The organism is Burkholderia sp. Bp9140, from assembly GCF_003853425.1.
Lineage (GTDB): Bacteria > Pseudomonadota > Gammaproteobacteria > Burkholderiales > Burkholderiaceae > Burkholderia.
On record NZ_QTPQ01000028.1, the window covers coordinates 1 to 56,058 of the forward strand.

Genomic DNA, 56,058 nt, shown 5'->3' on the forward strand with positions numbered 1-56,058 from the left:
ATGGGCGCGGTCGGCATTCACGAGCGCATCGCGCGCCCGATCATCGACCACGGCGAATTCAATCACGGCCTCACGTACTCGGGCCACCCGGTCGCGGCGGCGGTTGCGGTCGCGAACCTGAAGCTGCTGCGCGACGAAGGAATCGTCGAGCGCGTGAAGCACGATACGGGCCCGTACTTCCAGGCGCTGATGCGCGAAACCTTCGCGCGTCACCCGATCGTCGGCGAAGTGCACGGCCATGGGATGGTCGCGAGCCTGCAGCTCGCCGAAGCGCCAGCCGAACGCCGGCGCTTCGCGAACGGCGGCGACGTCGGCACGATCTGCCGCGACTTCTGCTTCAACGGCAACCTGATCATGCGTGCGACCGGCGACCGGATGCTGCTGTCGCCGCCGCTCGTGATCTCGCGCCAGGAAATCGATGAACTCGTATCGAAGGCGAAGACGGCCGTCGATGCGACCGCCCGGCAACTGGGCCTTTCGTAACGACATTGCCTACAGGCGTGCGGCGGGCGCCGCACGCCACCCGCACGCCACCATCATCCAGGGGAATTCCACCATGCGTTCCAGCTTTCTTCGCCAGGCCTGTTCCGTCGCGGCCCTTGCCGCTGCTGCCGCGTTCACGTCGGTCGCCAGCCCGTCGGCGCATGCCGACGAGTTGAACATCTACAACTGGTCCGACTACATCGCGCCCGACACGATCCCGAACTTCCAGAAACAGACGGGCATCCACGTCAAGTACGACAACTACGACAGCGACGACACGCTGCAGGCGAAGCTGCTGGCGGGCAGCTCGGGCTACGACATCGTCGTGCCGACGTCGAACTACATGGCCAAGCAGATCCAGGCCGGCGTGTATCAGAAGCTCGACAAGTCGAAGATCCCGAACCTCGCGAACCTCGATCCGCTGCTGATGAAGATGATCTCGGATGCCGACCCGGGCAACCAGTACGGCGTTCCGTGGGCCTACGGCACGGACGGCATCGGCTACAACGCGCAGGCGGTGAAGAAGGTGCTCGGCGACAAGGCGCCCGTCGACAGCTGGGCGCTGGTGTTCGATCCGGCCAACATGGAAAAGCTGAAGAGCTGCGGCGTGTCGTTCCTCGACCAGGCCGTCGACGTGTTCGCGGCCACGCTGCAGTACATGGGCAAGGATCCGAACAGCAAGAATCCCGGCGACTACCAGGCCGCGTTCGAAGTCCTGAAGAAAGTCCGCCCGTACATCACCCAGTTCAACTCGTCCGGCTACATCAACGACCTCGCGAACAACGACGTGTGCGTCGCGCTCGGCTGGTCCGGCGACATCGGCATCGCGCACCGCCGCTCGTCGGAAGCGAAGCGCGCGTACGACATCAAGTTCGCGAACCCGAAGGAAGGCGGCTTGCTGTGGTTCGACGTGATGGTGATCCCGAAGGATGCACCGCACCCCGAGGCCGCGCTGAAGTGGATCAACTACGTGTCCGACGCGAAGGTCAACGCGGCGATCACCAACACGGTGTTCTACCCGACCGCGAACAAGGCCGCGCATCAGTTCGTCACGCCGGCCGTCGCGCAGGACCCGACCGTCTACCCGCCCGAGGACGTGCTGAAGAAGATGGTGCTGATGAAGCCGATGCCGGCCGACATCCTGCGCCTCGAGAACCGTCTGTGGGCGCAACTGAAGACGGGCCACTGATCACGAACCATCACGGCGGCGCAGGCATCCGCTGAACGCCTGCCCGCCCGGGATCCGCGGACGTACCGTCCGCCCGCGCGCACCGCGCGCCCTGTTCCATCCGGCACGAGCCGTTGTCCGCGAGTCGCGTTGCGCGCCTCGCGCGGGGACGCTCACGCCTGCAATCCGTGAAGAACGAATGGTGACTCCCATGCAATCGATACCCTCTTCCGCTGCCGCACGCCAGACCCAACCGGCCGCCGTGGCCCGCTCCAGGAACGACGCCTTCGTGCGCATCGAAAACGTCGTGAAGAAGTTCGGCGACAGCACGGCCGTCGACAACGTGAACCTGACGATCGCGAAGAACGAGCTGTTCGCGCTGCTCGGCAGCTCGGGCTGCGGCAAGTCGACGCTGCTGCGCATGCTTGCCGGACTCGAGACGGCCACCTCCGGCAAGATCTTCGTCGACGGCGAAGACCTCGCGTCGCTGCCGCCATACCGCCGCCCGGTGAACATGATGTTCCAGTCGTATGCGTTGTTCCCGCACATGTCGGTCGAGTCGAACGTCGCGTTCGGGCTGAAGCAGGAAGGCACGCCGAAGCACGAAATCAGGGAACGCGTGGCCGACGCGCTCGCGCTCGTGCAGATGAGCAAGTACGCGAAGCGCAAGCCGCACCAGCTGTCCGGCGGCCAGCAGCAGCGCGTGGCGCTCGCCCGCTCGCTCGTCAAGCGCCCGAAGCTCTTGCTGCTCGACGAGCCGATGTCCGCGCTCGACAAGAAGATTCGCCAGAAGACCCAGCTCGAACTCGTGAACATCATCGAGAAGGTCGACGTGACCTGCGTGATGGTCACGCACGACCAGGAAGAGGCGATGACGATGGCGAGCCGCCTCGCGGTGATGAGCGAAGGCAGGATCGTGCAGATCGGCACGCCCGGCGAAGTGTACGAATACCCGAACAGCCGCTTCTCGGCCGAATTCATCGGCTCGACGAACCTGTTCGAAGGACGCGTGGTCGAGGACGAGCCCGATCACATCTTCGTCGAAAGCGACGATCTCGAAGCCCGCATGTACGTGAGCCACGGCGTGACCGGCCCGCTGGGGATGCCGGTCGGCATCTCCGTGCGGCCCGAGCGCGTGCACGTGTCGCGCGACAAACCCGGCTCGCATCACAACTGGGCGCGCGGCGTCGTGACCGACATCGCGTACATGGGCAGCTACTCGCTGTATCACGTGCGCCTGCCGAGCGGCAAGACGGTGGTGTCGAACCTGTCGAGCTCGCACCTGATGCACGACGGTGCGCCGTCGTGGAACGACGACGTGTTCGTGTCGTGGTCGCCGGCCAGCGGCGTCGTGCTGACGCAGTGAGGACGACATGATGAGAACTTCCGCTTCCACTCCGTCCGCGCCGGTGTCGACCGGCGCGGCAAGCGCCGGCGCCGGCCGCACTCGCCGCGGCCGCTTCGCCGCGCTGTCGCGCCTCCTGCCGTCGGGCCGCGGCGTCGCGATCGGCGTGCCGTTCCTGTGGCTCACGATCTTCTTCGCGCTGCCGTTCGTGCTGGTGTTCAAGATCAGCTTCGCCGACCAGGTGATGGGCATCCCGCCCTACACGTCGCTCGTCGCGATCAAGGACGGCGCCGTGCACTTCGCGCTGCAGCTGTCGCACTACGCGTTCCTGCTGCAGGACGACCTGTACATCGCGACCTACCTCAGCTCGCTGAAGATGGCCGCCGTGTCGACGCTGCTGTGTTTGCTGATCGGCTACCCGATGGCGTACTACATCGCCCGCGCCGAACCGGGCCGGCGCAACGTGCTGATGATGGCCGTGATGCTGCCGTTCTGGACCTCGTTCCTGATCCGCGTGTACGCATGGATCGGCATCCTGAAGGACGACGGCCTGCTGAACCACGCGCTGATCGCGCTGGGCATCATCCACACGCCGCTGCGCCTCTATCACAGCGACGCGGGCGTCTACATCGGGATGGTCTATTCGTACCTGCCGTTCATGGTGATGCCGCTCTACGCGCACCTCGTGAAGATGGACCTCACGCTGCTCGAGGCCGCGTACGACCTCGGGGCGAAGCCGTGGGTCGCGTTCACGCGCATCACGCTGCCGCTGTCGAAGAACGGGATCATCGCCGGCAGCCTGCTGGTGTTCATCCCGGCGGTCGGCGAGTACGTGATTCCCGAGCTGCTCGGCGGTGCCGACACGCTGATGATCGGCCGCGTGATGTGGGATGAATTCTTCAACAACATGGACTGGCCGATGGCGTCCGCGGTGACGGTCGCGATGGTGCTGCTGTTGCTGGTGCCGATGGCGCTGTTCCAGTACTACCAGGTCAAGGAACTGGAGGAAGCGAAATGATCAAGCCGAGCAAACCGCTGTCGACGGGCGTTCTCGCCTTCGGCTTCCTGTTCCTGTACATCCCGATCATCAGCCTGGTCGTGTACTCGTTCAACGAGTCGAAGCTGGTGACGGTGTGGTCGGGCTTCTCGCTGAAGTGGTATGCGGCGCTGTGGCAGGACGACGAGCTGCTGGGCGCCGCATGGCTGTCGCTGAAGATCGGCCTGCTGACGGCCACCGCGTCGGTCGTGATCGGCACGTGGGCCGGCTTCGTGCTCGCGCGCTTCGGCCGCTTCAAGGGCTTCACGCTGTACACCGGGATGATCAACGCGCCGCTGGTGATTCCGGAGGTGATCCAGGGGATCTCGCTGCTGCTGCTGTTCGTCGCGCTGGAGCAGATGTTCGGCTGGCCGAAGGGGCGCGGGATGGTGACGATCTGGATCGGTCACGTGATGCTGTGCGTGTCGTACGTGGCGATCATCGTGCAGTCGCGCGTGAAGGAGATGAACAAGTCGCTCGAGGAAGCGGCGCTCGACCTGGGCGCGACGCCGCTGAAGGTGTTCTTCGTGGTGACGCTGCCGCTGATCTCGCAGGCGCTGCTGTCGGGCTGGCTGCTGTCGTTCACGCTGTCGATCGACGACCTGGTGCTGTCGGCGTTCCTGTCGGGCCCGGGCTCGACGACGCTGCCGCTGGTGGTGTTCTCACGCGTGCGGCTCGGGCTGAACCCTGAGATGAACGCGCTGGCGACGCTGTTCATCACGGCCGTGACGATCGGCGTGATCGTCGTGAACCAGATGATGATCGCGCGCGAACGGCGCCGGGTGGCCGACATGAAGGCGGCGTTCGCGGCGGCCTGACGCTCCGCTTCCCTTTCCCTCGATAACAAGATCCGCGCGCCGCGCGATGCGGCGCGCCAACCGAGCACACATTGACAGGCACACGACAAGGAGAATCCGCAATGAAGAAGAAACTGATCTGCCTGCTGGTGGCCGGCGCGTTGCCGGGCATCGCGCTGGCCGACTCGACCTCCGCAGAAATCAAGGCACTGCAGGCGCAGGTCGCCGCGCTGCAGAAGCAGATGAAGGCCATGCAGGCGCAGCTTGCCGCGAAGCCGGGCGGCGCGCCGGTCGCGCAGGCCGGCGCGACGGCCGCGGCCAGGCCGGTGATCGTGGCCGCCGATCCGTCCTCGCCGGACTACGGCCGCGCGCAGGCCGCGCTGACCAACGACGAAGTCAGCGAAATGAAGCAGCAGATCGCGAACCAGCAGCTGAAGGTCGACTCGCTGACCGATGCGGCCAGCACCGGGCCGCTCGCGGGCCTGTCGGTGACGGGCTACATCGACCCGACCTACATCTACAACCGCGCGGCCGGCACGTCGTCGTTCCTGTTCGCGAACCACGAGAACGCGTACAACTACTTCAACAGCACGTTCGGCGACCTGTACCTCGACATCAAGAAGACCTTCGGCGTCGGCCCGATGGCGCCGTCGGCCGAGATCACGCTGATGCCGAACCGCGGCAACGGCATCACGCTGCTGCAGAACTCGCGCGGCTCGATCACCGACAACCTGCTGAACACCGCGGTCGTCAACGTGCCGATCAGCGCGTCGACGACGCTCGTCGCTGGCCTGATCCCGAGCTTCGGCGGCTACGAGGTGCAGCAGTCGAACCAGATGCTCACGCTCACGCACAACCTGCTGTACGACTTCTCCGATCCGGGCAGCTACGTCGGCGCGGGCGCGAACTACACGAAGGGCAACTGGGCGTGGAAGTTCTTCGTCGGCAACGAGCAGTACCGCACGTACGGCTCGGTCACGCAGACGGGCACCAACGCGCTCGGCGATCCGATCACGACCAGCAACAAGGTGCCGACCTTCACCGCGCGCGCGGACTATACGTGGTCGAGCGCGCTCGACATCGGCGGCTCGATCAACATCGGCCGCCAGACGCTGGCCAGCGCGATCGACGATCAGGGCAACGTGCATTACGGCCCGGGCGGCGCCGCGCCGAAAGCGTACGGCACGTTCTTCTTCGGCGAAATCGACGCGACCTACACGCTGGCCGACATCCAGTACAACGCCGAGCTCGACTACGGCCAGCAGCAGCATGCGGCGTACAACGGCGGGCTTGCGCAGTGGTACGGCCTGTCGCTGCTCGCGCACCGCAAGTTCAACGCGCCGGTGGTCGGCCGCATGGGCGTGACGCTGCGCTACGACGCGCTCGTGAACAGCAAGAACGGCGGCGGCGGCGGCGGCATCGCGCTGAACGGCAACGGGATGGATCCGTACAACGGCTTCGGCATCGATGCGGACTGCCGCGCGACGTCGCAGGCGAACGGCGGCCTGGGCTTCGAGTGCAAGGGGGCCGTGCGTCAGGACGTCGCGCTCGACCTGCTGTTCTATCCGACCCAGCAGATCACCGTGAAGGTCGAATACCGGCACGACTGGGCGAACAACAAGGTGTTCCTGCGGAACGACGGTTCGTACGGCAAGTCCAACGACCTGCTCGCGACGCAGTTCATCTACTCGTTCTGATGCAGGCCGCGCGGGACGCCGTGCCACAAGCATGGCGTCCCGCGCCGTTTCACCCGGCCGGCTCGCGGTGCGTCGCGCACCGTCGCCTGCCGTCTTCGAGGGAGCCGGATTGATGACGCAGTCTTTCACCCGCCGCGCCGATGCGCTCGCGCGCGACTCGTACTACGAAGCGACTGCCGCGCGGCCAGTGGTCGACGACCGCGTGCTGGAGGACGCGATCGACGTCGACGTGTGCGTGATCGGCGCGGGCTTCGCGGGCCTGTCGACGGCACTCGAGTGCCGTGCGCGCGGGTTGTCGGTCGCCGTGATCGACGCGCACCGGCCCGGCTGGGGCGCATCGGGCCGCAACGGCGGCCAGGCGATCACGGGCTTCGCGAAGGACGAGGTGATCGAGCGGCAGCTCGGCGCCGCCGGTGCACGCGCCGCATGGTCGCTGTCGCTCGACGGCGTCGCGCTGATCGCCGAGCGGATCGCCCGCTACGGGATCGACTGCGACTTCACGCGCGGCTACCTGACGGTCGCGACGAAGCCGCGCCGCGTCGACGACCTGCGCGCATGGATGGATGCCGCGAGCTCGCGCTGGGGCCATCCGTCGCTGTCGTGGCTCGACACCGGCGCGATCCGCGCGCGCATCGCGTCGCCCCGCTATCTGGCGGGTGTCTACGATCCGCTGTCGGGCCACCTGCATCCGCTCAAGTATTGCCTCGGCCTCGCCGATGCCGCGCGCCGCGAAGGCGTCGCGCTCCATGCGCATACGCCCGCGCTCAACGTCGTGCGCGGCGCACGGCCGGTCGTGCGCACGCCGTCGGGCGAAGTGCGCTGCCGCTTCGTCGTGTCGTGCTGCAACGCCGGCCCCGGCGGCATCCTGCCGGCCGCGACCGCCGCGCGCATCGCACCGATCGCGTCGTACATCATCGCGACCGAACCGCTCGGCCGCGCGCGCGCCGATGCGCTGATCGCGCGGCGCGAAGCCGTGTGCGACAACAACTTCTTCCTCGACTACTTCCGATTGTCGGCCGACCACCGGATGCTGTTCGGCGGCCGCGCGAATGCCGCGGGGGCATCGCCCGACACGCTCGCCGACACGATCCGGCAGCGCATGGCCGGCGTGTTCCCGCAGCTCGCCGACGTGCGCGTCGACCACGCGTGGGGCGGCTTCGTCGACGTCACGCGCAATCGCGCACCGGACTTCGGCGCGCTCGATCCGAACTTCTTCTACGTCCAGGGCTTCAGCGGACACGGCGTCGCGCTGACCGGGATCGCCGGGCGCACGATCGCCGGCGCGATCGCGGGCGACACGCGCGCATTCGACCTGTTCGCGCAACTGCGTCACCGGCGCTTTCCCGGCGGCAACGCGTGGCGGCAGCCCGCGCTCGAACTCGGGATGCTGTACCACCGCGTGCGCGAGCTGTTCTGAGTCCCATTCCTTTGCCATCCTGACCATGCAAACCTTCGCCAACCAGCCGCACGTCGCGTCGTACTACGCGGCGACCGCCAACGATACGACCCGCCATGCGCCGCTCGCCGGCGCGACCGACGCCGACGTGTGCGTGATCGGCGCGGGCCTCACCGGTTTGTCCGCCGCGCTCAACCTCGCCGAGCGCGGCCATTCGGTGACCGTGCTCGAGGCGTCGCGGGTCGGATGGGCGGCGAGCGGGCGCAACGGCGGGCAGCTGATCGGCGGCTTCGCGTGCGACATCGATACGTTCGGCAACTTCATGCCGGAAGGCGACGTGAAGCGGATCTGGGAGATGGGGCTCGAAACGCTGTCGCTCGTGAAGTCGCGCATCGCGCGGCACGACATCGACTGCGCGCTCGTGCCCGGCTACCTGAGCGCCGCGAACACCGAGCGCGACGCGGATGCGCTGAAGCGCTGGCGCGACGAGGCCGCGAAGCGCTTCGGCTACGACCGCTTCCATTTCGTCGAAGCGGATGCGCTCGGCGACTTCGTGCAGTCGGCGCGCTATCGCGGCGGCCTGTACGACCCCGACAGCGGCCACCTGCACCCGCTGAACTACACGCTCGGGCTCGCGCGCGCGGCGGTCGACGCCGGCGTGCGGATCCACGAGGACAGCTGCGTGACGCGCGTGCGGGACGTCACGGGCGGCCACGTCGTCGAGACCGGCCAGGGGCAGGTGCGCGCGCGCTTCGTCGTGCTCGCGTGCAACACCTACGTCGGCACGCTCGCGCCCGCGCTGTCGAGGAAGATCATGCCGGTCGGCACCTACGTGATCGCGACCGAGCCGCTCGGCGAAGCGCGCGCCGCCGCGCTGATGCCCGCGCGCGCGGCGGTCTGCGACAGCCGCTTCGTGCTCGACTATTTCCGGCCGGCGCCCGATACGCGGCTCGTGTGGGGCGGCAAGGTCAGCTATTCGACGCGGCCGCCGCGCAATCTCGCCGATGCGATGCGCGCGGACATGCTGAAGACGTTCCCGCAGCTCGCGGACGTGAAGGTCGACTACGCATGGGGCGGCTTCGTCGACATCACGATGAACCGCGCGCCGCATTTCGGGCGCGTGGCGCCGACGATGTATTTCGCGCAGGGCTTCTCGGGGCACGGCGTGAACACGACCGCGCTCGCGGGCAAGCTGATCGCCGAGGCAATCGACGGCCAGGCGAGCCGCTTCGACCTGTTCGGCAAGATCCGGCATCGCGACTTCCCCGGCGGCGCGACGCTGCGCACGCCGGCGCTGGTGCTCGCGATGAGCTGGTACCGGCTGCTCGACGCGTTCGGTATGCATTGAACGCCATCCCGGTGCGGTGCGGTGCGCTGCAAGTGTCGAACGCACGCCACACGCCAGTTCAAGACAGAAACGGCCGCGCAACAAGCGCGGCCGTTCGATCGGATCGCATGACGTCGGTGCGGCGGGCGAATTCCGCGCCCGCGCGCCGCGCACGACATGCGCCGCTCAGTCCGTCCCGTACTTCGGCGAATGCGGGCCGTACAGCAGCCCGTTGGGCGGGCCGGCCGACAGCAGCCGCGTGCTGGTGAAGGCGGCGACGTTGTGGCTTTGATCCATCAGCGTGTTCGCGATCTGCTTGACCGCGGCCGTCACGAGCATGCCGATCAGGCCGCCACCGCCGCTGTTGCCGCCTTCGTCGCTGCTCGCGCTTGCCTGGCCCTGCCACAGCACGTCGCCGGTACGCAGGTCGACGAGCTTCGCCGACGCCGACACGACCGATGCGCTTGCAAGGATCCGGTAGACGGTGCCGTACTGCGACACCTTCGAATACAGCGCGGCATCCGCACCGAAGATCTCGCGCAGCTTCGCGGGCGACGTCTGCTGGATCTCGGCCGCGTTGGTCAGGCCGTTCTGCTTGAAGGTCTCGTCCATCACGGCGACCGGCACCACGTAGTAGCCGGATTCGGCGAGCGGCAGCGTCATCTGCGACAGCATCCCGTAGGTCGCCGTCACGTCGGACGTCTCGTTGACGGGCGGCAGCACGAGGATCGAGCGCGGCTGGCTCTTCTTGAACGCCGTGTAGTCGGGTCGTTTCACCGGCTGCGCGCACGCGCTCAGCAGCGCGACGAGCGACAGCACGGACATCAGCTTGAATGAGAGTGTCTTGAACATGGCGGGCGTCACGGTTTGGCGGTGGGCGGGGCGGGATCCTTCTGGCCGGCGATCGCCTGGTCGGCCGTCTTCTGATCCGCGCTCTTCGGCGCACCGGACTTCTTCTTCAGCAGGAAATCCATGTAGGTCGACGATTCCGGAAACAACTGCTTCTCGGCCTGCAGTTCCTGTTCGGCCTGCTGCTCGTTGCCGACGCTCGCGTACAGCATCCCCAGATGCGCGTGGAAGCCCGGCGGCGGCGTATGGCCCTTCGCGCGGATCTCCTGCAGCGCCTTTTCGAGCGCGTCGATCTGCTCCTGCGGCCCGCTCTGCCCCTTGAAGTATTCGTACACCTGCGGCTGATAGCCGGTCCACTGATACAGCGGCGGCGTGGAGCTCGCGCAGCCGGCGAGCAGCAAGGCGGCGGCGGTTGCCGGCAGCCAGTTACCCCGTTTCATGGTCTGTTCTCTTTTTTGATGTCGTGGTGAATCGGTCCAGCGCGGCGCCGGACCCGGCGCGCGCTGCGGCATGCGCTGCGACGCTTACTGCGGCGCCTTCAGCGTGCCGGCGTCGACCTGGTCGACGAGATGGTTGACGGCTTCCTGGATCGCGAGGTCCAGTACCTTGCCGTTGAGCGTCGAGTCGTAGCCGGCGGTGCCGCCGAAGCCGATCACTTCGCGGTTCGACAGGCTGAACTCGCCCGCGCCCTGGCTCGATGCGACAACTTCCGACGTCGTCGTGTCGACGATGTTCAGGTTGACCTTCGCATACGCGACCTGCGTCTTGCCGCGACCGAGAATGCCGAACAGCTGGTGATCGCCGACGTCCTTGCGGCCGAATTCGGTCACGTCGCCGGTCACGACGTAGTTCGCGCCCTTCACGGCCTGCGCCTTCTTCATGAAGCCGGCTTCCTGCTTGATCTCGTCGAGGTTCTCGCGATCGAGCACATTGAAGCGGCGGCTCTGCTGCAGGCGCGTGACGAGGATCGTCTTCGCCTGTCCGCCGAGGCGGTCGATGCCGTCCGAGAAGATGCCGCGCATATAGCTCGAGCGGTTGTCGAACTTGCCGACCGCGATCGCGACGGGCTTGCCCGCATACGGCTTCTGCGCGCTGCTCACGGCCGGCACGTCGAGCGTGCGCGACGATTCGGTCGCGCAGCCGGACAGCGCCGCGACGAGCGCCGCCGCAGCGAGAACGGTGCGTCGTGTCTGATTGTTCACTGCTGGTCTCCTTGCGTGAAAAGATTGCCCGAAACGGGCACGCCGGCTCACTGACGAACCGGCGGTCGATGCGGTGATCGAAACGACCGGGGCGCGCATCGGCGCGCGCGACTTCATCGCCCGGATGGCGATGGAGATGGCGGCATGCGAAGGGAAAGTGCGCGCAACGGACGTGTTGCGGCAAGACGCGAACGCGCGGCGCATGGATCGACAACCCCGCGTGCGCCGGCTACCCCGTCATTCTGCTTGCTGCGCTGTTGATCGCGCATGATCGGCCCCGTATATGATTTTGGCCGATCATACCAAGCCTGATTGTCGCGACGGCATTTCTTGAGAAGAATTGACGTTCTTTACGAATCACGGCAAATCCGTGATACGTCCCGCGCCAACGGAGCATGCGCGGAACACCCGCGCCGGCCCGCGAGCCGGCGCGCCGGTTGCAGCTAGCCGGCCACCTTCTGCCGCATCGTCACGAACTCCTCGGCCGCGGTCGGGTGAATGCCGATCGTGTCGTCGAACTGCGCCTTCGTCGCGCCCGCGCGGATCGCGATCGCGATGCCCTGGATGATCTCGCCCGCGTCGCGGCCGACCATGTGCGCGCCGATCACGCGCTGGCTGTCGCGCGCGACCACCAGCTTCATCAGCGTGCGCTCGTCGCGGCCCGACAGCGTGTGGCGCAGCGCCTTGAACGACGTGCGATAGATGTCGAGCTCGCCGTGCACGCGACGCGCATCGGCCTCGGTCAGGCCGACCGTCGCGACCTCGGGCTGGCTGAACACGGCCGACGGCACATAGTCGTGATCGGCCGCGACACGCGACCCGCCGAACAGTGTCCGCGCGAGCAGCGCGCCGTCGCGCGTCGCGACCGGCGTGAGCTGCGGCCGCGACGTCACGTCGCCGATCGCATGGATCGATTCGACCGATGTCGCCGAATACGCATCGACCGCGATCGCGCCGCGCGCGTCGAGCAGCACGCCCGCGCGTTCGAGCCCGAGCCCCTCGACGTTCGGCACGCGGCCGGTCGCATAGAGCACCGCGTCGTACGGCCCGTGCCGCGCATCGCCGACGCGCACGGAGAGCGTGCCGTCGTCCGCGCGCGCGATCGATTCGACCACCGTGCGCGCGTGGATCGCGACGCCCTGCCTGGTCATCTCGTCGGTCAGGAATTGCCGCACGTCGTCGTCGAAGCCGCGCAGGATCTTCTCGCCGCGATAGAACAGGTCGACATGGCTGCCGATGCCGTTGAAGATGCCCGCGAACTCGACCGCGATGTAGCCGCCGCCGACCACCGCGATGCGCTCGGGCAGCGTCGCGAGCGACAGCGCCTCGCGCGACGTGATCGCATGCTCGATGCCGGGCCGCGCCGGAAGCGACGGGCGCGAGCCGGTCGCGATCGCGATGTGGCGCGCGCGGATGGTGCGCGCGCCGATCGCGACCGTATGCGCGTCGACGAGCGTCGCGCGCCCCGCGTGCATCTCGACGCCGGACTGTCGCAGCAGGTTGATGTAGATGTCGCTGAGCCGGTTGATTTCGCGATCCTTCGCGGCGATCAGCGCGGGCCAGTCGAGCGTGCCGGCGCCGAAGGTCCAGCCGAAGCCCTTCGCGTCCTCGAGCTCGTGCGGATAATGCGATGCGTAGACGAGCAGCTTCTTCGGGATGCAGCCGCGCAGCACGCAGGTGCCGCCGATCTGCTCCTCTTCCGCTATCCCGACGCGCGCGCCGTATGACGCCGACATCCGGGCGAGCCTCACGCCGCCGGAGCCGGCCCCGATGACGAACAGGTCGTAGTCGAAATCCATCGCAAGCCCTCATCGCAGTTCGGATGACGGCACGATAGCAAGATTCCGGAATTCGTGCGGAGCGTGGCACCGCGGCGCACGCCCCATAAAAAACGGCGAGAGACGTCGCCTCTCGCCGGTCAAACCAGCTGCCGGGTGTGCCATGCGTCACCGATCGACCACATGCCCGGCCTGCCGGCCGCGCGGCACCGGTCCGCCCGGGCGCGCGAACGGCGCACCCGCGGCGGGACCAGCCGCCATGCTCAGGCCTGCGACGTGTCGCTGCCGTCCGTCGCCTGCGTTTCGTCTGCCTGCTGGGGCTGCTCCTCCTTCTTCTCGAGCATGCCTTCGAGCGCTTCGGCGCCCTTGAAGCCGGCGACGGCCGCCGCCGCCTTGGTCAGCAGGCCCGCATCCGGATCGAGCTTCTCCGCTGCCTCGACGGCCGCCACGGCGCCAGCGATTTCACCCAAGGTGTTCAGAATACCCATCGTCATCCCCTTTGAAGACAATCGTGAGCGCATCGTCCCACGAAAAAAACCGGCAGACCGTGCTTGTCATCACCGGATACACAAGTTACGCACCGCGCCGGCCGCCCGCGAAAACGCGCGCCGGAACGACGCCCGCGCGGGCGTTGCGGCACACCGCGGACCCTGCACGCAGCGTAGCGGAATCGCTTCGCGCGCACTGTCAAAGTATGTTCCGGATTGCCGACGGAACCCTTACGGGCGGGACGTTCCCGATCGAGCGATCGCTGAATGGTCGTCCGCGCGCATGAAGTTCGCGTGACGAAAAAAAAGAGGCTCCCGCGGGAGCCTCTTCGATGCGCGCCCTGCCGGGGCCGGCGCACGCGTTGCGACTTTCGTCAGAAGATATTGCGCAGGCCGATCGCGATGCCGGTCTGGTTGCTGCGACCCGGCAGCTCGACGTTCGCCGCGCCGTTCGTCTTGTTGAAGTCGACGGTGCCGTAGACTTCCGTGCGCTTGCTGAGCGCATATTCGGCGATGCCGACGATCGCGTAGCGGTTGCCGCTCGCGAGCGTGCCGTTCGCGGTCATCGCGTTGCGCATGTGGTCGTAGTAGAACGCGCCCGTCAGCGTCAGCGGCGTGCTGACCTGCCAGCTCACGCCCGCGAACGGACCGTCGTCGATCCGGCCCGTGCCCTTCGCGACCGGGATCGACTGCTGCGCGAGCAGGCTGTCGACGAAACCGGTATCGTCCTTCGAGCGCAGGTAGCCCGCATAGACCTTCGCCTTGCTGAACGCATACACCACGTTCGCGTGGTAGATCGTCTGCTTGCGGGCGGAGTTGTCGCTGTTCTGCTGCGCGCCGGCCGCGATGCTGAGCGGGCCCGCCACGTACGACAGCGACACGCCCCATGCATTGCCCTTGCCGAGCGAGCCCGGGATCTGGCCCGAGAAGCCGCCAGCGCCGGTCGATTCGTAGTTGGTGCCCGTCGAGTACATCGCCTTCGCGGTCAGGCCGGCGAACTTGCCGGTGTACTTGATCTGGTTGTCCGCATACAGGCCGCCGCCCAGCGCGACCGGCAGCCACGCGTTTTCGAGGTAGTTGCCGACGGTCAGCGGATCGTAGGTGTCCGACAGCAGGTCGAACAGCGGGGTCTTCTGGCGGCCGAGGGTCACCGTGCCGTACGGGCTCTGCAGGCCGACGTACGCTGCGCGGTTGAACAGGCGGCCGCTGTCGGCGAATGCGCCGTTCTGCAGGTTCACGCCGCTTTCGAGGTTGAACAGGGCCTTCAGGCCGCCGCCGAGGTCTTCCGTGCCGTAGATGCCGAAGCGGCTGTTGGTGATCGCGCCGTTGGTCATCGACAGCAGGCCGTCGTTCTTGGCGTTTGCGTTGGTCAGGTACCGGATGCTGGCGTCGGCGACGCCCCAGAGCGTGACCGAGCTTTGTGCGGCTGCGTACTGGCTGGCGAAGGCCAGGGCCGCGCCCCCTGCGATGGCTGCGAGTCGGGTGGTCTGCTTCATGAGCTTTCCTTTTTGTAGGTGTCTCCAGTCATGGCCGGCCGCGTGCGCAGCCGGGTGGCAATCGCGCACGCTCATGGCGCGCGCGATGTGGGCTGAATCATAAGACGAGTGCGCGCCCTGAAAGAAATTGAAACGCGCGGCAACGCGCGATTGTCGCCCGGGAACAACGCTTCCCGCGCCGGGCTTGCCTCGCGCGGCCGGCGCGGTGCGCGGCGATGCCGGAAAGGAAGGCGGTGCTGCAAGGAGCAAACGCGGAGCGGGCGATGGGCCGTGCGGCGGCGGCCCGGCACGCACGGTCAGGCCGGCCGTGGCGTCACTGCCATCCCCGCGCCGCCACGCACGCCGCACGATCTCCGCGAACGCACCGGCGAGCAGCAGCACGGCGCCCGGCGTCGCCGCGGCATCCGGCCGCTGCTCACTGGCCGATGCCGGTGAGCCCGATCAGCGCGCCGGCCGCGAGCAGCCACAGCGGATGAATGCGCGTGCGCCACGCGAGCATCGCGCATGCGGCGGTGATGCCCCACTGGATCGCCGAACGGTTCGACGCTTCCGAGATCAGCACCGCGCTCGCCGCGACGAGCCCGGCCGTGACCGGCATCAGCCCCTGCTGCACGTAGCGGCGCCACGGCCGGTCGCGAAAGCGCTCCCACGCATGCAGCGCGAGCACGGTGACGATCGACGACGGCCCGAACTTCGCGATCGACGCGACCAGCAGCCCGGACCAGCCGGCCACGTGCCAGCCGACCAGCGACACGATCATCATGTTCGGCCCCGGCGCCGCCTGCGCGAGCGCGAACAGCGCGGTGAACGCGTGCGCGCTCATCCAGTGATGGACGTCGACGACCTGCCGCTGCATCTCCGGCAGGATCGTGTTGCCGCCGCCGAACGCGAGCAGCGACAGCTGGCCGAAGATCGTCGCGATCGCGATCAGCGTGTCGTTCATGACCGGCCTGCGTCGCGCGCGGCGGTACGCTGCGATGCCGGCGCGTCGCGGCGCCGCGACGCGAGCCAGATGCTGACCGGCGTCAGCACCAGCATCGTGGCCAGGAGCGGAATGCGCAGCACCGCGATCGCGACGAACGCGAGCGCCGCGATCGCGGCCGCCGTGCGCGGTGCGTGCAGCAACGGTTTCGCGACCTTCACGGCCATCGCGACCAGCAGGCCCGCGGCCGCGGCGGCGAGCCCGCCGAACAGGTGCTGCACGCGCGGATCGCCCTGCGTCTTCGCATACAGCACGCCGAGCGCGACGACGACGAGCGTCGGGCCCGCGATCAGCCCGAGAATGCCGGCGAACGCGCCCGCGACGCCGCGAAAGCGCATGCCGACGGCGACTGACAGGTTGATCACGTTGCCGCCCGGCAGGAACTGGCACAGGCCGAGCAGATCGGTGAATTCGTCGGCGGACAGCCATTTGCGTTCGTCGACGATCGTGCGCCGCGCGAACGGCAGCGCGCCGCCGAACGACATCAGGCCGAGCGACAGGAAGCCGGTGAACAGCTCGGCGAGGCCGACCCGGCCTGGGGCCGCGGCAGGCGGCGGAGCAACGGATTGCATGGGGCTCCTCATTAAACGGTGCCCCGAGGTTAACGCCGTTCAGGATGCCGGCAAAACGATTTTATCGACACGCCCTTGTGATCTAGAATCACAAGCATGGCACGCGATCTCCCGCCCTTTTCCGCGCTTCGGGCCTTTGAAGCAGCGGCACGACATGAAAGCTTCAGCGCCGCCGGCGACGAGCTCCATGTGACTCACGGTGCCATCAGCCGGCAGATCGCCGGCTTCGAGGCGTGGCTCGGCAAGCCGGTGTTCCACCGCTACGGCAAGCGCGTGAAGCTCACCGACGAGGGCCGCCGTTATCTGGACACCGTTCGCGCCGCGTTCGACAGCATCGCGCTCGCCACCGAGCAGCTGCGCAACACCGGTGCCGCGCGCGTGCTGCGCATCAACGCGCTGCCGACCTTCGCGATGAAATGGCTGCTGCCGCGCCTGTCGCGGTTCCAGCGCGACGTGCCGAACGTCGAGTTGAAGCTGTCCACGTCGAACGCGCCGCTCGACGCGCTCGACGGCTTCGACGTCGCGATCCGCCGCGGCCCCGGCCACTGGCCGAGCTGCACGAGCGGCCACTTCCTCGACGAAAGCGTGATTCCGGTCTGCAGCCCCGCGCTGCTCAAGCGTGCGCCGATCACCCGCGCGGACGATCTCGCACGGCACGTGCTGCTGCATTCGGATACGCGGCCGGAAGGCTGGCGCGACTGGTTCGCGGCGGCCGGCGTGACGATGAAGGGGCGCAAGCGGCAGTCGTTCGACCACTTCTACCTGGCGCTGCAGGCGGCCGTCGACGGGCTGGGCGTCGCGCTCGGCCCGCTGCCGTTGATCGACGACGAGCTCGCGAACGGGCGCCTGGTGATGCCGCTCGACGGGCCGCGCATCGCGACGCGCAGCTACTGGTGGATCGCGCCGCGCGCGCCGGCCGGCGATCCGCTCGTCGCGCAGTTCTGCGCGTGGCTGCAGGCGCAGTCGAATACCGGCGCGTGAGTGCGCACCGGCGGGCGGCATTGCACCGCCCGCTCCCGGGTCAGACCACCGGGCCCGGTTCCTTTTCCTTGCGCAGGATCGCGTACAGGATGATCGCGCCGAAGGTCGCGGTGCCGATCCCGCCGAGCCCGAAGCCGCCGAACTTCAGCGAGAAGTCGCCCGCGCCGAGCACCAGCGTGACGGCCGCGACGATCAGGTTGCGGTTGTCGGAGAAGTCGACCTTGTTGACGACCCAGATCCGCGCGCCCGTCACCGCGATCAGCCCGAACACGACGATCGACACGCCGCCGAGCACCGGGCCCGGAATCGTCTGGATCACCGCGCCGAACTTCGGCGAGAAGCCGAGCCCGATCGCGATCAGCGCGGCGACCGCGAACACCAGCGTCGAATAGATCCGCGTGACCGCCATCACGCCGATGTTCTCCGCGTAGGTGGTCACGCCCGTGCCGCCGACGCTGCCGGACACGATCGTCGCAAGCCCGTCGCCGATGAACGCACGGCCGACGTAGCGGTCGAGGTTGGTCCCCGTCATCGCGCTGACGGCCTTGATGTGGCCGAGGTTCTCCGCGACCAGGATCACCGCGATCGGCGCGAGCATCAGCATCGCGTGCGGATCGAAGACCGGCGCACGGAAGCCCGGCACCCCGAACCACGCGGCGTGCGCGACGATCGCGAAATCGACCGGCTTGCCGAGACCCATCCCGTTGGTCGCGATCGCGTAGATCGCGTAGGCGATCACGAGCCCGACGAGGATCAGCAGGCGCTGCACCATCCCGCGCGCGAACACCGCGACGCCGCCGACGCACAGCACCGTAACGAGCGCCATCACCGAGTCGAAGGTCGATGCCGACACGCCCTTGACCGCGATCGGCGCGAGGTTCAGCCCGATCACCGCGACCACCGCGCCGGTCACGACGGGCGGCATCAGCGTCTCGATCCAGCGCGTGCCGATCGCCTGCACCAGCGCGCCGAGCGCGACGTACACCACACCGCACGCGATGATCCCGCCGAGCGCGACCGGGATGTTCGGGTTCGGGCCGCTGCCGCCGTAGCCCGTCACCGCGATCACGAGGCCGATGAACGCGAAGCTCGAGCCGAGGTAGCTCGGCACGCGGCCGCCGACCAGCACGAAGAACAGCAGCGTGCCGATGCCCGACATGAAGATGCACAGGTTCGGGTCGAAGCCCATCAGCAGCGGCGCGAGCACGGTCGAGCCGAACATCGCGACGACGTGCTGCACGCCCATCGCGACCATCTGCGGCCACGCGAGGCGTTCGTCGGGGCCGACCACGCGCGATGCGCCGGTCGATTGCACCCGCCAGCGCGGGAAGTAGGAATCGGACATGGGGAAAGGGGCTCCTGTCGAACGCCGGCGGCGGACGGTGCGCCGGTCTGGAATCTGGCGCGAGTTTACGGAGCGGAAATGGGGCTGGCAAGCGTGAACCGGCGGCATCACGGCCGAGCCCGCCGGGACGGCACCCGGCCGGCGCGATCGCACGCGCAGGCCGGCCGCGGCCTGCGGCGGCCGGCCTGCATGCCGCGCGACGTAAGCGTGCGCTCACATCGCAGCGGGCGCCGCGGACATCACGGATTGATGTACTGGAACAGCGACAGGTTCTGCAGCTGCACGTAGGCCTTCTGCGCGCCGGTCAGCGCGTTCTGCACCTGCAGGTACTGGCTGATCGTCGTCGTCATGTTGGTGCTGGTCAGGTCCGACAGATTGCTGGTCGTCTGCAGCGACGCGGTCTGGTTGACGGTCTGCATCGCCTTGACTTCCTGCTCGCGGCCGCCGACCGACGCCTGGATCGTCGTCACGTTGCGCATCGTGTTGCCGAGCTTGATCGAGCCCGTCATCAGCGCGTTCGACAGCGCCGCGGCCGCGACCGTGTTGCCGGTCACGGGCGTCTTCAGCGCCGAGATCATCGCGTCGAGCGTCGAGAACACGTCCGCGCCGCCGGTCGCCTGCGGGCCGGGCGCCACGGCGAACGTGTCGCCGGCGGCCGGCGTGCCCGATACCGCGACCGTCATCCCGCCGCCGAGCGCGATCGCCGAGCCCGACGTGTACGCCTGCGCGGGCGTGGTGGTCGGCGGCTTGGCCGAGTTGTCGGTCACCGTGTAGGTCGGCGCGGCGGCCGTGCCGCCGAACGTGATCGAGAACTGATGGCCGTTGGTCGCGGCCGACGGGCTCGTGACGGTGACCGCCGAGATCGCGCCGGTGCCCGTGTTGCCGGCGCCGGCCGACGGCACCGGCGCGCTGCCGAGCGACGGCACCGACATGAACACCGCCGAACCGGTGTCGCCCTGCGCCACGCTGCTCGAATCGCCGATCTGCACCTGGCGCGTGCCCGAGTCGCCGACGTAGCTGACGCTGCCGTTGGGGCTGCTCGTAAACGGCGCCGACGAGTTGTTCAGGCCGGCGAACAGGTAGTTGCCGGCACCGTCGTTCGAGTTCGCGAGCGTCATCAGCTGGTCGCGATAGCCTTGCAGCTGCGTCGCGAGCGCCGAGCGGTCGCTGTCGGACAGCGAGCCGTCGCCGGCGCGCACGACGAGCGTCTGCACGCTGGTCAGCACGCCGCTCACGCTCTGCAGCGCCTGGTCCTCGGCCTGCAGCGACGCGAGCGCCGTGGTCTGGTTGGTCGCGTACTGCGACAGCGTCGCCGAGGTCATCGACAACTGCACGGCCTGCGCCGCGCCGACCGGGTTGTCGGCGGGCGTCTGCAGGCTCACGCCGCTCGCAATCTGCTGGTACAGCTGCGCGAGCTGCGCCTGCTGATCGTTCATCTGGGAAACGTTCAGCTGAAAGAACTGGGCGCTGGAAATTCGCATCGCTTCTATCCCTCGAATCCGGTCAGTTGAACAGGCCGAGCACGGTCTGGAACAGCGTCGCCGCCGTCTGGATCACCTTCGCGTTCGCCTGGTAAAGCTGCTGGTACTGCATCAGGTTCGCCGCTTCCTCGTTCTGGTTGACGCCCGACACCGACTGCTGCGCGGTCGTGATCTGGCCGACGAGCGAGGTCTGCGCGGCGCTCGACGACTTCAGCTGGCTCGCCGTGTTGCCGATGGCGTTCACGTAGTTCGCATACGCGCCGGTCAGCGTCGTGGTGCCGCCGCCGAGCGCCTTCGCGGTGACAAGCTGCGACAGCGCGAGCGCGTTGGAGCCGTCGCTCGTGCCGCCCGCGTACGGTCCGATCGTGAACGTGTCGCCGTCCGACGGCGCGCCGGACAGCGTGACGGTCACGCCGTTCATCACGCCCGCCGGTGCCGGCTGCGTGGTGCTCATGATCGTCAGCTTCGCGCCGGCCGACGCGTCGTACGGCACGCTGTCGGTCGGGCTCGTGATCGTGACCGAGGTCGGCGGCGTGCCCGCGATCGTCACCGTCGTGCCGGCCGGGAAGCCCGACAGCGACTTCGACGCCGCGTCGTAGGTCAGCTTGGTCGGCGTCGTCGGGACCTGGTAGCCGGCGCTCACCGCGCCCTGCGCGATCTTGCCCGTGCCGATGTTGGTGCTCGACGCCGCCGCGACCACCGGCGACGCGGCCGCGATCGCCGAACCGCTCGTCGTCGCGAGGCCGAAGCCGTTCAACGCGCCGCGCGTCGGCAGCACGGTGAACTGGTCGCCGGCATTCATCGAGCCGGACGAGAACGAGAAATTCAGCCCGCCGAGCGAGACCGGCATCGGCCCCGCCTTCTGGTCGACCACCGCGCCGCTCGCGCGGTCGGTCAGCGTGTAATTGGTGCCGTCGTACGACAGCGTGTAGTCGCTCGTCGTCGGCTGCGACGCGTTGGCGAACGAGACGGACAGCGACGCGTTGCCGGTATTGCCCTGGTTCGAGTAGACGGCCGGGGCCGCCACCGTGAACAGGTTGCCGCCCGGCTGGCCCGACAGGTCGACGCCGAGCGCGTTCTGCGCGTTGACCTGCGCGGCGAAGCTGGTCGCGAGCGCGCCGAGTTGCGCCTGCGCGGGGTCGAGCGTCTGGCTGCGGAACGCGAGCAGGCCGCCGAGCGTGCCGCCCGACAGCGACGCATCCGGCAGCGCCTGGTTCGGACCCTGCGGGTTCGCGCCGGCGATCCCCTGCGACACGACGGTCAGCTCGCTCGGATCGGACGGCGACGTGACGGTCGCGAGCTGGTAGCTCTTGTCGGCGAGGACGAGCGGCTGGCCGCCCGCGAGGAACACGCTGTAGCCGCTGTCGCCGCGCACGACCTGCACGCCGGCGAGGCTCGACAGGTTCGACACCGCGAGGTCGCGCTGGTCCATCAGCTGGTTGGGCGGCTGCCCCTGGCTGCTCGCCGCGGAGATCTGCTGGTTCAGCTGCGCGATCTGCGCGGTGTACGTGTTGATCTGCGACACGGTGCTGGTGAGCTGCGTGTTGACGCTCTGGCGCAGCGCATCGTATTGCTGGCCGGCCGCCTTCAGCTGGTCCCCGAGAATCTGCGCGTTGCTGATCGCGGTCTGCCGCACCGACGGATCGGACGCATTGTTCGCGACGTTCTGCAGCCCGGTGAAATAGCTGGTGATCGCGGTCGAGATGCCGGCCGTCGGGCTGCCGACGTAGTTGTTCAGCTGCGCGACGAGCGAATACCACGTCGACAGCGCGCCGCCTTGCGACTGCGCGCTGTTCAGCTGGTCGCTCAGGTACTGGCTGTACTGCCGCTGCACGGTGACGGTGTTCACGCCCTGCGGCATGTAGCCGCTCGACGTGTACTGGCCGCTCGCCTCGGCATAGACGGGGCGCTCGACCGAATAGCCGGGTGTCGCGGCGTTGCTGATGTTCTGGCCGGTCGTCGTGAGGCCCCGGAGCGCGGCATTGAGGCCGCTGACGCCGAGGTTCATGAGTGTGTTGGACATGCGCGATCCTGATGAGCCGGCCGCGCTGCGGCCGCCGGGTTGCGTGACTCCCGGTATAACGGCCGCGGATCGAAAAAATTGAGGAAAAAATGCACGCGCGACACGCACTCGCGCGTCGCCGGCCGAGGGCACCGGCGGACGATGCCGGCGCCGCTGCGAAGGCGGCCCCGGGCGGGGCCGCGAACGGGTGCGTCAGGCCCGCGCGAGCGAGCGGCGCTTCATCTCGAGCTGCGTGATCAGGCGCTGCAGCGTGTTCTCCGCGCTGCCCGGCAGCGACATGAAGCGAAAGCCGAGCTGGAAGCGCCGCGAACCGTTCGGCATCTGCGTCGAACGCTGCGACACGAGGCGCAGGTCGAGCGACAGCTTGCCGTGCCCGGTCAGCTCGAGCTCGACGTCCGGCAGCAGCGTCCCGACCTCGAGCGCCTCGACGCGCTCGTCGGCCGTGCGCAGCCCGACGCCGCCGAGCGACAGGTTGTGCACCTCGAACACGAAGCTCTCGCCGTCCGGCAGCTTGCCGCGGCACAGGAACGGATCGACGATCGGCGCATCGACGCGGAAATACTCGCGGCGCTGGATGCACATCAGCACGTCGGGGAAATCGGCGACGAACGCGGGCAGCCCCTCGTAGCGCGTCTCGCGCGGCGTGCCCGTGGTGAATTCGACGCGCACGCCGTCCGGCGCGGCCGAGAACGTGCAGTGCGACGCGGCGAGGATGCCGGCGTTCTGCTCGGACAGCGCGCCCCAGTCGAACGTGAACGTGCGCGCGCCGACGTCGACCTCGAGCAGGCGCGTGACGAGCTGGCCGCCCGGGTACTGGACGGTCAGGAAGTCGCCGCGGTTCACGAGGTTGCGCAGCTGCACGCCGATCTCAAGCGGATTGCGGCGGGCATAGTCGGGCCCGGAATGGCCCGCATCCAGGCTCGGATCGGTCGACGTTTCGATATTCATGGCTAGCCGGTTTTCTTGTCATGGGCGCCCGGGCGACCGGTGCGCAGTAAAACGGGCCAGAACAGGGCCCGATTGCAGGTCTCTCACACTTAGCGGCAGTGCTCCCCGAAAGTTTAGATCGAATTGGCGATTTTTTTCGCGCAAACGTTGAAACCGCGCGCGGCGGGATGCCGGGCGCGGTCCGAAAGATGACAGACGGGTGATGGGCCGGGGCCTGTTCCCGTTATGGCCCCCTGCAGGTCAGCCGATCTGCTGCATGATCGAGATCAGCTTCTTCGCGTAGTTCGGGTCGGTCGCGTAGCCGGCCTTCTGCAGCCCGTGCGCGAAGCCCTCGACGCTGCGGCTCGCGCTCAGCACGCCCGCGTAGCGCGGATTGTTCTTCAGCAGGTTCGCATAATCGGTCATCGCGTGCTCGTACGAGTCGTACGCGCGGAACTTCGCGACGACACGGCGCGGCGCGCCGTTCACGTATTCGGTCGTCAGCGCCGACACCGTGCGGCCCGTCCAGCCCTTGTTCGCCTTGATGCCGAACACGTTGTAGCTGGTCGAACCGTCTGCCGCGCGGATCTCGCGCTTGCCCCAGCCCGATTCGAGCGCGGCCTGGCCGACGATGAAGCGCGCCGGGATGCCGGTGGTCGCGCTCGCCGCCTGCGCGGGGCCGGCGAGCCGGTCGACGAACGCGTCGGTGTCCTGCACGCCACTCGCACCCTTCAGCGGCGGCGTGAGCGCGCTGCCGGCCGAGTAGCCGCGCGCGCCGGCGAGCCCGCCGTTGTTCGCCGCGTTCGCATACGCCTTCGCCATCGCGTTCATCGCGGCGAGGCTGCCTTCGTTGCCCGACGCGCCGAAGCCGGCCGCGCCGGCGTCGGCCGCCGTGTCGCTGCCCGTGCCCTGCCCCGCGTTGCGCAGCAGCTGCTTCATCAGCGCGTCGGCGACGCCGATCCCGCGCTTGGACATCTGCTGCGCAAGCTGCTGGTCGAGCATCGACGTGTACATCTTCGACGTGTGCGAATCGAGCAGCCCGCCGTCGGGCGACGCGTCGCGCATGCTCTTGAGCATCATCTGCGTGAACATCGCGTCGAACTGGCCCGCGACCGCCTTCGCGCCAGCCTGCGGCGACTGCTTCGCCTGCGCGCGCAGCGCGTCGAAACCCTGCACGTCGAGTGCGAAGCGCTGGGTGAGGTCGTTCGCGTCGGGAAGGTTCGCGGCCATTTAGATGATCTCCAGATCGGCACGCAGCGCGCCGGCCGCCTTCATCGCCTGCAGGATCGACATCAGGTCCGCCGGCGTCGCGCCGAGCGTGTTCAGCGCCTTCACGACGTCGGCGAGGTTCGCGCCGGCCGTCACCATCTTGAGCGCGCCGTTGTCCTGCTTCAGCTGGATCTGCGACTGCTGCGCGACCACCGTCTGCCCGTTCGAGAACGGCCCCGGCTGCGACACCACCGGCTGCGTGTTGACGATCACCGACAGGTTGCCGTGCGCGACCGCGCAGCTTTGCAGCGTGACCATCTGGTTCATCACGATCGAGCCCGTGCGCGCGTTCAGGATCACCTTCGCGGCGGCCTTGTCCGGGCTCACGTCGAGGTTCTGCAGGCGCGCCATGAACGCGACCTGCTGCGCGGAATCCGCCGGCGCGGCGAGCTGGATCGTGCGGCCGTCGAGCGCCGTCGCGGTGCCCGGGCCGAAGCTCGAATTGACCGCCGACACGATCCGCTGCGCGGTGCCGTAGTCCATGTCGTTCAGCTGCAGCTGCAGCACGCCGTTCATCTGCGCGATCGCGTTCGGCACCGCGCGCTCGACGATCGCGCCGCCGACGATCCGGCCGGACGCGAGCTGGTTCACCTGCACGCGGCTGCCGTTCGCGCTCGCGCCCGCGCCGCCGACCGCCATGTTGCCCTGCGCGAGCGCGTACACCTGCCCGTCCGCGCCCTTCAGCGGCGTGAGCAGCAGCGTGCCGCCGCGCAGGCTCTTCGCGTTGCCGAGCGACGACACGGTCACGTCGAGCGCCTCGCCCGGCCGCGCGAACGGCGGCAGCGTGGCGGTCACCATCACGGCCGCGACGTTCTTCAGCTGCATGTTGTTCAGCGACGACGGACCGCCGTTGGCCGACCCGTTGTTGATCGAGATGCCGAGATTCGCGAGCATGTTCGCGAGCGTCTGCGTCGTAAACGGCGTCTGCATCGTCTGGTCGCCCGTGCCGTCGAGGCCGACGACGAGGCCATAGCCGATCAGCGGGTTGTCGCGCACGCCCTGGATCTGCGCGAGGTCCTTCAGGCGTTCCGCATGCGCGCTCACCGCGCCGAGCGCGCATGCCGCCAGCACGAACCCGGCGGCGATCCGCGCGACCGCCTGCGCGCCGCGCGACATGCGGCCGGACCGGCGCTGGAAAAGAGGCTGCTGCATCGTCGTCACCACGGTGCGATGTTGAGGAAGAAGCGCTGCAGCCAGCCCATCGTCTCGGCTTCGTTGATGTAGCCCTTCGACGAGTATTCGATCTTCGCGTCGGCGACCTGCGTCGAGTAGACCGAGTTCGCGCCCGAGATCGTGTTCGGGTTGACGACGCCCGAGAAGCGCACGAATTCGTTGCCCTGGTTGATCAGCATCTGCTTCTCGCCGCTGACCACGAGGTTGCCGTTCGGCAGCACGTTGGTGACGGTTACCGTGATCGTGCCGTTGAACGTGTTCGCCGCGCTCGCGCCGCCCGTCGCCGCGAACTTGTTGGTGCCGGCCGCCGACAGGTTCGCCTTCGCGAACAGCCCGCCGAGGAAGCCGGCCGTCGGCACGTTGAAGTCGGTGTTGCCCTGCCGGTTGGTGTTCGCGCCCGACGACTTGGTCGCGTTGATGTTCTCCGCGATCATGATCGTCAGGATGTCGCCGATGTTGCGCGGCCGCTGATCCTCGAACAGCGGCCGGCCCGCGTAGCCCGGGTTGTAGATCGAGCCGGGCGCCTGCATCGACATCGGCATCGGCGGCTGCGCCGTCATCGGCTGCTGGATGATCGGATCGCGCGGAATCTGCGCGCAACCGGCGAGCGCGGCCACGGCGACCGCGCACGCGGCGCGGACGGTGGCTGACGGGAGGAGGCGGACCTGCTTCATGGCGACGGCGGTATTTCCGGTTAGCTCTTCATCTGCGTGACGGTCTGCAGCATCTGGTCGGACGTCGTCACGGCCTTGCTGTTGATCTCGTACGCACGCTGCGTCTGAATCATGTTGACGAGCTCCTGCACGACGTTCACGTTCGACGCCTCGACATAACCCTGGTTGAGCACGCCCGCGCCGTTCAGGCCCGGCTGCGACACGTTCGGCGCGCCCGACGACGTGGTTTCGGAGAACAGGTTCTCGCCGCGCGCCTCGAGGCCGGCCGGGTTGATGAAGGTCGCGATCTGCAGCGAGCCGATCTGAACCGCGTTGCTCGAGCCCGGCTGCGTGACCGACACGACGCCGTCCTTGCCGATCGTCAGCGACTGCGCGTTCTGCGGCACGGTGATCGCCGGCAGGATCTGGTAGCCGCTCGACGTGACCAGTTGGCCCTGCGCGTTGGTCTGGAACGAGCCGTCGCGCGTGTACGCGTTCGTGCCGTCCGGCATCAGCACCTGGAAGAAGCCCGCGCCGTTGATCGCGACGTCCTTCGAGTTGCCGGTCTGCGTGAGGCCGCCCTGCGTGTACAGGCGCTCGGTCGCGACCTGCTGCACGCCGGTGCCGAGTTGCAGGCCCGACGGCAGTTCGGTCTGCTGCGTCGAGTTCGCGCCCGGCTGGCGGATGGTCTGGTACAGCAGGTCCTCGAACACCGCGCGCGACGCCTTGAAGCCGTTCGTGCTGGTGTTCGCGAGGTTGTTCGAGATCACGTCCATCTGCGCTTGCTGCGCATTCATGCCGGTGGCGGCGATGTAGAGCGATCGGTTCATGTTGAATCTTCTCCTGGTAGCGAGGGCCGTGCCGCTCAGCTGAAGTTGAGCAGCTGGTTCGCCGACTGCTCGTTCTGGTCGGCCGTCTGGATCAGCTTCGACTGCAGCTGGAACGCCCGTGCGTTGTCGATCATCGCGACCATCGCGGTCACCGGGTTCACGTTGCTGCCTTCGAGCGAATTCGGCGTGACGACCACGTTCGGGTCGGCGTCGGCCGGATTGCCGTCGGCGGTGCGGAACAGCCCGTCGTTGCCGCGCGCGAGCGTGGCCGGGTCGGGGTTCACGAGCTTCATCTGGTCGACGATCGCGACCGCGGTCGGCGGGTCACCCGGCATCAGCGCGGACACCGTGCCGTCCTTGCCGATCGTCACTTCCGCGTTCGGCGGCACCGAGATCGGGCCGCCGTTACCGATCACCGGCAGGTTGCTCGCGTTGACGAGCTGGCCGTTTTCATCGACGTGCAGGTTGCCGGCGCGCGTGTACGCCTCGCTGCCGTCGGCGGTTTGCACCGACAGCCAGCCGGCGCCCTGCACCGCGACGTCGAGCGGGTTGCCGGTGCGCGTGATCGGACCCGGTGCGTAATCCGCGCCGGGCGTCGACGCGAGCACGTAGGTGCGCGTCGTCGTCGGGTCGATCGCGCTGCCGTCGCCGAAGTTCATCGGCACCGCGCGGTAGGTCGCGAGTTGCGCGCGAAAGCCCGTCGTCGATGCGTTCGCGAGGTTGTTCGCGACGATCGCCTGCTGGTCGAGCGACTGCGACGCGCCCGTCATCGCCGTGTAGATCAGTCGGTCCATGGCTGCCGGTTATCCGCGCATTACAGGTTGATGAGCGTCTGGTCGACGGTCTGCTGCGTCTTGATCGTCTGCGCGTTCGCCTGGTAGTTGCGCTGCGCGGTGATCAGGTTGACGAGCTGCGACGTCAGGTCGACGTTCGAGTTCTCGAGCGCGCTGCCCTGCAGCGTGCCGTGGTTCGTGCTGCCCGGCGCGGAGATCTGCGGCACGCCCGACGCGGCCGTCTCGGCGTACTGGTTGCCGCCGAGGTTGATCAGCCCGTTCGGGTTGTTGAAGTTCGCGATCGCGATCTGGCCGAGCACCGCCGTCTGGCCGTTCGAGTAGTTGCCGGTCAGCTTGCCGTCCGAGCCGATCGAGAAGGTCGTCAGCGTGCCGCTCGCGTAGCCGTCCTGCGCGAGGTTGTTCACGCCGTCCTTGCCGCCGTACTGCGTCGTGCCGGTCATGTCGAGCGTCAGGTTCTGCGGCGTCGTCGAGCCGTCGGTGGTCGGCACGGTGAACTGGAACTGGCCGAGCGACGTGGTCGGCGTGGCCGAGCCCGGCAGCGTCGTGCTCTTGATCGCGCCCGACGAATCGAACGTGACCGTGCCGAGGTCGGTCGTGGTGCCGCCCTGCACGCCCGCGTATGCCTCCCACGTGCCGGCAGCCGACTTCACGAAATACATGTTGACCGCCTGCGAGCCGCCGAGCGAGTCGTACACCTGGATCGACGTCGAATAGTTGTACGTCGTGGTGTCGGTCGCGCTGAACGGCGTCTTGGCCGGCACCGTGTCCTGCGAGTTCAGGTTGAACTGCGCCGAGATCTTGGTCGTCGGCGTCGGCGAGATGTTGGTCGTCGGCGCCTGCAGCGGCACGGTCTGCGCGGTGTTCACCACGCCGTTCTTGTCGGCCGCGTAGCCCATCAGGTTCAGGCCCTGCGCGTTGACGATGTAGCCGTTCTTGTCGCGCTGGAACGTGCCGTCGCGCGAGTACGTCGTCACGCCGTTGTTCGACATCTGGAAGAAGCCGTTGCCGTTGATCGCGACGTCGAGCGACGAGTTCGTCGTATTGATCGTGCCCTGGCCGAACTGCTGCTGCACCGAGGCGAGCGTCGTCCCGATCCCGATCTGCGTGTTCACCGACGTCGCGATCGAGTTCGCGTACATGTCGGAGAATTGCGCGGTGCTCGACTTGAAGCCGACCGTGTTCGCGTTGGCGATGTTGTTGCCGATCACGTCGAGCGCGTTCGATGCGCCGGCGAGGCCGCTCAGACCCTGTTGATAACCCATTTCGGTCTCCGTTTTCGAGAAAGCTGGATCAGTTGGTGGTGGTCGTGCCGCCGGACGACGACGACGCGGTGTTCGGGAAGATCGACGCGACCTGGGTGAGCCCCACCGTCGTGCCGTTCGACAGCACGAGCCCCGCCGTGCCGTCGGCCTGCTTGATCACGCTCTGCACCTGCGCGGCCGCGAGCACGGTCGGCGCATACGTCTTGCCGTCGCTGCCCGTGTACTGGGCGCTCACGGTGTAGCTGCCGTCCGGCAGCGTGTTGCCCGCCGCGTCCGTCGGCGTCCAGTTGAACGGCACCGTGCCGGCCGACTGCTTGCCCGCGTTGATCGTGTTGACGACGGCGCCCGAGCTGTTCTTCACGGTGATCGTCAGGTTCGACACGTCGCTCGTGAGCGACACGCCGAACGGCGACGCCGCGCCGCTCTTCACCGCGACGCCGTTGCCCGGCGCGAGCACGTTGGTGCCGATCAGGAGCGCGGCCTGCGTCTGCTGGCCGGCCGCGAGCTGCGTCGACAGCGACGTGAGCGACGTGTTCAGCTGCGCGATGCCGCTCACCGTGTTGATCTGCGCGAGCTGCGACGTCATCTGCGAGCTGTCGACGGGGCTGGTCGGATCCTGGTTCTGCAGCTGCGTGACGAGCAGCTTCAGGAACGTCGCCTGCAGGTCGCTCGCCGACGTGCCGGTCGTCGACACGTTGTTGGTGTTCATCGTGTCGGTCGGCAGGGTCGACACGCTGGTGCCGTTGCTGCCGATCGTCGTGCTGGAGGATGTCATCCTGGGTGGCCTTGTGTCGGAACTGTCGGGTCTGGGGTCTCGGTCTGGAACGTCGCTCGGCGCGCGGCTTACGAGCCGATCGTCAGCGTCTTGAGCATCAGCGTCTTCGCGGTGTTCAGCGTCTCGACGTTGGCCTGGTACGAGCGCGACGCCGAGATCATGTTCACCATCTCCTGCACCGGATCGACGTTCGGCATCTGCACGTAGCCGTTCGCGTCGGCGGCCGGGTTCGCCGGGTCGTAGGTCGACTTCATCGGCGACGGATCGTCGACCACCCGGGTCACGCGCACGCCGCCCACGCCCTGGCCGGACGCGGTGCGCGCGCCGCCCATCGGGTCGGTCGCGAACACGACCTGCTTGGCCTTGTACGGCTTGCCGTCGGGGCCGGTCGCGCTGTCGGCGTTCGCGAGGTTCGACGCGGTGACGTTCAGGCGCTGCGATTGCGCGGACAGCGCCGAACCGGCGACGCCGAAGATGTTCATCAACGAGGGCATGGAGGCTCCTTGTTCGGGTGCGGAAGCGGCGCGCGCTTACGTGTTCGTCGAGATCGCGGCGATCATCGCCTTGATCTGCTGGGTCATCACGGTCATCCCGGTTTCGTAGTGCAGCGCGTTGTTCGCGAACTGCACGCGCTCGACGTCGAGATCGACCGTGTTGCCGTCGAGCGACGGCTGCAGCGGCATCCGGTACTGCGCACGACCGTAGTCGTCGGCCGGGCCGCCCGTCGGAATCAGCTTGGCGGTGCCGGCCATGTGGCCCGGCGCCGTCGACACCATCGTCATCCCGCTCGTCACGCCGGCCGGCTGCGCCATCGGCAGCTGCGCGGCGTTGCTCGGCGCGAGACCGCCGCCGGCCTGCTTCAGCGAGCGCGCGAGGGTCGACGCGAAATCGGCGTCGCGGGCCTGGTAGCCGGGCGTGTCGGCGTTCGCGATGTTCGACGACAGCAGCTCCTGCCGATAGGCGCGCACGTCGAGCGCCTGTCGGCCGAACGCGAATTCGGCATCGAGTTTGTCCAGCATGTGTGCGTCTCTCCGTATGAAGCGCTGCACGCCCGTTGCGCCGGATGGCGACCCAAGGGGCTTTTTTCCATGACAGCGATGGTAGGCGTCGGGCGCAACCGGCAATCGGGCGAATAACGCGGCAAAGGCCCCCTCTATTCATCGTTTGCGCGACGGCCCGGCTCCCTAGAATGCGAATCGGATCAACGGTTTCGAGGACACGGCGATGACAGGCAGCGCACTTCGCGGAAACGCCGGACGCGCCATGCGCGTGCCGCGTGCGTTCGCGCTCGCCGCGGCGCTGTGGCTCGCGCTGCCGGTTGCGCACGCGGACGACGGGATGATCGTGATTCCCGGACGCGGCGAGACGGCCGAGGCCGCGCTCGCGCAGGCGAACGCCGCGAGCGGCGGGCCGTTCGGCGGGAATGGGGGAGCAGCTTCGGGTACGGGCGTGGCGATGGCGGCCGGTGCGGGTGGTGCGGGTGGTGCGGGTGGTGCGGGTGGTGCGGGTGGTGCGGGTGGTGCGGGTGGTGCCGCCGGCATGACCGGCGCGGCCGCGGCCGCGGCCGGCCACGCAGCGCAGCCGGCCGGCTCGATGGTCGTGACGAGCGTCCCGGTGCCGGCCGCCATCCCGGCGCCCGCGCCGCGCCCCGCCTACGCCACCGCGCGCACGAACCCCGCGAATGCCGGTTTCGGCGCACAGCGCGCCGCCGATCCGGGCGCCATCGCGACCGTCGTCGCCGGCACGGCCGACCCCGCATCGAACCCCGCGCGACCGGCCGTCGCCGCGCGCATGGCAGCGGCTCGCCTCCCTGCGGCCGCGCCGGCCGCGCGCGCGCCGGCGGCATCCGCCAATCCAGCCCAGGCAGCCAACCCGCCCCAGGCGGCCGCCGCGCCCCAGCCGGCGACGCCGCCCGGCCAGCAGGACCCCGACACGATCCGGCGCACGGCCCTCGCGTTCCTGCAGCAGCAGGTCGCGGGCCTGCCGGGCAAGACTTCCGCGACCGTCGCGACCGCGTTTCCGCGCGGGCTCGCCGCGTGCACGACGCTCGAGCCGTTCCTGCCGACCGGCGCGCGCCTGTGGGGCCGCACGACGGTCGGCGTGCGCTGCGCGGGCGAACGGCCGTGGACCGTCTACCTGCAGGCGAAGGTCGCCGTGCAGGCCACCTATTACGTCGCCGCGCGGCAGATCGCGCCCGGCGAGCCGCTCACCGCGGCCGACCTCGTCGCGCGCGACGGCGACCTGACGGTGCTGCCGCTCGCGGTGATCACCGATCCCGCGCAGGCGGTCGGCGCGACCGCGCTGGCCCGGATCTCGGCCGGGCTGCCGCTGCGCCAGGACATGCTGAAGAGCGCCGCGTCGGTGTCGGCCGGCCAGACGGTGCGGGTCGTCGCGGCCGGGCCCGGTTTCACGATCTCGGCGGAGGGCAGCGTGCTCGCCAATGCGGCGCCAGGCCAGTCGGTGCGGGTCAGGATGGCCGCGGGCCAGATCGTCACGGCGATCGTCAAGGACGCCGGGACCGTCGAAATTCCGCTCTAGGGACGGATCCCGCCGTCAGATTGCAAAGAATTGTTTATTCGGAGAATTTCGGGCTCACGATGCTAAAGTTCGGGCCGACCCGGCCGTTATCTGGGTCATACCGTCCAGGAAACCCATCGTGAAGATCGATTCCACTCCGAACCCGAGCCCACTCGCGTCGACCGGCAACGGCGCGGCCCGCGCGCAATCCGGCGCGGCTTCGTCGTCGTCCGCGCAGGCGGCCGACGCAGGATCGACCGGCGGCGACACGACCGTGAACCTGTCGGGTCTGTCGGGCCAGCTGCGTTCGCTGTCGGCCTCCGGCAGCGCCGACATCGACACCGCCCTCGTCCAGTCGATCAAGGACGCGCTGAACAACGGCACGTTGACGATCGACGTGAACAAGATCGCCGACGGCGTATTGAATACCGCCCGCGACCTGCTGCAACAGCAGCGCTCGCAGGGCAACTGAGCCGGCCCGGGGCCCGTCACGCCCTGACCGGTCCCCTGGTTTGCCGGCATGCGCCGAACGCGTGCCGGCGCGACGAGCATGACGCGATGAGAGAAGAGCTGCTGGCCACGGTCAACGACGAACACGCGACGGTCGAAGCGTTCGCGTCCCTGCTCGCCTACGAGGAAAAAGCGCTCACGACACCGGAGCCGCTCGAGATGCTGCCCGGCATCGTCGAGAAGAAAAGCGTGCTGATCGACCGGCTCGCGCAGCTCGAGCGCACGCGCGACACGCAGCTGTCCGCGCTCGGCTTTCCGGCCGGCAAGAAAGGGATGGACCTGGCCGCCGAGCGCGATGCACGCCTCGCCGGCCGCTGGCAACTGCTGCTGCAGGCCGCCGAACGCGCGCGCCAGGCCAATGCGACCAACGGAATGCTGATCCGGATCCGGATGGACTACAACGAGCGCGCGCTCGCGGTGCTGCGCTCGGCACCCGCGCCGTCCGGCGTCTACGGGCCCGACGGGCGCGTGTCGGCGCTGATGCGCTGATACGTTGATTGCGCTGATGTACTGATCACGCCGGCGCACCGACGCGCCGGCCGCGCGGCCCGGCTGCGGCCGCACGCCCCTTCCCCGTCTTACAGCAGCGGACACGCCGTGACCTGCGTGCCGCGCTCCACGCAAAGCCGTTCGTAGTCGCGCAGGTACGCGCGCTCGTCGTCGTCCAGCAGCGCGACATCGATCAGGTCCCAGTCGTAGCCGACCGTGACGATGTTCTCGAACGCGACGGTGTCCGATTCGTCGTCCGCGCGCACGATCACGATGTTCTCGATCCGCACGCCGCCCTTGCCCGGCACGTAGATGCCCGGCTCGACCGAAATCACCGCATTCGGCACCAGCCCGTACTTCGCGCCCGGCGCGAACCGCACGCCGCCCTCGTGCACGTGGATCCCGACGCCGTGCCCGGTGCCGTGGCCGAAATCGTAGCCGTGATCGCGGCACACCTGCCGCACCGTCGCGTCGACGTCGCCGCCCGTCGCCGTCTTCGGAAAGCGCGTGACGAGCCCCTTGATGCAGGCCTTCAGCGCGACCGTGTAGATCTCGCGCTGCCACGGCTGCGCGACCGTTTCCGGCTGCGTGCGACGCAGCACGACGCGCGTGCAGTCGGTCGCGAAACCGGCGTCGTAGTACGCGCCGCTGTCCAGCAGCACGAGTTCGCCTTCCGTCAGATCGACGTCGGCGCTCGCCGCCGTATAGTGCGCGAACGCGCTGTTCGCGCCGTTCGCCGCGATCGACGGGAACGTCAGCGCGACCGCCGAGCGGGCGTCGTACGCGTCGTTGATCGTGCGGGCCAGGTCGTATTCGGTATGACGCCGCCCCGGCTCGCCGGCCTTCGCCCAGCGCATCGTTTCGGCGATCGCCGCCGAGCTGCGCGCAAACGCGTCGCGGAACCGCTCGAGCACCGCCGGCGTCTTGCCGGCCCGCATCGCCTCGACCGGGTTGAAATCGGCGTGGCGCACGTGCGGCCACACCCGGCGCACCGACTCGACGAGCGCGCAGTTGACCGATTCGAAGCCGTAGCACACGTGGTCGACCGCGAACTGCGCGAGGAAGCGCTCGAGTTCGGCGAAGTCGCGCCGGATCACGTGCAGCGCCGGATACGACGCCAGCTCGACCGGGCACCGGTCGCAACCTTCCGGCAGGAACAGCGCGACCTGCTCGCCGATCGCGAACAGGTAACCCAGGTGCGACGACGCATTCGGGATGTGATAGCCGCGGCTGTTCAGCAGGTACGCGAGATCGTCCGACGCGCACGTGAAGAACGCGGTCTTGCCCGGCGCCGCGCCGGTATGCGCGGCGAGCCGCCGGTTCAGCGCATCGAGGTTCTGCGCGACGCTCGCGCCGGTCATCGCATCCGGCAGCTCGAAGATCGGCCGCTCGACCACCCAGCCCGGCAGCGCGATCGCGCGATCGATCTCGCGCTCGACGAGGCGCGTCCAGTCGAGCGACGCCGCCCGCGTCTGCTCGACCAGCCGGTCCCGCTGCCCGACACTGATCCGCAACGCGTCATAGCCGACCCGCGCGAGCCGGCTCGCGTGCGCGACCAGCCAGTCGGCCAGCGCCTGCCAGATCGTCACGTTCATCCCGAGCTTCTCGATCCGCACGCGCGCCGGGTCGCACTGCTGTTCGGCCTGAAGGTGATAGCGGCCGTCGACGAACAGCACGAACGGCGGCACGCCGAGCGCCTGCGCGGTCGCCGCGCTCAGGAAGATCCCGCAGCCGGCCGAGCCGTCGAAGCCCGACAGCGCGTAGCGCGGGTTGTTGCGGCGCGGCAGGTATTCGGTGATGTACTCGTCCTGCGACGTGACCACGACCGCGTCGAGCCGCGCGGCGTCGAGCAGGCGCGACAGGCCCGCCTGCGTGTCGGCGACGGATGCGTCATACGAGGGAAGGCCGGAGAAGCTGTATTTCAGTCGATCGATCATCGGAAACCCGCTATGGATTGTTGTCGGCGGCCGGCGGCGTCACGCGGCATGGCGCGCGCCTGAAACGGCCCGCCGCCCGTGCGCGGACGACGCGCGGTCCAGCCGACAGCCGGGCCGCGGTGCCGTTCCGGCGGCAGGCCCTGGGGAAAATTTTTGTCTCACTTAACTTTGTTTGATGCGCGCGACAGAATCTAGAGCACGCCGGAATTGAGGTCAAGCCAAAATTTTCGTAGGGCTAAAATTACCGGCGCGGCGCGCGACGGCGGCGCGGCCATGCGCGGCGCGGCGCCGTCCGGGCGCTATCGCGCGCGGGTCACGGTACAATGCGCCGGCTTCGTCGTTCCGACGGCCGTGCTTCGTGTGTTCGCGGAACGCAACGTCCCGGCGACCGCACCGCCCTCCGCTCGCCTTCCGACTCGTTGCGACGAAAGAGATCCATGGATTCAGACATCATGCGTATCGGCCAGCGCATTCGGCGCCTGCGCCGGGAAGCGAAGAAGACGCTGCTCGAAGTCGCGACCGAGGCGAACCTGTCGGTCGGGTTCCTGTCGCAGGTCGAGCGCCATCTCACCGGCATCTCGCTGTCGTCGCTCGTCAACGTCGCGAAGGCGCTGAACGTGCCGCTCGGCACGCTGATCGACCAGCCGCGCCAGGCGCGGCCCGACTCGCACGCGGGCCGCCGCGAACCGTACGCGGTCGACGCCACGTCGCAGTGGTACGAGCGGCTGTCCACCACCTTCGACGGCAGCCAGATCAACGCGCTCAAGGTCCGGATGATGGAGGGCTACCGCTCGGAATGGGTCGCGCACGGCGGCGACGAGTTCGTATACGTGCTGGCCGGCCGCCTCTGCTACACGATCGGCAAGCAGGATTACCCGCTGTCGCCCGGCGACTCGCTGCACTTCGATGCGAGGAAGCGCCATCGCGTCGCGAACGTCGGTGACGGGCCCGCCGAACTGATCGCGGTCGGCACGCTGCCGCTCTTCGACGACAGCTGCGCCGAATTCGGGTCCGCGGCGATGGAAATCAGGCCGCTTGCGCGCGGTGCCGGTCCGACGCCGGGCGAGCCGCGCGTGAGCCGCCGCGACCCGACGCCGACGCCGACGCCGACGCCGACGCCGACCCGCGGGCGCGACGCGGACGCGGCGGCCCCCGCCGACACGCCGGCCCGCGCAACGGCAAAGCCGGCTGCCGGGAAACCGCGCGCGCCCGCCGGCAAGCGTCCGGCCGCCGCCACCCCGGCCCGCCGCGCCGCCGCCCGCACGAAGCAATGACGGCCGGCGGCCGGGCGGCACACCGCGCCACCCGGTTGTTCCGCACTATTCGCCGATCGCCAGCGCCTGCTTGACGGCCTCGACCCGTGCGCGATGCACGGCGTCCTTGATCTGCATCGCATCGTCGCCGATGCCGCGCGCGATCGCGCCGGCGTCGACGCTGCGCGCCGCGACCAGCGCCACGCGCAGCCGCTCGGCCTGCGGATACGGCTGCGAGTCGAGCCCGAGCCGGCCGCGCGCGTCCGACTCGCACGCCTGCAGCATCTCGGCAAAGCGCGCCGGCTTGCGCAGCGCATCGCTGCGCTCGAAGAGCCGCACCAGCGCCGCCGCGCCCATCTCCATCACGCGATGCAGGTTGCCGTGCTCGCGCGCGACCACCAGCGCGAGATCGCGGCAGTCGTTCGGCACGCGCAGCCGCTCGCACAACGGCTTGATGAGGTCGACGCCGCGGCCTTCGTGGCCGACGTGGCGCGGCAGCACGTCGGCGGGTGTCGTCGCCTTGCCGAGATCGTGCGTGAGCGCCGCGAAGCGCACCGGCAGCGAATAGCCCTGCTTCGCCGCATAGTCGACGACCATCATCACGTGCACGCCCGTGTCGACTTCCGGGTGGTAGTCGGCGCGCTGCGGCACGCCCCACAGCGCGCCGACCTCGGGCAGGACGCGCGCGAGCGCGCCGCACTCGCGCAGCACCGCGAACATCCGCGACGGCTTCGCCTCCATCAGCCCGCGCGCGATCTCCTGCCACACGCGCTCGGGCACCAGCGCGTCCGCTTCGCCCGCGTCGACCATGCGCCGCATCAGCGCGAGCGTGTCGTCCGCGACCGTGAAATCCGCGAAGCGCGCGGCAAAGCGCGCGATCCGCAGGATCCGCACCGGATCCTCGACGAACGCGTCGCCCACGTGCCGGAACACGCGTGCATGCAGGTCGGCCTGCCCGTCGAACGGATCGATCACCGGCCCGATCAACACGCCTTCCGGGCTCACTTCGCGCGCCATCGCGTTGATCGTCAGGTCGCGCCGCGCGAGGTCCTCGTCGAGCGTCACGTCGGGCGCGTAGTAGAACTGGAAGCCGTGATAGCCGGCCGCCGTCTTGCGCTCGGTGCGCGCGAGCGCGTATTCCTCCTGCGTGTCCGGATGCAGGAACACGGGGAAATCCTTGCCGACCGGCCGGAAGCCTTGCGCGGCCATCTGCTCGGGCGTCGCGCCCACCACCACGTAATCGCGGTCCTGCACCGGCACGCCGAGCAATTCGTCGCGGATCGCTCCGCCTACCGCGTAGATGTTCATGGCGTCGGTTCGTATTCGGCAATCACGTTGGTTTCGCGGCGCGCGGCTTCGATCCAGCGCTGCACCGCCGGCAGCGCCGTCACGCGTGCCGCGTAGCCGGCCGCCTCCGGCGACAGCGCCGGCGCATACGTGTTGAAGCGCATCACGACGGGCGCGTACATCGCATCGGCGATCCCGAACTCGCCGAACAGGAACGGGCCGCCCGATGCCTCGATGCACGCGCTCCACAGCGCGTCGATGCGCGCGACGTCGGCGAGCGCATCGGGCGTCGCGCCGCGCCCCGGCATCGACGCGCGCACGTTCATCCCCATCTGCGTGCGCAGCGCGGCGAAGCCCGCGTGCATCTCGGCCGAGATGCAGCGCGCGTGCGCGCGGTCGAGCGGATCGTCCGGCCACATCGGGAACTGCGGATAGCGCTCGGCGAGCGTTTCGGCGATCGCAAGCGAATCCCAGATCGCGGTGCCGTGATCGTCGATCAGGCACGGCACCTTGCCGGTCGGCGAATACTCGCGGATGCGGGCAGCCGTGTCGTCGCGGCGCAGCTCGATCGCGATCTCGTCGAACGGGATCCCGAAATGCGCGAGCAGCAGCCACGGCCGCATCGACCACGACGAGTAATTCTTGTCTCCAATGACGAGTTTCATGGCGGTGTTCCGGAAAGCGCGAAAGTGATTGACGGAAAGCGGCGGCCCGCGACGCCTAGTGGCGGCGCGAGCGGAACCAGTCGAAGCGGGACCGCTGCGCGGCGTGGCCGAGATACGCGGGCGCGATGCTCTCGAGACTCGCGGGCGAGATTCCGAGTTCCGGCGCGAGCGGCCCGGACAGCACGTTCGGCACCGACATCGATGCAAGATTGTCGCGCGTGATCACCGGCTCGCCGGGCAGGCATTCGAACACGCGCGCCTGCAGCCGCGCGAGCGCGTCGGGCAGCCGCACGATGCGTGCCTGCCGGCCGACCAGCGTGCCGCAATAGCGCACCAGCTGCTCGAGCGTATAGACGGTCGGGCCGCCGAGCTCGTAGGTCTTGCCGTGTGCGCCCGCGAGATCGAGCGTGTTGACGAACGCGCGCACCACGTCGCCGACGAACACCGGCTGGAAGCGCGCGTCGGGCATCGCGAGCGGCAGCACGGGCAGCGTGCGCTGCAGGTTCGCGAACGTGTTGAGAAAGGCGTCGCCGGGGCCGAACACGACCGACGGGCGGAAGATCGTCAGCGCGAGCGAATCGGTCGCCGCGACCGCATGCAGCGCGGCCTCGCCGTCGCCCTTCGAGCGCTGGTACATGCTCGGGCCATGCGAATCGGCGCCGAGCGCGCTCATGTGCAGCACGCGCCGCACGCCGACTTCGACGCACGCGGCGGCCAGCGCGGCCGGCAGCGCGACGTGCGCGCGCTCGAACCCCGGCCCGTACGGCGTGCCGTGGCCGCCGTGCAGCACGCCGACGAGATTGACGGCCGCGTGCGCGCCGGCGACGAACCGGGCCAGCGTGCGCGTATCGAACGCGTCGAGTTCGACGATCTCGACCGGCAGCATCTGCAGGTGGCGCGCGTGCTCGCGCCGCCGCGTGCCGATCCGTACCTGCTTGCCGGCGTCGATCAGCGCGTTGACGAGCAGGCTGCCGATGAAGCCGGTGCCGCCCAATAGCGCGACGGTCTGGCGATCCATGTTCGAGACCTCAAAAGAACACTGCCGCGTCTCGCGCGGCAGTGTGAAGATTGCGGATCAGGGCGAGATCATGCCTAGACGCTTCTTCAACGACTGCGGTTTGCCCTCGAAGAGCGCCGCGTAGTAGACGGTATTCGACAGCACGTTCTTCACGTAGTCGCGCGTCTCGTTGAACGGAATCGTCTCCGCGAAGATCGCGCCTTCGACCGGCTGCGTCAATACCTGGCGCCACTGGCGCGGCCGGCCCGGGCCCGCGTTGTAACCGGCGGTCGCCAGCACCGGCGAGCTGTCGAAGGTATTGTAGATGTCGGCCAGATACCAGGTGCCGAGCTGGATGTTGGTATTGATGTCGTGCATCTGCGCACGCGTGATCGTGCCCATCCCGAGCTTCTTCGCGACGATCTGCGCGGTGGCCGGCATCAGCTGCATCAGCCCGCCCGCGCCGACCGACGAACGCGCGTTCGTGATGAAGCGCGATTCCTGGCGGATCAGCCCGTACGCCCATTCGATGTCGAGGCCCGACGACTGCGCGTAGCGCTCGACGATGTCGCGGTACGGCGACGGATAGCGCAGCGTGAAGTCGTGCTCGGCCTTCGTGCGGTCGGCCGTGTTGACCGTGCGGTCGAGCAGGTCGACGCGCTTGCCGTACTCGGCGGCCGCGAGCAGCTGGCGATCGGTCATCCCGCGCAGCGGCCAGTTCCATTCGCGATTGCCTTCGAGGCGCAGGTTCAGCCCGTAGAAGCGCTGCGCGAGCGCGAAGCCCGGGATCTTGCTCATCGCGTCGACCTCGGCGTCGCTCACCTTCGTGCGCGGCGGGATCGACGTGCGCTGGCCGAGCTCTTCGCCGGCGAGCTGCCCGTAGAAATTGTACTGGCCCGCGACCTGCTCGAATTCCTGGTTCGCCTGCAGCGTGTCGCCGCTCTGCTTGAGCGCGCGCGCATGCCAGTAGATCCATGCCGGATCGTCGCGCAGCGACGGCGGCATCTGTTCGATCGACCAGCGCACCATCGGCCAGTTGCCGGCGAGCAGCGCGGCGCGCGTGCGCCATTCGTAGCCCGGATTCGACAGCGGCGCGTTCGCGGATTTCGCATACCAGACCGACGCGAGCGGCGAGCGCTTGATCGCGCCCTGGTAGCCGATCGCCCCCCACGCGATCGCCTGTTCCTGCTTCGTCAGCGAGCCGGTGACCGACGTCAGCATCCCTGCCGCCGCGTCCGGATCGTTGCGCGCCATGCGGCCGAGGGCGATCAGCGCGAGCTGGTGCGACACGGCGTCGGGGCCGATGCCGCGCGCGAGGTACAGCGGCGGTGCGCTCGTCGCCTGGTCGAAGCTGACCGGGCGCGGGCCGAGCGCGTCGACGATCTTGCCGCCGAGCGTCGTGTAGTTCTGCTCGTACGCGAGGCGCGCCTGCTGCCACACGTCATCGCTCGTGAACTGCTGGTTGACCGTCAGTGCCGTAATCAGGTCGACACAGGCGTCGCCGTAGTATTTCGGCTCGACGAGCAGCGCGCGCGCCGCCTCGGCGACGTTCTCGCCGCGCGCCGCGCGTGATTCGAGCGCATAGCACTTGACCTGCGTGTCGTCGTCGAGCACGAAGCGCTTGTACTGGTCGTCGAAGTTGCGCCAGTCGTGGCGCGCGCCGAGCACGAGCAGGTAGTCGTTGCGCAGGCGGTCGGCGATCGCCTGGCCGTCGTAGCGCTGCAGGAACGACTGCACGGGTGCGTCGGGCGCGTCGGCACGTGCGCGGCCCGTCGAATCGAACAACTGCGGCTTGATCTGGAAATACTCGACGTAGGACGGGACCGGATAGTTCGGGATCATCGACGCGAGCTGCGCGGCCTTCGCGGCGTCGTTGCGGCGCGCGGCTTCGCGAAGCTGCACGAAGATCTGGTCGTCCCCGGCGAGCGTGTCGTCGTTCGGTGCCGCGCACGCGGCCGTGCCCGCGACGAGCGCGGCGGCCGAAAGCGTGAGCGCGACCGCGCGATATACTCGGAAAAGGCTGTTCGACATCGTTTTGAATGGAGCACGAAGTGAACGAAAGCATAGCATGCAACCCTGTGCCGAACCCGAAGGTTGCGCTGCGCAAAACGCTGTCCGGCGCGCGTCGCGACGCCGCGTCGCAGCCCGCCGCGAACGCCGCGCTCGACGCGCGGCTGCGCCTGTTGCTCGAGCAGCTCGCACCGCGCACGGTCGGCTTCTACTGGCCGCTGGCGGGCGAATTCGACGCGCGCGACGCGGTGCTCGCGTGGGCCGCGGCAGGCCCGGGCCGCCGTGCCGCGCTGCCGGTGATCGGCGAGAAGCACACGCCGCTCGCGTTCCATGCATGGGATGCCGATACGCCGATGCGCGAGGGGCACCACCGGATTCCGGAACCGGCGTCCGGGGTCATCGTCGTGCCCGACCTATTGCTGATTCCGTGTGTGGGATTCGATCTGCAGCGCTACCGGCTCGGCTATGGCGGCGGCTATTACGACCGCACGCTCGCGATCTGGCCGGGCGACACGCTGCCGGTGACGGTCGGCATCGCGTATGAAGCGTGCCGCGTGGATGCGCTGCCCGCCGAAGTGCACGATCTCGCGATGCGCTGGATCGTGACCGACGGCGCGCTTTACCCCGCCGCTGCCGGATGACGCGGCGCGCGACACCGCGCCAGCGGCATGCCGCGCGTCACCGCGTTCACCGTCCCGTTCGCAATCGTTTACAGCGAAGCCGCCGCACGCGCGGCCGTGTCGTAGAGGCCCGATGCGTGGCGCAGCAACTGCGCCGCGTCGCCGATCTGCTCGTTGGTGAGGCCGCTGTCCTTCAGCGTCTCGATCAGGCAATGCTCGCGCACCTCCCGATACTTCAGGCACAGCTCGCGGCCCGCGTCGGTCGCGAAGAAGAACACCTCCTTGCCGCTCTTCTCGCTCTTCACATAGCCGCGCGCGATCAGTTTTTTCAGCGCGTAGGTCGCGACGTGCGTATCCTCGATATTGAGCACGAAGCAGATGTCGGCGAGCTTCTTCTTGCGTTCGCGATGGCTGACGTGATGCAGCAGCGACACCTCAACCGCCGTCATGTCCTTCGCGCCCGCGGCCGACATGCAGCGCACCATCCAGCGGTTGAATGCGTTGCCGGCCATGATGAGCCCGTATTCGAGCTCCGACAGCTCCGCGCTCGAATCGGAAACGAGGTGTTCGGATGACACGATCTTGGTCGGAGGACGCTTCATGGAAAGGCGGCGCAAGCGGGATGTCAGGGTGTGCCGAGTGTACGACAGAAGCCGCCGTATACGAGCTAGGCGAAAACGCTTATTGGGAAGTTGTCGATATTTTATTGACAATGTGCGCTAACATTGCCGTCCGAACCGTGCCAGTCCGATGACGCAACCCCGCATTTATCCGCTCGGCGATGCCGCCCTCGTGTGCGAGATGCCGCCGCCCGCCACGCTCGATTGCCAGCGCCGCGTCTGGGCCGTCGCCGAGGCCGCGCGCGCGTGGCCCGACGTGATCGACGTCGTGCCGGGCATGAACAACCTGACGATCGTGTTCGACGCGCTCGCCGCGACGGCCGAGTCGCTCACGCCGGCGCTGCGCGACGCGTGGGAAACCGCCGACGTCGAGCACGCGGACGGCCGCGCGATCGAGATTCCGGTCGAGTACGGCGGCGCGGCCGGGCCTGACCTGTTGGCCGTCGCCGCGCATACCGGGCTGTCGGCCGACGAAGTCGTCGCGCGCCACGCGGCCGGCGAATACGTCGTGTTCTTCGTCGGCTTCCAGCCGGGCTTCGCGTATCTCGGCGGCCTCGATGCGTCGCTGCACACGCCGCGCCGCGCGGCACCGCGACTGGAAGTGCCGGCCGGCTCGGTCGGCATCGGCGGTGCGCAGACCGGCATCTATCCGGCCACGTCGCCCGGCGGCTGGCAGCTGATCGGCCGCACGTCGCACGTGCTGTTCGACCCCACGCGGCCGCAGCCGACGCTCTTGCTGCCCGGCGACCGCGTGCGCTTCACCATTGCGGGAGTCGACGCGACATGAGCCAGAACATCGCACCGGGCACGATCGAGGTGGTCCGCGCCGGCCCGCTGTCGACCGTGCAGGATCTCGGCCGCCGCGGCACGCGCCATCTCGGCGTCGCGCAGGGCGGCGCGCTCGACGGCCTCGCGCTCGAGGTCGGCAACCGGCTGGTCGGCAACCGCCCCGACGCGGCGGCCGTCGAGATCACGATCGGCCCGGCCGCGTTCCGCTTCACCCGCGCGACGCGCATCGCGATCACCGGCACCGAATTCGGCGCGACGCTCGACGGCAAGCCCGTGTATTCATGGTGGAGCCTGCCGGTCGAGGCCGGGCAGACGCTCGTGCTGCCGGCCGCGAAGCGCGGGATGCGCGGCTACCTGTGCATCGCGGGCGGCATCGACGTGCTGCCGATGCTCGGCTCGCGCAGCACCGATCTCGCGTCGCGCTTCGGCGGCCTCGGCGGCCGCGCGCTGCGCGACGGCGATCGGCTCCCGGTCGGCGTGCCGCCAGCCGGCGCCGGCTGCCTCGCGGCCGATGCGCCCGAATTCGGCGTGAAGGCGCCCGCGTGGTGCGCATTCGTGCGCGTCGACGAGCCGCCGCGCCGGCACCGTCCCGCGCATGCGCCGTGGGCAATGCCCGTGCGCGTGCTGCCGGGCCCCGACTACGCGTCGTTCGCGGCCGATTCGCAGCAGGCGTTCTGGGACGGGGAATGGCTCGTCACCGCCAACAGCAACCGGATGGGCTATCGTCTCGCCGGCGCCGAGCTGGTGCGCGAGCGGCCGGCCGAGCTGCTGTCGCACGCGGTGCTGCCCGGTACGATCCAGGTGCCGCCGAACGGCCAGCCGATCGTGCTGATGCACGACGCGCAGACCACCGGCGGCTATCCGAAGATCGGCACGGTGATCCGCGCGGATCTCTGGAAACTCGCACAGGCCCGGCTCAACCTGCCGATCCGCTTCGTGCGCGCGACACCCGACGCCGCGCGCGCCGCCCTGACCGCGGAACGTGCCTATCTGCGGCAGATCGACGTCGCGATCGAGATGCGCGAGGAAACGCGCCGCCGCGCGCAATCGCGCGCGGCGTGACAATGGCGGAAGCAACATGGAGGACGCGCCACGCCATCAGTGGACGAGAACATCATGGAAATCGATCTGAATGCCGATCTCGGCGAAGGATGCGGATCGGACGAGGCGCTGCTCGACCTCGTCACGTCGGCGAACATCGCGTGCGGCTGGCATGCAGGCGGCGCCAATGCGATGCGCGACTGCGTGCGCTGGGCCGTGCAGAAAGGCGTGTCGATCGGCGCGCACCCGAGCTTTCACGACCCGGAGAATTTCGGCCGCAAGGAAATGCACCTGCCGGCCGGCGACATCTATGCGGGCGTGCTGTACCAGCTCGGCGCGCTGTCGGCGATCGCGCAGGCCGAAGGCGGCCGCATCGCGCACGTGAAGCCGCACGGCGCGCTGTACAACCAGGCCGCGCGCGACCCGATGATCGCCGATGCGGTGGTGTCCGCGATCCACGACTTCGATCCGTCGCTAGCCGTGTTCGGGCTCGCGAACAGCGTGTTCGTCGCGGCCGCCCGCCACGCGGGGCTTGCCGCGGTGGAGGAAGTGTTCGCCGATCGCGGCTACCGCGCGGACGGCTCGCTCGTGCCGCGCAGCCAGCCCGGCGCGCTGATCGACGATGAGGATGCGGTGCTCGCGCGCACGCTCGACATGGTGCGCGAGCGGAAGGTGCGGGCGGTGAGCGGCGAGTGGGTGCCGCTCAATGCGCAGACCGTCTGCCTGCACGGCGACGGCCCGCATGCGCTCGCGTTCGCGAAGCGGATTCGCGCGGCGCTGGAAGCGGCGGGGGTCGACGTCGTCGCGCCCGGTGCGCTGCAGGCCGACGAAGGCGCCTGACAGGCGCGCAAGCCCCGCCGCCTGACGGAAACCGCCGCACCAAAGAAAAAAGCGCCCGTGTGGCGCTTTTCTGTTGGCACAATCGCCGCGGACTTTGCCGTCTGTCGATTCGCCCCCCGAAACCGTCTGTCGACGGCGACCGGAAAGATGCTCCGGATTAAAAAACGTCCGCCGCCGCCCGATTGCTGCTTCCCCCGGTCGGACGACGGAACGTCGCTTATCCGCAAGTCTGTCGCATGCATTTGTCGTGTTGTGCCGACGATGATTGGCCCCGCCGTGCATGCAGACACTCCGCGGCCGGCACGACCATCGCGTGCCGGCTACGCTAACCCCGCGCTTTGTTTTCTGCTACCCCGTAGAACTTTTTCTATTCTTTTCAATTTTTCAACTTGTGGGATGAAGAATAGAGATTGCCAGAACGGGATGTCAATCGTTTTAAACGCTATTTCCTGAGGATTCGAGGGTTTTCCTTATCGAACCGCGCGGGCTGCACAGGCGCCTCACACCGCAGGTGAGCCGTCAATCAAACAGGGGAGGAACGGTACGCGGCACCCGGCGCGATCAGTTCGCGTCGACCCGGTATCCTTGCTGGCGCAACAATTCGAGCACGCCGCGCGGGCCGCCCAGATGCAGCGCGCCGATCGCGACGAATACCGGCCGGTTCGGCGCGGCGATTGCCGTCATCCGTGCAACGAAGCGCCGGTTGCGCTCGTACAGGATCTTGTTGTCGATCGACGCCGACAGCGCCTTCGAACGGGCCAGCCGTTCGCTCTTCGCGACCGCCCACGCCGAGATCGCATCGGCGTCGCCAATTCGCCACAGCCGGTGCAGCGCCTTGATGTCGTCGGCGTTCTGCGCCGGCGTCTGCACCATGTCCTGCGCGAGCATCTCGCGCTGCTCGGCGAGCGTCAGCCCGGTGAACGCGCGCATCTGCTCGGCGAGCGTCTCGAGCCCGATCACGCGGCCGCTCTTCTTCAGGAACACGTTCTGCAGCTGCGCCTCGGTGCCGTACTCGGTCTGCAGGCCGGCCGACAGCGAGTCGTAGGTCTCGACGACCAGCGCCGCGAGCCACGGCCGCATCCGGCGGATCTCCACGAGCGCGGCCGGGTTGCCGCGCAGGCGCGCCGCGAGGCGCTGCCACAGCGGCTCGGGCAGCAGGCGCTGCAGGCACGGATAGCGGCACACGCCGTATTTCGACACGTCGTCCTGCGATTCGAGCAGATCGTCCGGCGACAGCTCGAGCGCGAGCGTCGGCGACGCGGCGAGCGCCGCGAGGATCGGCGGCCGGAACGGTTGCGCGGGCGGATAGTCGGACGGGTCGCCGGTGTGCAGCGTGCCGAGCACGTACAGCGTGACCTTGCCCTTGGTGGCGACATAAAACGGCATGCGCGCGGGCTGCACGCGCACCGTGCCGCGCGCGACCGTGCCGTTCGACACGGACGGCACGTGGAAGCCCGGCAGGCTCATCCCGGGCGGCGGAACCTGCGACGGACGGATCGGCGAACTCGCCGGCGCGCGCCCTTCGGCACGCGCGGCGTCGACCGGGACCAGCATGCTGGCGGCCACGCACGCGCCGGCCAGCGCCGCGCCCGTGACCGTGCGCACGCTCCAGCGCCGTGCGTTGCGGCACGCGCGCATCACGCGCGCGCTGCCAGCCCCCGAACGGCGCACGCCAGGCGCGCGCGCCGCCAACCCATCAGGCATTCGCCTCCCCCACCTCCTCGGCGCGATGGCAGGCCACGCGGCGTCCGTCGACGTCGCGCAGCTGCGGTTCCTCGACGCGACAGCGCTCGACCGCGTACGGGCAGCGCTGGTGAAACGCGCAGCCCGACGGCGGATTGAGCGGCGACGGCAGCTCGCCCTGCAGCTTGATCTGCACGCGGCGGTCTTCCTCGAAGATCGCCGGCGTCGCCGACATCAGCGCGCGCGTGTACGGATGGCGCGGGCGTGCGTAGATCGTCGCCTTGTCGCCGAGCTCGGCGACGCTGCCGAAATACATCACCATCACGTCGTCCGCGATGTGCTCGACCACCGACAGGTTGTGCGAGATGAACACGTAGCTCGTCTTGAACTGCTCCTGCAGATCCATGAACAGGTTCAGGATCTGCGCCTGGATCGACACGTCGAGCGCGGATACGGGCTCGTCGGCGACGACGATCCGCGGATCGAGGATCATCGCGCGCGCGATCGCGACCCGCTGGCGCTGGCCGCCCGAGAACATGTGCGGGTAGCGCTTCGCGTGCTCGGGCCGCAGGCCGACCGTGCGCATGATCTGCGCGATGCGCGCCGCGCGCTCGGCGGCCGTCAGGTTCGTGTTGATCTCGAGCGGCTCGGCGAGCGTCTGCTCGACCGTCTTGCGCGGGTTCAGCGACGCGAACGGGTTCTGGAACACCATCTGCACGCGGCGGCGCAGGTCGGCGACCGTCTCGCGATTCGCGCCGGCCACGTCCTTGCCGTCGATCGTCAGGTGGCCCGAGGTGGGCGTCTCGATCATCGTGAGCTGGCGCGCGAGCGTCGACTTCCCGCAGCCCGACTCGCCGACGACGGCGAGCGTCTTGCCGCGCTTCAGCGTGAACGACACGCCGTTCAGCGCCTTCACCGTGCCCTGACCGAACATCCCGCGCTTGACCGTATAGTGCTTCGCGAGACCGTCGGCCACCAGCACGGCTTCCTCGTCGTGCGGCGTGGCACGCGTTTGATTGACTGCATTCATCGTGCGCCTCCCGTCAGGTCGAGGTTGGAAACATTGAGCGGCTTGATGCAGCGCGCACGCATCGCATCGTTGCCCGGCACCAGCGTATCGAGCGCCGGACGCGCCTTGCGGCAATCGTCGACGACGTACTTGCAGCGCGGTGCGAACAGGCAGCCGGACGGGCGATCATCGCGGCCCGGCACCATGCCCGGCAATGCGGCAAGGCGACGCGCCCCCTTATTGTGCTCGGGAATCGCCGCGAGCAGCGCTTCGGTGTACGGATGATGCGGCGCACGGAAGATGTCCGGCACGCGATTGGTCTCGATGACCTCGCCCGCGTACATCACCGCGACGCGCTGCGCGACCTCCGACACCACGGCCAGGTCGTGCGAGATCAGCACGAGCGCCATCCCGCGCTCCTTCTGCAGCTTCACGAGCAGATCCATGATCTGCGCCTGGATCGTCACGTCGAGCGCGGTGGTCGGCTCGTCGGCGATCAGCAGCTTCGGGTTGCACGCGACCGCCATCGCGATCATCACGCGCTGGTTCATGCCGCCCGACATCTGGTGCGGGAACGACGTGATGCGGTTCTTCGCATCGGGAATGCCGACCTGGTCGAGCAGCTCGAGCGCGCGCCGGTGCAGCGCGTCGCCGCGCAGGCCTTCGTGCAGCTTCAGCACCTCCTTGATCTGGTAGCCGACCGTGTAGCTCGGGTTCAGGCTCGTCAGCGCGTCCTGGAACACCATCGCGATGTCCTTGCCGACGATCTTGCGGCGCGCCTTCGGCGACGCCTTCAGCAGGTCCACGCCGTTGAACGTGACCTCGTCGGCCGTCACCTTGCCCGGCGCGTCGATCAGGCCCATCAGCGCCATCATCGTCACGCTCTTGCCCGAGCCCGATTCGCCGACGACGCCCACCACCTCGCCCGGCGCGATCGACAGGTTGATCCGGTCGACAGCGGGCAGGCCGTTGAAGTTCACCGCGAGATTGCGGATAGTCAGTAGATTTTGGCTCATGTCGTCCTCCGCCGGGCCGCCCCAAGGAGGGCGACCGCCCCCTTGGGGGGCAGCGAACATAGTGAGTGTGGGGGTTGTTTCATCTCACGCCATCCGCTTCAGTTTGGGATCGAGCGCGTCGCGCAGCCCGTCGCCGAGCAGGTTGATCGCGAGCACCGAAATCAGGATCGACAGGCCGGGCATCGTCACGATCCACCAGGCGTTGTCGATGTAGTCGCGCGCGGAGGCCAGCATCGCGCCCCACTCGGCGGTCGGCGGCTGCACGCCGAGGCCGAGGAAGCCGAGCGCCGCCGCGTCGAGGATGGCCGACGAGAAGCCGAGCGTCGCCTGCACGATCAGCGGCGCGGTGCAGTTCGGCAGCACCTGCGAGAACATCAGGCGCAGCGTGCCGGCACCGGCCACGCGCGACGCCGTCACGTACTCCTTCTGCAGTTCGCCGAGCGCCGACGCGCGCGTGAGACGCACATAGGCCGGCAGCGCGACGATCGCGATCGCGAACATCGTGTTGGTGAGGCCCGGGCCGATGATCGCGACGACCGCGACCGCGAGCAGCAGCGACGGCAGCGCGAGCAGCACGTCCATGATGCGCATCACGGGCGTGTCGGCCCACTTCTGGAAGAACGCGGCGACCAGCCCGAGCACGATGCCGGGGATCAGCGCGAGCACGACCGACACGAAGCCGATCCAGAACGACATGCGCGCGCCGAACATCAGGCGCGAAAGGATGTCGCGCCCCGCTTCGTCGGTGCCGAGGATGAACTGCCAGTTGCCGCCAGCGAGCCACGCGGGCGGGATCTTCACGAAGTCGCGGTATTGCTCGACCGGGCTGTGCGGCGCGATCAGCGGTGCGAAGATCGCGACCAGGATCAGCACCAGCACGACGATGCCGGCGCCGACGGCGCCGCGGTTGCGCGAGAAGTTGGCCCAGAACTCGCGCAGCGCGAGCGCACGGCCGCCGGCCGGCGCGGATTCGCTCGGCAGGGTGTTTTGCAGATTGCTCATGGAATTACCTCGTGTGGCGGATGCGCGGATTCAGCACGCCGTACAGCAGGTCGACGACCAGGTTCACGATGATCACGAGCGTCGCGATCAACAGGATGCCGCCCTGGACGACCGGATAGTCGCGGCGGCCGATCGCATCGATCAGCCACTTGCCGACGCCGGGCCACGAAAAGAGCGTCTCGGTCAGCACGGCGCCGGCGAGCAGCGTGCCGATCTGCAGGCCGATCACGGTGACGACCGGGATCAGCGCGTTGCGCAGCGCATGCACGACGACCACGCGCGCGGGCGACAGCCCCTTCGCGCGTGCGGTGCGGATGTAGTCCTCGCGCAGCACTTCGAGCATCGACGAGCGCGTCATCCGCGCGACCACCGCGAGCGGGATCGTGCCGAGCACGATCGCGGGCAGGATCAGGTGGCTGACCGCCGACCTGAACGCGCCTTCGTCCGGCGCGAGCAGCGCGTCGATCAGCATGAAGCCCGTCGGATGCGGGAAGTCGTATTCGACCGCGATGCGCCCCGATACGGGCGTCCAGCCGAGATATGACGAAAACACCATGATGAGGATCAGCCCCCACCAGAAGATCGGCATCGAGTAGCCGGTGAGCGCGGTGCCCATCACGCCGTGATCGACGACCGAGCCGCGCCGCAGCGCGGCGATCACGCCGGCCGGCAGGCCGACCGCGAGCGCGAACACGAGCGCGCACAGCGACAGCTCGACGGTCGCCGGGAAGCGCGCGAAGAATTCGCCCGCGACGCTGGTATTGGTGATGATCGACGTGCCGAGGTCGCCGTGCAGCGCACGGCCGATGTAGTGGATGTACTGCACGGGCAGCGGCTGGTCGAGCCCGAGCCGTTTCATTGCCTCCGCATGCATCGCGGGATCGACGCCGCGCTCGCCCATCATCACTTCGATGGGGTCGCCCGGTATCAGGTGAATCAGCGCAAACGCCAGGATGGTGATGCCGATGAAGGTCGGGATCACCATGCCCACGCGGCGCAACACGAAAGTGAACATGATGCGTCTCGTATTTTCTTGTGGGAAATGTGCGACCGGCGACGGGAAGCTTTTGGCCTCCCGCCGCCGGATGAGTTAGCCGGTCTTCGCGACAGCTTACACGGGCCGTATTACTTCACGCCGACACCGTCGAAGCGTGCATAGCCGAGCGGCTCGATGCGCATGTCGACCACGGTCTTGCGTACCGGCTGGTAGACCGTCGAGTTCGCGATCGGCGAGAACGGCAGCTGCTGCGCGAAGATCTGCTGAGCCTGCGTGTAGATCTTCGTGCGCGCGTCCTGGCCCGTCGTCGTGCGGCCCTTCTGGACCAGGTCGTCGAACGGCTTGTAGCACCAGTGCGAGAAGTTGTTGCCCTTGATCGCTTCGCAGCCGAGCAACGTGCCGAGCCAGTTGTCGGGGTCGCCGTTGTCGCCCGTCCAGCCGATCAGCATCGTGTCCTGCTCGCCCGTGTGCGCGCGCTTGATGTACTCGCCCCACTCGTACGTGACGATCTTCGCCTTCACGCCGATCTTCGCCCAGTCGGCCTGGATCATCTCGGCCATCAGGCGGGCGTTCGGGTTGTACGCGCGCTGCACCGGCATCGCCCACAGCGTGATGTCGAAGCCGTTCGCGAAGCCGGCCTTCGCGAGCAGCGCCTTCGCCTTCGCGGTGTCGTACGCGGGCATCTTCAGGTTCTTGTCGTACGACCATTGGGTCGGCGGCATCGGCGCGCCGGCTGCCTGGCCCGCCCCCTGATAGACGGATTCGAGAATCGCCTTCTTGTTGATCGCCATGTCGAGTGCCTGACGCACTTCGAGCTTGTCGACCGGCTTGTGCTCGACGTTGTACGCGAGGTAGCCGAGGTTGAAGCCCGGCTGCGACGGCATGTCGATGCCCGAGTCGGCCTTCAGCGTCGCGATGTCGGCCGGACGCGGATAGCTCATCACCTGGCATTCGTTGCGCTTGATCTTCTGCACGCGCACGCCCGGGTCGGGCGTGATCGAGAAGATCAGCTTCGACAGCTTCACCGCGCCCTTCTTCCAGTAATCAGGATTGCCGTCGAAACGGATCGTCGCGTCCTTCGTGTAGCTGCGGAAGATGAACGGGCCCGTGCCGATCGGCTTCTGGTTGATGTCGGCGGCCTTGCCGGCCTTCATCAGCTGATCGCCGTATTCGGCCGACAGGATCGACGCGAATTCCATCGCCATGTTCTGGATGAACGGCGCGTTCGGCTCGGCCAGCGTGAACTTCACGGTATACGGATCGACCTTCTCGACCTTCGTGATCAGCTTGTCGAGGCCCATGTCGGTGAAGTACGGGAACGACACCGGGTAGGCCTTGCGGAACGGCTGGTTCGGATCGAGCATGCGCTCGAACGAGAACACGACGTCGTCCGCGTTGAATTCACGCGTCGGCTTGAAGAAGTCGGTCGTGTGGAACTTCACGCCGTGGCGCAGGTGGAACGTGTAGACCTTGCCGTCGGACGAGACGTCCCACTTCTCGGCGAGGCCCGGCTCGACCTTGGTGCCGCCGCGCTCGAATTCGACGAGGCGGTTGTAGACGGTGAACGTGGCGGCGGTGAAATCGACGCCGGTCGTGAATTGCGCGGAATCAAAACCCGCCGGGCTGCCTTCTGAGCAGTAGACGAGCGTTTTGTTCGGGATCTGTGCGAATGCAGAACCCGCGACGCCGAGCGATGCCGCTGCCACGCCTGCAATGGCGGTAACACGCAGGGTGTGCAACAGACGGTTGTATTCCATGTTTCCTCCAGGTCTCCAGATCGGAACCGGTCCCGCAGGGGGGCCGGGGTACGCGGATATTACTTGAGCTAGCGATTCTGCAACAAGCTGGAGAAAAAACTCTTCTAGACGCATCGACGCGGGTTTTTGCCGATGTCTTGCGCCGGCGAAAAGTGCCTCTGCACGCGCGAGCGGCCATTTCGCCGATCCGGCGCGTGTTTCCTTCGACAACTAAACAATTCGTACGCGCAGGCGAACGTGCGTCACGCGGCAGGTCCGCGTGAATTCCCGGGCTTCGCCGCGCATCGTTGCGTTTTCCGAAACGACGAGATGCCGGTCCGGGCCCGCATCGTCAGGCCGGCGCGTCGAGATCCGCGCTGCGCGCGGGCACGAACGCGACCGCGACGATCGATAGCGCGAGCCCCGCCATCACGTAATAGGTCGGCGCGAGCGGCGTGCCCGTCACCTTGATCAGCCACGTGACGATGAACTGCCCGAACCCGCCGAACAGCATCACCGCGACGTTGTACGCGATCGACAGCCCGGTCGAGCGCACGTTGGCCGGGAACAGCTCGGCGATCATCGCGCCGAACGGCCCGTAGTAGCCGGCGAGCGTCACCGACAGCACGGCCTGCACCGCGATCAGCCGCCCGATGCTCGGCGCGGCGTCGAGCCACGCGAACAGCGGATACATCAGCACGAGCGTCAGCACGAGCGACCACAGCGACAGCCCCTTGCGGCCGATGCGGTCCGACCACGCACCGGCGACCGGCGACAGCACCATCAGCAGCAGGTTGCCGATGATCACCGCGTAGAACGATTCCGCATATGGCAGCTTCAGCTGCTTGACCGCGAAGGTCGGCAAATAGCTGATCAGCACGTAGATCGTCACCGTCAGCGCGATCACCGAGCCGAGCCCGCACAGCACCTCGCGCGGATGGCGCGTGAACACGTCGCCGAGCGTCGCGCGGCGCGCGCTTTGCTGCGCATGCAGGAACGCCTCGGAATCGGCGAGATGACGGCGGATATAGAAGCCGATCGGCCCGATCACGAGCCCGAGGATGAACGGCACGCGCCAGCCCCAGCTGTGCAGCGCGTCGTGCGACAGCCCGCGCGTGACGGCCGCGCCGACCAGCGCGCCGATCAGCAGCGCGGCCGCCTGGCTCGCCATCTGCCAGCTGCCGTAGAAACCGCGTTTCGAGAACGGCGCGGCTTCGATCAGCAGCGCGGTCGCGCTGCCGAATTCGCCGCCGGCCGAGAAACCCTGCAGCAGGCGGCCGAACACGATCAGGAGCGGGCCGCCGATGCCGATCGCCGCGTAGGGCGGCGCGATCGCGAGCAGGAAGATGCCGGCCGTCATCAGCAGGATCACGAGCGACAGCGCGGCCTTGCGGCCCGCGCGGTCCGCGTATAGCCCGAACACGATGCCGCCGATCGGGCGCATGAAGAATGCGACGCCGAACGTCGCGGTGGTCAGCAGCAGCGACGAGTATTCACTGGAAGTCGGGAAGAACAGCTCGGCGATCACGACCGTCATGAAGCCGAACACCGTGAAGTCGTACCACTCGAGCGCGTTGCCGATCACGGCCGCCGCGACCGCGCGCCGGTTCAGCGCGCGCTCGGGCCGGATGGTTTTCGTTGAATTCGCAATCGTCGCCATGCGAGCCTCGTCCTCGTGAATTCGCCGTATCGGGCGGCGCGGCGTGCGGGGGAGCCGCGGCGCGCTGGTTTGCAGCGAGTGTAGAAAGCGACGGAACCGTTTTCAAGCATAAAAAACGCCCGCCATCGTCCGACGGCGGGCGTTTTGCGGTTTTCGCCACATTGCGGCATCGCACGATGCCGCACGGACTCAACCCATCTTCGAGAATGCGCTGCACCAGCCCTTCGCCGACACCTGCTTGCCGGGGAACGCACCGCAGGGGCCCGAAGCCGAGCCCTTCTTGCCCTGGTACAGCATGCAGGCCGCGCAATCCTGGCCCGCTGCGTATTTCGGATACTTCGTCTTGTCGACCTTCGTGGCATCGGCCTTGTAGCCGAGCGCCACGGCGGTCGGATCGGTCTCCGACAGCATCGGCGCATCGGCCAGCGCTTCGCGCGACAGCGCCAGCGCGGACACGGCGCCAATGCTCGTGATCAGGAAACTCCGACGGGTTGTTTTCATGGGGGACTCGCTCCAACGTTATCGGTTTGAAAGCCGTTCTGGCGACGGCCGTTCGACAGAATAACGCTCAAGCGCACCAATGTGCGCGCCGAAATGCCGGAGATAAGGGATTTCACACGGGGTTGCACACGGCCGGCCCGCACCCGAGCGGGCCGTGTGCGTCATGCATACGACGTCATGTCGCCGACGCGCTGCGCGAGCGCGAGCGATGCGGTCAGCCCCGGCGACTCGATGCCGAACAGGTTCACGAGCCCGCGCACGCCGTGTTGCGCCACACCCTGCACGACGAAGTCGGCCGGCGGCTCGCCGGGCCCCGCCAGCTTCGGGCGGATCCCCGCGTAAGCCGGCTGCAGCGCGCCGTCGGGCAGTTCCGGCCAGTACGCGCGGATCGATGCGTAGAACGCCTGTGCGCGCGCCGGATCGACTTCGTAGCGCAGCGCATCGACCCATTCGACGTCCGGGCCGAAGCGCGCCTGCCCGGCCAGGTCGAGCGTCAGGTGCACGCCGAGTCCCGCCCGGTCGGGCATCGGATACACGAGATGCGAGAACGGCACGCGCCCGGACAGGCTGAAGTAATTGCCGCGCGCGAGATAGAGCGGCGGCACCCAGTGCGGGTCGAGGCCGTGCGTGCGGCGTGCGAGCGCCTGCGCGCCGAGGCCCGCGCTGTTGATCACGCACGCCGCTTCGATTTCGGCCGGCGCGTCGCCGCCGGTGTGCACGACGAAGCGGCCGCCGCGCAGCACGTCGATC

53 protein-coding genes (1 of these 53 only partly in view) are annotated in these 56,058 nt (G+C 68.4%); 17 read left to right on the plus strand and 36 right to left on the minus strand.

Annotated features, from left to right (window positions below; genetic code table 11):
• From DIE21_RS22710 to DIE21_RS22745, 8 genes are all read left to right on the plus strand, one after another.
• Positions 1 to 483, plus strand: a 483-nt coding sequence (locus DIE21_RS22710; RefSeq protein WP_124499825.1) for an aminotransferase class III-fold pyridoxal phosphate-dependent enzyme, incomplete at its 5' end; no start/stop codon positions are given.
• A gap of 73 nt (positions 484 to 556) precedes the next feature.
• Positions 557 to 1,672 carry a polyamine ABC transporter substrate-binding protein gene (locus tag DIE21_RS22715; protein ID WP_124499826.1) on the plus strand — a complete coding sequence of 372 codons (1,116 nt, stop codon included), beginning with the start codon at positions 557 to 559 and terminating at the stop codon, positions 1,670 to 1,672.
• Positions 1,673 to 1,862: 190 nt separating this feature from the next.
• Positions 1,863 to 3,017: an ABC transporter ATP-binding protein gene (locus DIE21_RS22720; protein ID WP_124499827.1), complete on the plus strand. Its 1,155-nt coding sequence runs from the start codon at positions 1,863 to 1,865 to the stop codon at positions 3,015 to 3,017.
• A 10-nt stretch (positions 3,018 to 3,027) separates the two neighbouring features.
• Positions 3,028 to 4,014, plus strand: coding sequence for an ABC transporter permease subunit (locus DIE21_RS22725; RefSeq protein WP_124499924.1), 987 nt, complete (start codon positions 3,028 to 3,030; stop codon positions 4,012 to 4,014).
• Complete coding sequence (locus DIE21_RS22730; RefSeq protein ID WP_124499828.1) at positions 4,011 to 4,850, plus strand: ABC transporter permease subunit; 840 nt, start codon at positions 4,011 to 4,013, stop codon at positions 4,848 to 4,850. The genes DIE21_RS22725 and DIE21_RS22730 overlap by 4 nt, the downstream gene beginning before the upstream one ends.
• Before the next feature lie 101 nt (positions 4,851 to 4,951).
• Entirely contained in the window at positions 4,952 to 6,526 is a 1,575-nt protein-coding gene (locus tag DIE21_RS22735; RefSeq protein WP_124499829.1) for a DUF3138 family protein, read from the plus strand.
• Positions 6,527 to 6,638: 112 nt separating this feature from the next.
• Complete coding sequence (locus DIE21_RS22740) at positions 6,639 to 7,943, plus strand: FAD-binding oxidoreductase (RefSeq protein ID WP_124499830.1); 1,305 nt, start codon at positions 6,639 to 6,641, stop codon at positions 7,941 to 7,943.
• Between the two features lie 25 nt (positions 7,944 to 7,968).
• Positions 7,969 to 9,270, plus strand: coding sequence for an FAD-binding oxidoreductase (locus DIE21_RS22745; protein WP_124499831.1), 1,302 nt, complete (start codon positions 7,969 to 7,971; stop codon positions 9,268 to 9,270).
• Positions 9,271 to 9,435: 165 nt separating this feature from the next.
• On the opposite strand, the gene DIE21_RS22750 is transcribed toward DIE21_RS22745, so the two are convergent.
• The 8 genes from DIE21_RS22750 to DIE21_RS22785 form a co-directional block, all read right to left on the minus strand.
• Entirely contained in the window at positions 9,436 to 10,101 is a 666-nt protein-coding gene (locus tag DIE21_RS22750) for a DUF799 domain-containing protein (RefSeq protein ID WP_124499832.1), read from the minus strand.
• Positions 10,102 to 10,109: 8 nt separating this feature from the next.
• Entirely contained in the window at positions 10,110 to 10,538 is a 429-nt protein-coding gene (locus DIE21_RS22755) for a DUF4810 domain-containing protein (RefSeq protein ID WP_124499833.1), read from the minus strand.
• A gap of 84 nt (positions 10,539 to 10,622) precedes the next feature.
• A complete protein-coding gene (locus DIE21_RS22760; RefSeq protein WP_124499834.1) occupies positions 10,623 to 11,300 on the minus strand; it encodes a CsgG/HfaB family protein in 678 nt (225 codons plus the stop codon).
• A gap of 443 nt (positions 11,301 to 11,743) precedes the next feature.
• Entirely contained in the window at positions 11,744 to 13,099 is a 1,356-nt protein-coding gene (gene gor / locus DIE21_RS22765; RefSeq protein ID WP_124499835.1) for a glutathione-disulfide reductase, read from the minus strand.
• 242 nt (positions 13,100 to 13,341) lie between these two features.
• A complete protein-coding gene (locus DIE21_RS22770; protein WP_124499836.1) occupies positions 13,342 to 13,566 on the minus strand; it encodes a hypothetical protein in 225 nt (74 codons plus the stop codon).
• A gap of 374 nt (positions 13,567 to 13,940) precedes the next feature.
• Complete coding sequence (locus DIE21_RS22775) at positions 13,941 to 15,062, minus strand: porin (protein WP_124499837.1); 1,122 nt, start codon at positions 15,060 to 15,062, stop codon at positions 13,941 to 13,943.
• Positions 15,063 to 15,477: 415 nt separating this feature from the next.
• The gene (locus tag DIE21_RS22780; protein ID WP_124499838.1) at positions 15,478 to 16,005 is read right to left on the minus strand and encodes a chromate transporter; all 528 of its coding nucleotides are present in this window, start codon (positions 16,003 to 16,005) and stop codon (positions 15,478 to 15,480) included.
• Positions 16,002 to 16,616 (minus strand): chromate transporter, encoded by a 615-nt coding sequence (locus DIE21_RS22785; protein ID WP_124499839.1) that lies wholly within the window; start codon positions 16,614 to 16,616, stop codon positions 16,002 to 16,004. The genes DIE21_RS22780 and DIE21_RS22785 overlap by 4 nt, the downstream gene beginning before the upstream one ends.
• A 96-nt stretch (positions 16,617 to 16,712) precedes the next feature.
• Here DIE21_RS22785 and DIE21_RS22790 point away from each other — a divergent pair, with 96 nt between their 5' ends.
• On the plus strand, positions 16,713 to 17,597 hold the full coding sequence (locus DIE21_RS22790; RefSeq protein WP_124499840.1) for a transcriptional regulator GcvA: 885 nt from the start codon (positions 16,713 to 16,715) through the stop codon (positions 17,595 to 17,597).
• A gap of 40 nt (positions 17,598 to 17,637) precedes the next feature.
• Here DIE21_RS22790 and DIE21_RS22795 read toward each other — a convergent pair whose 3' ends face one another.
• From DIE21_RS22795 to DIE21_RS22855, 13 genes are all read right to left on the minus strand, one after another.
• Positions 17,638 to 18,942 carry a solute carrier family 23 protein gene (locus DIE21_RS22795; protein ID WP_124499841.1) on the minus strand — a complete coding sequence of 435 codons (1,305 nt, stop codon included), beginning with the start codon at positions 18,940 to 18,942 and terminating at the stop codon, positions 17,638 to 17,640.
• 239 nt (positions 18,943 to 19,181) lie between these two features.
• Positions 19,182 to 20,423 (minus strand): flagellar hook-associated protein FlgL, encoded by a 1,242-nt coding sequence (gene flgL / locus DIE21_RS22800; protein WP_124499842.1) that lies wholly within the window; start codon positions 20,421 to 20,423, stop codon positions 19,182 to 19,184.
• Positions 20,424 to 20,445: 22 nt separating this feature from the next.
• Positions 20,446 to 22,446, minus strand: a complete 2,001-nt coding sequence (flgK, locus tag DIE21_RS22805) for a flagellar hook-associated protein FlgK (RefSeq protein WP_124499843.1) — start codon at positions 22,444 to 22,446, stop codon at positions 20,446 to 20,448.
• A 192-nt stretch (positions 22,447 to 22,638) separates the two neighbouring features.
• Positions 22,639 to 23,394: a flagellar brake protein gene (locus DIE21_RS22810; RefSeq protein ID WP_124499844.1), complete on the minus strand. Its 756-nt coding sequence runs from the start codon at positions 23,392 to 23,394 to the stop codon at positions 22,639 to 22,641.
• A 240-nt stretch (positions 23,395 to 23,634) separates the two neighbouring features.
• A complete protein-coding gene (gene flgJ / locus DIE21_RS22815; protein ID WP_124499845.1) occupies positions 23,635 to 24,603 on the minus strand; it encodes a flagellar assembly peptidoglycan hydrolase FlgJ in 969 nt (322 codons plus the stop codon).
• Positions 24,604 to 25,794, minus strand: coding sequence for a flagellar basal body P-ring protein FlgI (locus DIE21_RS22820; RefSeq protein WP_124499846.1), 1,191 nt, complete (start codon positions 25,792 to 25,794; stop codon positions 24,604 to 24,606). It abuts the gene before it with no gap.
• 5 nt (positions 25,795 to 25,799) lie between these two features.
• A complete protein-coding gene (gene flgH, locus DIE21_RS22825) occupies positions 25,800 to 26,489 on the minus strand; it encodes a flagellar basal body L-ring protein FlgH (protein ID WP_124499847.1) in 690 nt (229 codons plus the stop codon).
• Between the two features lie 20 nt (positions 26,490 to 26,509).
• A complete protein-coding gene (flgG, locus tag DIE21_RS22830; RefSeq protein ID WP_124499848.1) occupies positions 26,510 to 27,298 on the minus strand; it encodes a flagellar basal-body rod protein FlgG in 789 nt (262 codons plus the stop codon).
• A 35-nt stretch (positions 27,299 to 27,333) separates the two neighbouring features.
• Positions 27,334 to 28,092: a flagellar basal-body rod protein FlgF gene (flgF, locus tag DIE21_RS22835; RefSeq protein WP_124499849.1), complete on the minus strand. Its 759-nt coding sequence runs from the start codon at positions 28,090 to 28,092 to the stop codon at positions 27,334 to 27,336.
• A 20-nt stretch (positions 28,093 to 28,112) separates the two neighbouring features.
• On the minus strand, positions 28,113 to 29,354 hold the full coding sequence (gene flgE / locus DIE21_RS22840; protein WP_124499850.1) for a flagellar hook protein FlgE: 1,242 nt from the start codon (positions 29,352 to 29,354) through the stop codon (positions 28,113 to 28,115).
• A 28-nt stretch (positions 29,355 to 29,382) separates the two neighbouring features.
• Positions 29,383 to 30,129, minus strand: a complete 747-nt coding sequence (locus DIE21_RS22845) for a flagellar hook assembly protein FlgD (RefSeq protein WP_124499851.1) — start codon at positions 30,127 to 30,129, stop codon at positions 29,383 to 29,385.
• Between the two features lie 68 nt (positions 30,130 to 30,197).
• Positions 30,198 to 30,623: a flagellar basal body rod protein FlgC gene (flgC, locus tag DIE21_RS22850; RefSeq protein WP_124499852.1), complete on the minus strand. Its 426-nt coding sequence runs from the start codon at positions 30,621 to 30,623 to the stop codon at positions 30,198 to 30,200.
• 36 nt (positions 30,624 to 30,659) lie between these two features.
• A complete protein-coding gene (locus DIE21_RS22855; RefSeq protein ID WP_124499853.1) occupies positions 30,660 to 31,148 on the minus strand; it encodes a flagellar basal body rod protein FlgB in 489 nt (162 codons plus the stop codon).
• Positions 31,149 to 31,353: 205 nt separating this feature from the next.
• Between DIE21_RS22855 and flgA the strand changes: the two genes are divergently transcribed.
• From flgA to DIE21_RS22870, 3 genes are all read left to right on the plus strand, one after another.
• The gene (gene flgA, locus DIE21_RS22860) at positions 31,354 to 32,667 is read left to right on the plus strand and encodes a flagellar basal body P-ring formation chaperone FlgA (RefSeq protein WP_124499854.1); all 1,314 of its coding nucleotides are present in this window, start codon (positions 31,354 to 31,356) and stop codon (positions 32,665 to 32,667) included.
• A 118-nt stretch (positions 32,668 to 32,785) separates the two neighbouring features.
• A complete protein-coding gene (gene flgM / locus DIE21_RS22865) occupies positions 32,786 to 33,118 on the plus strand; it encodes a flagellar biosynthesis anti-sigma factor FlgM (RefSeq protein WP_124499855.1) in 333 nt (110 codons plus the stop codon).
• Between the two features lie 86 nt (positions 33,119 to 33,204).
• A complete protein-coding gene (locus tag DIE21_RS22870; protein WP_124499856.1) occupies positions 33,205 to 33,645 on the plus strand; it encodes a flagella synthesis protein FlgN in 441 nt (146 codons plus the stop codon).
• A gap of 89 nt (positions 33,646 to 33,734) precedes the next feature.
• On the opposite strand, the gene DIE21_RS22875 is transcribed toward DIE21_RS22870, so the two are convergent.
• Entirely contained in the window at positions 33,735 to 35,582 is a 1,848-nt protein-coding gene (locus DIE21_RS22875) for a M24 family metallopeptidase (protein WP_124499857.1), read from the minus strand.
• Positions 35,583 to 36,019: 437 nt separating this feature from the next.
• Here DIE21_RS22875 and DIE21_RS22885 point away from each other — a divergent pair, with 437 nt between their 5' ends.
• The gene (locus DIE21_RS22885) at positions 36,020 to 36,856 is read left to right on the plus strand and encodes a helix-turn-helix domain-containing protein (RefSeq protein ID WP_124499858.1); all 837 of its coding nucleotides are present in this window, start codon (positions 36,020 to 36,022) and stop codon (positions 36,854 to 36,856) included.
• A gap of 45 nt (positions 36,857 to 36,901) precedes the next feature.
• Here the strand turns inward: DIE21_RS22885 and DIE21_RS22890 are convergent, their stop codons facing one another.
• Genes DIE21_RS22890 through DIE21_RS22905 form a run of 4 tightly spaced genes read right to left on the minus strand, consistent with a single transcriptional unit; the run spans position 36,902 to position 41,815 of the window.
• The gene (locus DIE21_RS22890) at positions 36,902 to 38,143 is read right to left on the minus strand and encodes a multifunctional CCA addition/repair protein (RefSeq protein WP_124499859.1); all 1,242 of its coding nucleotides are present in this window, start codon (positions 38,141 to 38,143) and stop codon (positions 36,902 to 36,904) included.
• On the minus strand, positions 38,140 to 38,787 hold the full coding sequence (locus DIE21_RS22895; protein ID WP_124499860.1) for a glutathione S-transferase family protein: 648 nt from the start codon (positions 38,785 to 38,787) through the stop codon (positions 38,140 to 38,142). Before DIE21_RS22895 ends, DIE21_RS22890 begins: the two co-directional genes overlap by 4 nt.
• A gap of 55 nt (positions 38,788 to 38,842) precedes the next feature.
• On the minus strand, positions 38,843 to 39,805 hold the full coding sequence (locus DIE21_RS22900) for a complex I NDUFA9 subunit family protein (protein ID WP_124499861.1): 963 nt from the start codon (positions 39,803 to 39,805) through the stop codon (positions 38,843 to 38,845).
• A 57-nt stretch (positions 39,806 to 39,862) separates the two neighbouring features.
• Entirely contained in the window at positions 39,863 to 41,815 is a 1,953-nt protein-coding gene (locus tag DIE21_RS22905; protein ID WP_124499862.1) for a lytic transglycosylase domain-containing protein, read from the minus strand.
• 8 nt (positions 41,816 to 41,823) lie between these two features.
• Here DIE21_RS22905 and DIE21_RS22910 point away from each other — a divergent pair, with 8 nt between their 5' ends.
• Complete coding sequence (locus DIE21_RS22910) at positions 41,824 to 42,435, plus strand: 5-formyltetrahydrofolate cyclo-ligase (RefSeq protein ID WP_124499863.1); 612 nt, start codon at positions 41,824 to 41,826, stop codon at positions 42,433 to 42,435.
• 68 nt (positions 42,436 to 42,503) lie between these two features.
• On the opposite strand, the gene DIE21_RS22915 is transcribed toward DIE21_RS22910, so the two are convergent.
• On the minus strand, positions 42,504 to 43,016 hold the full coding sequence (locus DIE21_RS22915) for a winged helix DNA-binding protein (protein WP_121861190.1): 513 nt from the start codon (positions 43,014 to 43,016) through the stop codon (positions 42,504 to 42,506).
• A gap of 148 nt (positions 43,017 to 43,164) precedes the next feature.
• On the opposite strand from DIE21_RS22915, the gene pxpB reads away from it, so the two are divergent.
• Genes pxpB through pxpA form a run of 3 tightly spaced genes read left to right on the plus strand, consistent with a single transcriptional unit; the run spans position 43,165 to position 45,704 of the window.
• Positions 43,165 to 43,821, plus strand: a complete 657-nt coding sequence (gene pxpB, locus DIE21_RS22920; RefSeq protein ID WP_124499864.1) for a 5-oxoprolinase subunit PxpB — start codon at positions 43,165 to 43,167, stop codon at positions 43,819 to 43,821.
• The gene (locus DIE21_RS22925) at positions 43,818 to 44,885 is read left to right on the plus strand and encodes a biotin-dependent carboxyltransferase family protein (protein WP_124499865.1); all 1,068 of its coding nucleotides are present in this window, start codon (positions 43,818 to 43,820) and stop codon (positions 44,883 to 44,885) included. The genes pxpB and DIE21_RS22925 overlap by 4 nt, the downstream gene beginning before the upstream one ends.
• Positions 44,886 to 44,939: 54 nt before the next feature.
• Positions 44,940 to 45,704, plus strand: coding sequence for a 5-oxoprolinase subunit PxpA (pxpA, locus tag DIE21_RS22930; RefSeq protein ID WP_124499866.1), 765 nt, complete (start codon positions 44,940 to 44,942; stop codon positions 45,702 to 45,704).
• A gap of 561 nt (positions 45,705 to 46,265) precedes the next feature.
• Here the strand turns inward: pxpA and DIE21_RS22935 are convergent.
• The 9 genes from DIE21_RS22935 to DIE21_RS22975 form a co-directional block, all read right to left on the minus strand.
• Entirely contained in the window at positions 46,266 to 47,408 is a 1,143-nt protein-coding gene (locus tag DIE21_RS22935; RefSeq protein WP_124499867.1) for a TraB/GumN family protein, read from the minus strand.
• A complete protein-coding gene (locus tag DIE21_RS22940) occupies positions 47,401 to 48,417 on the minus strand; it encodes a peptide ABC transporter ATP-binding protein (protein ID WP_124499868.1) in 1,017 nt (338 codons plus the stop codon). The genes DIE21_RS22935 and DIE21_RS22940 overlap by 8 nt, the downstream gene beginning before the upstream one ends.
• Positions 48,414 to 49,412: an ABC transporter ATP-binding protein gene (locus DIE21_RS22945; protein WP_124499869.1), complete on the minus strand. Its 999-nt coding sequence runs from the start codon at positions 49,410 to 49,412 to the stop codon at positions 48,414 to 48,416. The genes DIE21_RS22940 and DIE21_RS22945 overlap by 4 nt, the downstream gene beginning before the upstream one ends.
• An 84-nt stretch (positions 49,413 to 49,496) precedes the next feature.
• The gene (locus tag DIE21_RS22950) at positions 49,497 to 50,414 is read right to left on the minus strand and encodes an ABC transporter permease subunit (protein WP_124499870.1); all 918 of its coding nucleotides are present in this window, start codon (positions 50,412 to 50,414) and stop codon (positions 49,497 to 49,499) included.
• A gap of 4 nt (positions 50,415 to 50,418) precedes the next feature.
• The gene (locus DIE21_RS22955; protein WP_124499871.1) at positions 50,419 to 51,429 is read right to left on the minus strand and encodes an ABC transporter permease subunit; all 1,011 of its coding nucleotides are present in this window, start codon (positions 51,427 to 51,429) and stop codon (positions 50,419 to 50,421) included.
• Positions 51,430 to 51,539: 110 nt separating this feature from the next.
• Positions 51,540 to 53,168, minus strand: a complete 1,629-nt coding sequence (locus DIE21_RS22960) for an ABC transporter substrate-binding protein (RefSeq protein ID WP_124499872.1) — start codon at positions 53,166 to 53,168, stop codon at positions 51,540 to 51,542.
• 331 nt (positions 53,169 to 53,499) lie between these two features.
• Positions 53,500 to 54,807, minus strand: a complete 1,308-nt coding sequence (locus DIE21_RS22965; RefSeq protein WP_124499873.1) for an MFS transporter — start codon at positions 54,805 to 54,807, stop codon at positions 53,500 to 53,502.
• A gap of 189 nt (positions 54,808 to 54,996) precedes the next feature.
• Complete coding sequence (locus DIE21_RS22970) at positions 54,997 to 55,308, minus strand: high-potential iron-sulfur protein (protein ID WP_006751923.1); 312 nt, start codon at positions 55,306 to 55,308, stop codon at positions 54,997 to 54,999.
• Positions 55,309 to 55,469: 161 nt separating this feature from the next.
• On the minus strand, positions 55,470 to 56,058 hold the 3' portion of the coding sequence (locus DIE21_RS22975; protein WP_124499874.1) for an NAD(P)/FAD-dependent oxidoreductase. The gene runs 521 nt beyond the window's last position; the window shows 589 of its 1,110 coding nt (coding positions 522–1,110); its start codon lies beyond the right edge, outside the window; the stop codon is at positions 55,470 to 55,472.

What these genes read in the sequence shown, in the direction of transcription:
- DIE21_RS22715 (WP_124499826.1), top strand. Translation starts at nt 557, where the DNA reads ATGCGTTCCAGCTTTCTTCGCCAGGCCTGTTCCGTCGCGGCCCTTGCC.
- DIE21_RS22720 (WP_124499827.1), top strand. Translation starts at nt 1,863, where the DNA reads ATGCAATCGATACCCTCTTCCGCTGCCGCACGCCAGACCCAACCGGCC.
- DIE21_RS22725 (WP_124499924.1), top strand. Translation starts at nt 3,028, where the DNA reads ATGAGAACTTCCGCTTCCACTCCGTCCGCGCCGGTGTCGACCGGCGCG.
- DIE21_RS22730 (WP_124499828.1), top strand. Translation starts at nt 4,011, where the DNA reads ATGATCAAGCCGAGCAAACCGCTGTCGACGGGCGTTCTCGCCTTCGGC.
- DIE21_RS22735 (WP_124499829.1), top strand. Translation starts at nt 4,952, where the DNA reads ATGAAGAAGAAACTGATCTGCCTGCTGGTGGCCGGCGCGTTGCCGGGC.
- DIE21_RS22740 (WP_124499830.1), top strand. Translation starts at nt 6,639, where the DNA reads ATGACGCAGTCTTTCACCCGCCGCGCCGATGCGCTCGCGCGCGACTCG.
- DIE21_RS22745 (WP_124499831.1), top strand. Translation starts at nt 7,969, where the DNA reads ATGCAAACCTTCGCCAACCAGCCGCACGTCGCGTCGTACTACGCGGCG.
- DIE21_RS22750 (WP_124499832.1), bottom strand. Translation starts at nt 10,101, where the DNA reads ATGTTCAAGACACTCTCATTCAAGCTGATGTCCGTGCTGTCGCTCGTC.
- DIE21_RS22755 (WP_124499833.1), bottom strand. Translation starts at nt 10,538, where the DNA reads ATGAAACGGGGTAACTGGCTGCCGGCAACCGCCGCCGCCTTGCTGCTC.
- gor (WP_124499835.1), bottom strand. Translation starts at nt 13,099, where the DNA reads ATGGATTTCGACTACGACCTGTTCGTCATCGGGGCCGGCTCCGGCGGC.
- DIE21_RS22770 (WP_124499836.1), bottom strand. Translation starts at nt 13,566, where the DNA reads ATGGGTATTCTGAACACCTTGGGTGAAATCGCTGGCGCCGTGGCGGCC.
- DIE21_RS22775 (WP_124499837.1), bottom strand. Translation starts at nt 15,062, where the DNA reads ATGAAGCAGACCACCCGACTCGCAGCCATCGCAGGGGGCGCGGCCCTG.
- DIE21_RS22780 (WP_124499838.1), bottom strand. Translation starts at nt 16,005, where the DNA reads ATGAACGACACGCTGATCGCGATCGCGACGATCTTCGGCCAGCTGTCG.
- DIE21_RS22785 (WP_124499839.1), bottom strand. Translation starts at nt 16,616, where the DNA reads ATGCAATCCGTTGCTCCGCCGCCTGCCGCGGCCCCAGGCCGGGTCGGC.
- DIE21_RS22790 (WP_124499840.1), top strand. Translation starts at nt 16,713, where the DNA reads ATGGCACGCGATCTCCCGCCCTTTTCCGCGCTTCGGGCCTTTGAAGCA.
- DIE21_RS22795 (WP_124499841.1), bottom strand. Translation starts at nt 18,942, where the DNA reads ATGTCCGATTCCTACTTCCCGCGCTGGCGGGTGCAATCGACCGGCGCA.
- flgL (WP_124499842.1), bottom strand. Translation starts at nt 20,423, where the DNA reads ATGCGAATTTCCAGCGCCCAGTTCTTTCAGCTGAACGTTTCCCAGATG.
- flgK (WP_124499843.1), bottom strand. Translation starts at nt 22,446, where the DNA reads ATGTCCAACACACTCATGAACCTCGGCGTCAGCGGCCTCAATGCCGCG.
- DIE21_RS22810 (WP_124499844.1), bottom strand. Translation starts at nt 23,394, where the DNA reads ATGAATATCGAAACGTCGACCGATCCGAGCCTGGATGCGGGCCATTCC.
- flgJ (WP_124499845.1), bottom strand. Translation starts at nt 24,603, where the DNA reads ATGGCCGCGAACCTTCCCGACGCGAACGACCTCACCCAGCGCTTCGCA.
- DIE21_RS22820 (WP_124499846.1), bottom strand. Translation starts at nt 25,794, where the DNA reads ATGCAGCAGCCTCTTTTCCAGCGCCGGTCCGGCCGCATGTCGCGCGGC.
- flgH (WP_124499847.1), bottom strand. Translation starts at nt 26,489, where the DNA reads ATGAAGCAGGTCCGCCTCCTCCCGTCAGCCACCGTCCGCGCCGCGTGC.
- flgG (WP_124499848.1), bottom strand. Translation starts at nt 27,298, where the DNA reads ATGAACCGATCGCTCTACATCGCCGCCACCGGCATGAATGCGCAGCAA.
- flgF (WP_124499849.1), bottom strand. Translation starts at nt 28,092, where the DNA reads ATGGACCGACTGATCTACACGGCGATGACGGGCGCGTCGCAGTCGCTC.
- flgE (WP_124499850.1), bottom strand. Translation starts at nt 29,354, where the DNA reads ATGGGTTATCAACAGGGTCTGAGCGGCCTCGCCGGCGCATCGAACGCG.
- DIE21_RS22845 (WP_124499851.1), bottom strand. Translation starts at nt 30,129, where the DNA reads ATGACATCCTCCAGCACGACGATCGGCAGCAACGGCACCAGCGTGTCG.
- flgC (WP_124499852.1), bottom strand. Translation starts at nt 30,623, where the DNA reads ATGCCCTCGTTGATGAACATCTTCGGCGTCGCCGGTTCGGCGCTGTCC.
- DIE21_RS22855 (WP_124499853.1), bottom strand. Translation starts at nt 31,148, where the DNA reads ATGCTGGACAAACTCGATGCCGAATTCGCGTTCGGCCGACAGGCGCTC.
- flgA (WP_124499854.1), top strand. Translation starts at nt 31,354, where the DNA reads ATGACAGGCAGCGCACTTCGCGGAAACGCCGGACGCGCCATGCGCGTG.
- DIE21_RS22870 (WP_124499856.1), top strand. Translation starts at nt 33,205, where the DNA reads ATGAGAGAAGAGCTGCTGGCCACGGTCAACGACGAACACGCGACGGTC.
- DIE21_RS22875 (WP_124499857.1), bottom strand. Translation starts at nt 35,582, where the DNA reads ATGATCGATCGACTGAAATACAGCTTCTCCGGCCTTCCCTCGTATGAC.
- DIE21_RS22885 (WP_124499858.1), top strand. Translation starts at nt 36,020, where the DNA reads ATGGATTCAGACATCATGCGTATCGGCCAGCGCATTCGGCGCCTGCGC.
- DIE21_RS22890 (WP_124499859.1), bottom strand. Translation starts at nt 38,143, where the DNA reads ATGAACATCTACGCGGTAGGCGGAGCGATCCGCGACGAATTGCTCGGC.
- DIE21_RS22895 (WP_124499860.1), bottom strand. Translation starts at nt 38,787, where the DNA reads ATGAAACTCGTCATTGGAGACAAGAATTACTCGTCGTGGTCGATGCGG.
- DIE21_RS22900 (WP_124499861.1), bottom strand. Translation starts at nt 39,805, where the DNA reads ATGGATCGCCAGACCGTCGCGCTATTGGGCGGCACCGGCTTCATCGGC.
- DIE21_RS22905 (WP_124499862.1), bottom strand. Translation starts at nt 41,815, where the DNA reads ATGTCGAACAGCCTTTTCCGAGTATATCGCGCGGTCGCGCTCACGCTT.
- DIE21_RS22910 (WP_124499863.1), top strand. Translation starts at nt 41,824, where the DNA reads ATGGAGCACGAAGTGAACGAAAGCATAGCATGCAACCCTGTGCCGAAC.
- DIE21_RS22915 (WP_121861190.1), bottom strand. Translation starts at nt 43,016, where the DNA reads ATGAAGCGTCCTCCGACCAAGATCGTGTCATCCGAACACCTCGTTTCC.
- pxpB (WP_124499864.1), top strand. Translation starts at nt 43,165, where the DNA reads ATGACGCAACCCCGCATTTATCCGCTCGGCGATGCCGCCCTCGTGTGC.
- DIE21_RS22925 (WP_124499865.1), top strand. Translation starts at nt 43,818, where the DNA reads ATGAGCCAGAACATCGCACCGGGCACGATCGAGGTGGTCCGCGCCGGC.
- pxpA (WP_124499866.1), top strand. Translation starts at nt 44,940, where the DNA reads ATGGAAATCGATCTGAATGCCGATCTCGGCGAAGGATGCGGATCGGAC.
- DIE21_RS22935 (WP_124499867.1), bottom strand. Translation starts at nt 47,408, where the DNA reads ATGCCTGATGGGTTGGCGGCGCGCGCGCCTGGCGTGCGCCGTTCGGGG.
- DIE21_RS22940 (WP_124499868.1), bottom strand. Translation starts at nt 48,417, where the DNA reads ATGAATGCAGTCAATCAAACGCGTGCCACGCCGCACGACGAGGAAGCC.
- DIE21_RS22945 (WP_124499869.1), bottom strand. Translation starts at nt 49,412, where the DNA reads ATGAGCCAAAATCTACTGACTATCCGCAATCTCGCGGTGAACTTCAAC.
- DIE21_RS22950 (WP_124499870.1), bottom strand. Translation starts at nt 50,414, where the DNA reads ATGAGCAATCTGCAAAACACCCTGCCGAGCGAATCCGCGCCGGCCGGC.
- DIE21_RS22955 (WP_124499871.1), bottom strand. Translation starts at nt 51,429, where the DNA reads ATGTTCACTTTCGTGTTGCGCCGCGTGGGCATGGTGATCCCGACCTTC.
- DIE21_RS22960 (WP_124499872.1), bottom strand. Translation starts at nt 53,168, where the DNA reads ATGGAATACAACCGTCTGTTGCACACCCTGCGTGTTACCGCCATTGCA.
- DIE21_RS22965 (WP_124499873.1), bottom strand. Translation starts at nt 54,807, where the DNA reads ATGGCGACGATTGCGAATTCAACGAAAACCATCCGGCCCGAGCGCGCG.
- DIE21_RS22970 (WP_006751923.1), bottom strand. Translation starts at nt 55,308, where the DNA reads ATGAAAACAACCCGTCGGAGTTTCCTGATCACGAGCATTGGCGCCGTG.